This window comes from Pandoraea eparura (genome assembly GCF_902459725.1).
In the GTDB taxonomy this organism is placed as follows: Bacteria; Pseudomonadota; Gammaproteobacteria; order Burkholderiales; family Burkholderiaceae; genus Pandoraea; species Pandoraea eparura.
Genome location: NZ_CABPSH010000007.1, coordinates 114,349 through 172,019, shown reverse-complemented (window position 1 = coordinate 172,019; position 57,671 = coordinate 114,349). Strand labels below are relative to the sequence as shown.

Annotated in this window: 50 protein-coding genes and 1 tRNA gene (2 of these 51 only partly in view); 17 read left to right on the top strand and 34 right to left on the bottom strand. The window is 62.8% G+C overall.

Annotation, left to right across the window (positions count from 1 at the left end; all coding sequences use genetic code 11):
• From asnB to PEP31012_RS15530, 8 genes are all read right to left on the bottom strand, one after another.
• A protein-coding gene (gene asnB, locus PEP31012_RS15565) for an asparagine synthase (glutamine-hydrolyzing) (protein ID WP_150590237.1) crosses the window boundary here: on the bottom strand, nucleotides 1–1,498 show its 5' portion. The gene continues 332 nt to the left of window position 1, outside the view; the window shows 1,498 of its 1,830 coding nt (coding positions 1–1,498); it begins with the start codon at nucleotides 1,496–1,498; the stop codon falls past the left edge of the window.
• Nucleotides 1,498–2,982: a hypothetical protein gene (locus PEP31012_RS15560; protein ID WP_150590236.1), complete on the bottom strand. Its 1,485-nt coding sequence runs from the start codon at nucleotides 2,980–2,982 to the stop codon at nucleotides 1,498–1,500. Before PEP31012_RS15560 ends, asnB begins: the two co-directional genes overlap by 1 nt.
• A complete protein-coding gene (locus PEP31012_RS15555) occupies nucleotides 2,979–4,247 on the bottom strand; it encodes a lipopolysaccharide biosynthesis protein (RefSeq protein WP_150590235.1) in 1,269 nt (422 codons plus the stop codon). The genes PEP31012_RS15560 and PEP31012_RS15555 overlap by 4 nt, the downstream gene beginning before the upstream one ends.
• 100 nt (nucleotides 4,248–4,347) lie before the next feature.
• The gene (locus PEP31012_RS15550) at nucleotides 4,348–5,448 is read right to left on the bottom strand and encodes a DegT/DnrJ/EryC1/StrS family aminotransferase (RefSeq protein WP_150590272.1); all 1,101 of its coding nucleotides are present in this window, start codon (nucleotides 5,446–5,448) and stop codon (nucleotides 4,348–4,350) included.
• 8 nt (nucleotides 5,449–5,456) lie between these two features.
• Nucleotides 5,457–6,017, bottom strand: a complete 561-nt coding sequence (locus tag PEP31012_RS15545; protein ID WP_150590234.1) for an acyltransferase — start codon at nucleotides 6,015–6,017, stop codon at nucleotides 5,457–5,459.
• A gap of 1 nt (nucleotide 6,018) precedes the next feature.
• Nucleotides 6,019–7,080 carry a Gfo/Idh/MocA family protein gene (locus PEP31012_RS15540; RefSeq protein WP_150590233.1) on the bottom strand — a complete coding sequence of 354 codons (1,062 nt, stop codon included), beginning with the start codon at nucleotides 7,078–7,080 and terminating at the stop codon, nucleotides 6,019–6,021.
• 2 nt (nucleotides 7,081–7,082) lie between these two features.
• Nucleotides 7,083–8,387 (bottom strand): nucleotide sugar dehydrogenase, encoded by a 1,305-nt coding sequence (locus tag PEP31012_RS15535; protein ID WP_150590232.1) that lies wholly within the window; start codon nucleotides 8,385–8,387, stop codon nucleotides 7,083–7,085.
• A gap of 400 nt (nucleotides 8,388–8,787) precedes the next feature.
• Nucleotides 8,788–8,863 (bottom strand) — tRNA-Ala (locus tag PEP31012_RS15530).
• 419 nt (nucleotides 8,864–9,282) lie between these two features.
• Between PEP31012_RS15530 and PEP31012_RS15525 the strand changes: the two genes are divergently transcribed.
• A complete protein-coding gene (locus PEP31012_RS15525; protein ID WP_150590231.1) occupies nucleotides 9,283–10,578 on the top strand; it encodes an O-antigen ligase family protein in 1,296 nt (431 codons plus the stop codon).
• A 10-nt stretch (nucleotides 10,579–10,588) separates the two neighbouring features.
• Here PEP31012_RS15525 and soxB read toward each other — a convergent pair whose 3' ends face one another.
• The 16 genes from soxB to PEP31012_RS15445 all read right to left on the bottom strand — a co-directional run bounded on the left by soxB (nucleotide 10,589) and on the right by PEP31012_RS15445 (nucleotide 25,646).
• Nucleotides 10,589–12,298: a thiosulfohydrolase SoxB gene (soxB, locus tag PEP31012_RS15520; protein WP_150590230.1), complete on the bottom strand. Its 1,710-nt coding sequence runs from the start codon at nucleotides 12,296–12,298 to the stop codon at nucleotides 10,589–10,591.
• Nucleotides 12,299–12,493: 195 nt separating this feature from the next.
• The gene (locus tag PEP31012_RS15515; RefSeq protein WP_246171323.1) at nucleotides 12,494–12,967 is read right to left on the bottom strand and encodes a TlpA family protein disulfide reductase; all 474 of its coding nucleotides are present in this window, start codon (nucleotides 12,965–12,967) and stop codon (nucleotides 12,494–12,496) included.
• Nucleotides 12,968–13,299: 332 nt separating this feature from the next.
• Nucleotides 13,300–13,950 (bottom strand): sulfur oxidation c-type cytochrome SoxX, encoded by a 651-nt coding sequence (gene soxX, locus PEP31012_RS15510; RefSeq protein ID WP_150590229.1) that lies wholly within the window; start codon nucleotides 13,948–13,950, stop codon nucleotides 13,300–13,302.
• Nucleotides 13,951–13,969: 19 nt separating this feature from the next.
• Nucleotides 13,970–14,806 (bottom strand): sulfur oxidation c-type cytochrome SoxA, encoded by an 837-nt coding sequence (gene soxA / locus PEP31012_RS15505; RefSeq protein ID WP_150590270.1) that lies wholly within the window; start codon nucleotides 14,804–14,806, stop codon nucleotides 13,970–13,972.
• Nucleotides 14,807–15,011: 205 nt separating this feature from the next.
• Nucleotides 15,012–15,323, bottom strand: coding sequence for a thiosulfate oxidation carrier complex protein SoxZ (soxZ, locus tag PEP31012_RS15500; protein ID WP_150590228.1), 312 nt, complete (start codon nucleotides 15,321–15,323; stop codon nucleotides 15,012–15,014).
• A gap of 31 nt (nucleotides 15,324–15,354) precedes the next feature.
• Nucleotides 15,355–15,822, bottom strand: coding sequence for a thiosulfate oxidation carrier protein SoxY (gene soxY, locus PEP31012_RS15495; RefSeq protein WP_150590227.1), 468 nt, complete (start codon nucleotides 15,820–15,822; stop codon nucleotides 15,355–15,357).
• A gap of 135 nt (nucleotides 15,823–15,957) precedes the next feature.
• Nucleotides 15,958–16,287 carry a c-type cytochrome gene (locus tag PEP31012_RS15490; RefSeq protein WP_150590226.1) on the bottom strand — a complete coding sequence of 110 codons (330 nt, stop codon included), beginning with the start codon at nucleotides 16,285–16,287 and terminating at the stop codon, nucleotides 15,958–15,960.
• An 85-nt stretch (nucleotides 16,288–16,372) separates the two neighbouring features.
• On the bottom strand, nucleotides 16,373–17,608 hold the full coding sequence (locus tag PEP31012_RS15485; protein WP_246171322.1) for a c-type cytochrome: 1,236 nt from the start codon (nucleotides 17,606–17,608) through the stop codon (nucleotides 16,373–16,375).
• The gene (gene soxC / locus PEP31012_RS15480; RefSeq protein ID WP_150590225.1) at nucleotides 17,592–18,959 is read right to left on the bottom strand and encodes a sulfite dehydrogenase; all 1,368 of its coding nucleotides are present in this window, start codon (nucleotides 18,957–18,959) and stop codon (nucleotides 17,592–17,594) included. Before soxC ends, PEP31012_RS15485 begins: the two co-directional genes overlap by 17 nt.
• A 157-nt stretch (nucleotides 18,960–19,116) precedes the next feature.
• Entirely contained in the window at nucleotides 19,117–19,464 is a 348-nt protein-coding gene (locus tag PEP31012_RS15475; RefSeq protein ID WP_150590224.1) for an ArsR/SmtB family transcription factor, read from the bottom strand.
• 392 nt (nucleotides 19,465–19,856) lie between these two features.
• Nucleotides 19,857–21,491 (bottom strand): ShlB/FhaC/HecB family hemolysin secretion/activation protein, encoded by a 1,635-nt coding sequence (locus PEP31012_RS15470; protein WP_246171321.1) that lies wholly within the window; start codon nucleotides 21,489–21,491, stop codon nucleotides 19,857–19,859.
• 328 nt (nucleotides 21,492–21,819) lie between these two features.
• Nucleotides 21,820–23,115 (bottom strand): NAD(P)/FAD-dependent oxidoreductase, encoded by a 1,296-nt coding sequence (locus PEP31012_RS15465; RefSeq protein ID WP_150590222.1) that lies wholly within the window; start codon nucleotides 23,113–23,115, stop codon nucleotides 21,820–21,822.
• A 10-nt stretch (nucleotides 23,116–23,125) separates the two neighbouring features.
• Nucleotides 23,126–23,527 carry a c-type cytochrome gene (locus tag PEP31012_RS15460; RefSeq protein WP_150590221.1) on the bottom strand — a complete coding sequence of 134 codons (402 nt, stop codon included), beginning with the start codon at nucleotides 23,525–23,527 and terminating at the stop codon, nucleotides 23,126–23,128.
• 137 nt (nucleotides 23,528–23,664) lie between these two features.
• Nucleotides 23,665–24,432, bottom strand: a complete 768-nt coding sequence (locus PEP31012_RS15455; protein WP_150590220.1) for a BON domain-containing protein — start codon at nucleotides 24,430–24,432, stop codon at nucleotides 23,665–23,667.
• 118 nt (nucleotides 24,433–24,550) lie between these two features.
• On the bottom strand, nucleotides 24,551–25,138 hold the full coding sequence (locus PEP31012_RS15450) for a phosphoheptose isomerase (protein ID WP_150590219.1): 588 nt from the start codon (nucleotides 25,136–25,138) through the stop codon (nucleotides 24,551–24,553).
• Nucleotides 25,139–25,292: 154 nt separating this feature from the next.
• Nucleotides 25,293–25,646 (bottom strand): YraN family protein, encoded by a 354-nt coding sequence (locus tag PEP31012_RS15445; RefSeq protein ID WP_150590218.1) that lies wholly within the window; start codon nucleotides 25,644–25,646, stop codon nucleotides 25,293–25,295.
• Nucleotides 25,647–25,726: 80 nt separating this feature from the next.
• Here PEP31012_RS15445 and rsmI point away from each other — a divergent pair, with 80 nt between their 5' ends.
• From rsmI to PEP31012_RS15430, 3 genes are all read left to right on the top strand, one after another.
• On the top strand, nucleotides 25,727–26,611 hold the full coding sequence (rsmI, locus tag PEP31012_RS15440) for a 16S rRNA (cytidine(1402)-2'-O)-methyltransferase (protein ID WP_150590217.1): 885 nt from the start codon (nucleotides 25,727–25,729) through the stop codon (nucleotides 26,609–26,611).
• Nucleotides 26,612–26,789: 178 nt separating this feature from the next.
• The gene (locus tag PEP31012_RS15435) at nucleotides 26,790–27,032 is read left to right on the top strand and encodes a type II toxin-antitoxin system Phd/YefM family antitoxin (protein ID WP_150590216.1); all 243 of its coding nucleotides are present in this window, start codon (nucleotides 26,790–26,792) and stop codon (nucleotides 27,030–27,032) included.
• Nucleotides 27,019–27,309, top strand: a complete 291-nt coding sequence (locus PEP31012_RS15430; protein ID WP_150590215.1) for a type II toxin-antitoxin system RelE family toxin — start codon at nucleotides 27,019–27,021, stop codon at nucleotides 27,307–27,309. Before PEP31012_RS15435 ends, PEP31012_RS15430 begins: the two co-directional genes overlap by 14 nt.
• Before the next feature lie 59 nt (nucleotides 27,310–27,368).
• Here the strand turns inward: PEP31012_RS15430 and PEP31012_RS15425 are convergent, their stop codons facing one another.
• The 4 genes from PEP31012_RS15425 to PEP31012_RS15410 all read right to left on the bottom strand — a co-directional run bounded on the left by PEP31012_RS15425 (nucleotide 27,369) and on the right by PEP31012_RS15410 (nucleotide 31,350).
• Entirely contained in the window at nucleotides 27,369–28,163 is a 795-nt protein-coding gene (locus tag PEP31012_RS15425; protein ID WP_150590214.1) for an ABC transporter ATP-binding protein, read from the bottom strand.
• Between the two features lie 2 nt (nucleotides 28,164–28,165).
• Nucleotides 28,166–29,071, bottom strand: a complete 906-nt coding sequence (locus PEP31012_RS15420; RefSeq protein WP_150590213.1) for an ABC transporter permease — start codon at nucleotides 29,069–29,071, stop codon at nucleotides 28,166–28,168.
• A gap of 232 nt (nucleotides 29,072–29,303) precedes the next feature.
• Nucleotides 29,304–30,290 carry an ABC transporter substrate-binding protein gene (locus PEP31012_RS15415; RefSeq protein ID WP_150590212.1) on the bottom strand — a complete coding sequence of 329 codons (987 nt, stop codon included), beginning with the start codon at nucleotides 30,288–30,290 and terminating at the stop codon, nucleotides 29,304–29,306.
• A gap of 442 nt (nucleotides 30,291–30,732) precedes the next feature.
• Nucleotides 30,733–31,350 carry a septal ring lytic transglycosylase RlpA family protein gene (locus PEP31012_RS15410; protein ID WP_150590211.1) on the bottom strand — a complete coding sequence of 206 codons (618 nt, stop codon included), beginning with the start codon at nucleotides 31,348–31,350 and terminating at the stop codon, nucleotides 30,733–30,735.
• 234 nt (nucleotides 31,351–31,584) lie between these two features.
• Here PEP31012_RS15410 and PEP31012_RS15405 point away from each other — a divergent pair, with 234 nt between their 5' ends.
• Together PEP31012_RS15405 and PEP31012_RS15400 are read left to right on the top strand one after the other, a co-directional pair.
• Complete coding sequence (locus PEP31012_RS15405; protein WP_150590210.1) at nucleotides 31,585–32,241, top strand: MBL fold metallo-hydrolase; 657 nt, start codon at nucleotides 31,585–31,587, stop codon at nucleotides 32,239–32,241.
• Nucleotides 32,238–32,999, top strand: coding sequence for a 3'-5' exonuclease family protein (locus PEP31012_RS15400; RefSeq protein ID WP_150590209.1), 762 nt, complete (start codon nucleotides 32,238–32,240; stop codon nucleotides 32,997–32,999). The genes PEP31012_RS15405 and PEP31012_RS15400 overlap by 4 nt, the downstream gene beginning before the upstream one ends.
• Nucleotides 33,000–33,125: 126 nt before the next feature.
• On the opposite strand, the gene arsC is transcribed toward PEP31012_RS15400, so the two are convergent.
• Nucleotides 33,126–33,482, bottom strand: coding sequence for an arsenate reductase (glutaredoxin) (gene arsC / locus PEP31012_RS15395; RefSeq protein ID WP_150590208.1), 357 nt, complete (start codon nucleotides 33,480–33,482; stop codon nucleotides 33,126–33,128).
• A 279-nt stretch (nucleotides 33,483–33,761) separates the two neighbouring features.
• On the opposite strand from arsC, the gene PEP31012_RS15390 reads away from it, so the two are divergent.
• The 4 genes from PEP31012_RS15390 to PEP31012_RS15375 all read left to right on the top strand — a co-directional run bounded on the left by PEP31012_RS15390 (nucleotide 33,762) and on the right by PEP31012_RS15375 (nucleotide 37,333).
• Nucleotides 33,762–34,268, top strand: coding sequence for an energy transducer TonB (locus PEP31012_RS15390; protein ID WP_150590207.1), 507 nt, complete (start codon nucleotides 33,762–33,764; stop codon nucleotides 34,266–34,268).
• A 57-nt stretch (nucleotides 34,269–34,325) separates the two neighbouring features.
• Nucleotides 34,326–35,114: a 2-oxo-tetronate isomerase gene (gene otnI / locus PEP31012_RS15385; protein ID WP_150590206.1), complete on the top strand. Its 789-nt coding sequence runs from the start codon at nucleotides 34,326–34,328 to the stop codon at nucleotides 35,112–35,114.
• Nucleotides 35,115–35,849: 735 nt separating this feature from the next.
• Nucleotides 35,850–36,335, top strand: coding sequence for a CoA-binding protein (locus PEP31012_RS15380; RefSeq protein ID WP_150590205.1), 486 nt, complete (start codon nucleotides 35,850–35,852; stop codon nucleotides 36,333–36,335).
• A gap of 59 nt (nucleotides 36,336–36,394) precedes the next feature.
• Nucleotides 36,395–37,333, top strand: coding sequence for an alpha/beta hydrolase (locus PEP31012_RS15375; RefSeq protein ID WP_150590204.1), 939 nt, complete (start codon nucleotides 36,395–36,397; stop codon nucleotides 37,331–37,333).
• Between the two features lie 20 nt (nucleotides 37,334–37,353).
• On the opposite strand, the gene PEP31012_RS15370 is transcribed toward PEP31012_RS15375, so the two are convergent.
• Entirely contained in the window at nucleotides 37,354–38,166 is an 813-nt protein-coding gene (locus tag PEP31012_RS15370) for a transporter substrate-binding domain-containing protein (RefSeq protein ID WP_150590268.1), read from the bottom strand.
• Between the two features lie 216 nt (nucleotides 38,167–38,382).
• Here PEP31012_RS15370 and hemE point away from each other — a divergent pair, with 216 nt between their 5' ends.
• The 7 genes from hemE (at nucleotide 38,383) to PEP31012_RS15335 (ending at nucleotide 51,699) form a co-directional block, all read left to right on the top strand.
• Nucleotides 38,383–39,492 (top strand): uroporphyrinogen decarboxylase, encoded by a 1,110-nt coding sequence (gene hemE / locus PEP31012_RS15365; protein WP_150590203.1) that lies wholly within the window; start codon nucleotides 38,383–38,385, stop codon nucleotides 39,490–39,492.
• A gap of 394 nt (nucleotides 39,493–39,886) precedes the next feature.
• Nucleotides 39,887–42,394 (top strand): primosomal protein N', encoded by a 2,508-nt coding sequence (locus PEP31012_RS15360; protein ID WP_150590202.1) that lies wholly within the window; start codon nucleotides 39,887–39,889, stop codon nucleotides 42,392–42,394.
• A 130-nt stretch (nucleotides 42,395–42,524) separates the two neighbouring features.
• Entirely contained in the window at nucleotides 42,525–43,838 is a 1,314-nt protein-coding gene (gene sorA, locus PEP31012_RS15355) for a SorA family sulfite dehydrogenase catalytic subunit (RefSeq protein ID WP_246171320.1), read from the top strand.
• A 14-nt stretch (nucleotides 43,839–43,852) separates the two neighbouring features.
• On the top strand, nucleotides 43,853–44,191 hold the full coding sequence (gene sorB, locus PEP31012_RS15350) for a SorB family sulfite dehydrogenase c-type cytochrome subunit (RefSeq protein WP_246171319.1): 339 nt from the start codon (nucleotides 43,853–43,855) through the stop codon (nucleotides 44,189–44,191).
• Between the two features lie 172 nt (nucleotides 44,192–44,363).
• Nucleotides 44,364–48,284 carry a trifunctional transcriptional regulator/proline dehydrogenase/L-glutamate gamma-semialdehyde dehydrogenase gene (gene putA / locus PEP31012_RS15345; protein ID WP_150590201.1) on the top strand — a complete coding sequence of 1,307 codons (3,921 nt, stop codon included), beginning with the start codon at nucleotides 44,364–44,366 and terminating at the stop codon, nucleotides 48,282–48,284.
• A gap of 519 nt (nucleotides 48,285–48,803) precedes the next feature.
• Entirely contained in the window at nucleotides 48,804–50,348 is a 1,545-nt protein-coding gene (gene putP, locus PEP31012_RS15340; protein WP_150590200.1) for a sodium/proline symporter PutP, read from the top strand.
• Nucleotides 50,349–50,556: 208 nt separating this feature from the next.
• Entirely contained in the window at nucleotides 50,557–51,699 is a 1,143-nt protein-coding gene (locus PEP31012_RS15335) for a branched-chain amino acid ABC transporter substrate-binding protein (protein ID WP_150590199.1), read from the top strand.
• 251 nt (nucleotides 51,700–51,950) lie between these two features.
• Here the strand turns inward: PEP31012_RS15335 and PEP31012_RS15330 are convergent, their stop codons facing one another.
• The 4 genes from PEP31012_RS15330 to PEP31012_RS15320 form a co-directional block, all read right to left on the bottom strand.
• Nucleotides 51,951–53,585: a hypothetical protein gene (locus PEP31012_RS15330; RefSeq protein WP_150590198.1), complete on the bottom strand. Its 1,635-nt coding sequence runs from the start codon at nucleotides 53,583–53,585 to the stop codon at nucleotides 51,951–51,953.
• Between the two features lie 253 nt (nucleotides 53,586–53,838).
• Nucleotides 53,839–55,275: an alanine/glycine:cation symporter family protein gene (locus PEP31012_RS15325; RefSeq protein WP_150590197.1), complete on the bottom strand. Its 1,437-nt coding sequence runs from the start codon at nucleotides 55,273–55,275 to the stop codon at nucleotides 53,839–53,841.
• A gap of 355 nt (nucleotides 55,276–55,630) precedes the next feature.
• Nucleotides 55,631–55,771, bottom strand: coding sequence for a transposase (locus PEP31012_RS24260; RefSeq protein ID WP_425494965.1), 141 nt, complete (start codon nucleotides 55,769–55,771; stop codon nucleotides 55,631–55,633).
• A gap of 96 nt (nucleotides 55,772–55,867) precedes the next feature.
• Nucleotides 55,868–57,671, bottom strand: partial view of a hypothetical protein gene (locus PEP31012_RS15320; protein WP_150590196.1) — the 3' portion only. It continues 14 nt past the right edge of the window; the window shows 1,804 of its 1,818 coding nt (coding positions 15–1,818); the start codon falls outside the window, past its right edge; its stop codon occupies nucleotides 55,868–55,870.

Genomic DNA, 57,671 nt, shown 5'->3' with positions numbered 1-57,671 from the left:
CCAGGAACGGTAGCCGCGTTTCGATGCTGTGCGCCATCGAATTCTTATCCTCATAGCGCAGCAGGATTGGAAGGTTCGTCGTCGTCATTTCAAGCGATTGCAGTTTGAATTCGTCCAAACAAGCTTTCGCATATTCTGTCAGATGTGCCGGCTGCGACGGCAGCTTGCGCACATAACCGTGGCGCCAGCGGTAGAACGCGTAGCGCGCGGGTGCAGACAATCCTCCAACAATAAACTTGGCCATGTTGACGAAGCCGAGCTTGGCGTTATTGCGCCGCGCTTGAGTGACGGCACGCCAAGCGGCCAGGGGGCCGCGCTCTCGCCACACTGTAGCAACGTGAGCCGCATAGTATTTCTCGTAGCCAAGCAGCGTTTCATCGCCACCCTGGCCGTCGAGCAGCACCGTAAGTCCATGCGCCCGAGCGGCCCTCATAACAAACCATTGCATATTGATTGACGGCCCCGCATACGGCTCCTCCTGGGCTTTAACAACCTCCGGCAATGTCGCGACAAAATCCTCGTACGTAGGACGTAGCGAAACCCATTCAAGGTCCGCACGCTCGACAACATCTTTCGCGAAGGCGGATTCGTCCGATCTCGCCGATTCGCTGACCGCTGTGATGCCAACGAAACGATCGGCGGCGCCATTAGACTTGTAACGAGTCGCCGCGAGCGTCGCCACACTTGAGCTATCCAGGCCACCACTCAAGCAGGTGCCAACGGGAACATCGGAGCGCAACCGCAGTTTCACGGCATCGTCGAGTAATGAAGTGTATTCGCGCGACGCCTCCTCAGCTGACTTTGCTTGCCACTCGGGCCGCTTCGGAATCGTGTAGTACCGCTCTATCACATAGTCATCTGTCGCGAGATCGTAAGTCAGGTTGCATCCCGCAGGAAGCTTGCGCACGCCCAGAAAAAACGTGTCCTCGTCGTGATCAGAAAAACTCGTAACAATGAAATCAAGGACTACGCGCTCGTTGGCCCGGGGCTTGGCATCGCCGATCAATTGCCTGATCTCTGAGCCAAACATAAAGGCACGATCATCCTCGACATAATAGAATGGCTTTACGCCAAAACGGTCCCGGGAACAGAACACCTTACGCCGTGCACGGTCGAGGATGGCAAACGCCCACATCCCGTTGAATCGGTTCACGCAATCCGCCCCCCAAGCCTGGTATGCAGCAAGAATGACTTCGCTGTCAGAAGTGGAGTGAAAACGAAAACCCAAGGACATCAATTCTTCACGTAGCTCGACATAGTTGTATACCTCGCCGTTGTACGTCAGAACAAAGGCGTCGTCCATCGAATGCATCGGCTGCTTCCCTTCGTCGCTCAAATCGAGAATGGCCAAACGCCGATGGCCAAACGCCACCTTACCAAAACTCTCCGCCGCGCCGCCGTCCGGGCCTCGGTGAAAAACGCTTGCGAGCATTTGCTCGAGCCGCACCAGATCCGCGTCGCCATGCGTCCGACTAATGATGCCTGCGATGCCACACATTATTCGTTTACCTCGATTACGTTGGTTTTTGGTGCCTGACGGAATAACATCGCCAACAGCACCATCAGAAGCCAACCACCAGAAAGAATCGCCGTATGAAGTGCGGACGAGCTCAGCGTCAATACAAACGGTGCATTGAGCACTATAAATAGCGGCAATCCCACTTCGGCAAGCAACCCGGCGACCACACCAAGCACCGTCACTGCCAACATACCCGCGAGAACCACCCCGAGGATGCCGAAGTTCGCATAGTCTTCCGCGAAATGTGCGGCGTTTAGCGTCCCAACGATGCCTTGGTTTACAAGATCTGGGTTTGTTAATTCATACATGCGTACGGTGTTATTAATGAACTGGCATGACCGCAGGCGAGCAACGAAACGGTAGCCGCAGCCCATTTCGTAGGAAAAGGTCGATGGGAACGCATCAAACCACTGTGACACGACCCGCCCCGGCACCAGAAATATTCGATCCCCCATCGCTGCCACGACCGGCCACGCTCGCCATGTCGTTCCCCCGATGCGCTCAGCTTCCCTCTTATCGGCATGCCGAGGCTGCTTTCTAATTCCCGAGTATGTATGTCCGGCGTCGGGACTTGGATTCATGAGTTCAACTAGGATATCGGATGGCGATCCTTCCAAGTAGGGTGCTCGGACTACCAATATCGCCGCAATCATCACAATCGTCATGGCGCCTGTGGGGTACTGCTGAATTCCAAAAATCGGCGATATTCCTGATCGACGAAAACCGAATATCGCAGCGTCGATCACAATCAGCATCAGCAGACCGCGAAGCGAGATCCAATCCATCAACCACGGCGGAATGTTAAAACTTAAACTATTGGTTACTATCACCAAGTACGCCGTTGAACCGACGGCAAGCGCAGCAATGAACGCGGAACGGATATAACGGCGTTGGGCGATTAGATAGAGGATGTACGGCGTGAGAACGAACCACACATAGCTTTTTTGCAGCAAACTTACTCCGTACACCAATCCCAAGAGCATTGCTGCGGCACATAACCAAGCGCGGCGTGTCGCCGCTCCGTACACGACGAGAAACGGCAAGACGGCCTTGATAAGCATCGCTGAGCCGTAGGCATAGAAAGCGCTACTGTGACTAGTAACCTCCTGCCGGATGCGCGCGTTCTCCAAATAATCGTCGCTTGAGAGCACCCTAAGTAGAGGTGACCCCCCCAGCGAGTGCAAATGCGCCCCAACAATTGCCATAGCAATCATCAGCAATGCCCATAGACACTTGCTTTGCAAGGATTCCGGCACGCTCCAGTGATCCACGGCATTGAAGCGCGATGCACCTATACCGCATCGCCAAAGGCAGCCGCTAGCGATCAATACGCCAACGAGGTGCGCCGCAAAGAGGGGGAGATGCCGCCCCCCGGCTTCGACGAAAACTCCGAGCCAGACCCAAGCAGCAACAGCAGCGTACAACGCCAATAGCATCCTGAATCGCGTCTGAAAACTGGTCATGCCCGTTGCTCCTCGCCGACCATTTGAACGCTCCTTGCAATCAATCCCGCGTAAATCAGATAGAGCATCGTTTCAACAATGGCGTAGCCGAAAATAAATCTGTCAAAATCCAATCCGGGCAGCGCAACTAGTCCGACGATCGACGCGAAGTATGCCCCCTGCCAAATAGCAACCCATCCCAGCCGTCGCAACGCGGGCAAGGTTGTTGACAGTCCCGAAACCACAAAACGCAGGCAAAATGGGATAGCCAGCACGCTGGCAAGATGCCCCGCGCCCCCCCACTTCGCACCGAATACCAGCGAAAATGCACTGGGGCCGAGAAAACCGAGAAATAGAGCCGAAGGAATAGCAATAGCGGCAAGCGCAATGCCGGCACTACGTATTGCCGTTCCCACGCTTCCCCCTCGATGGTGGAGATCGGACACGTGGCGAAGCAATACTTGGCCGACTCCCGCTGAAATCAACGAAAGCGGCGCGGCAACCGCTTGACGGACAAGCGCGAATTGACCCGCATCAACAACGGAGAAGCGTGTTGAAATCGCAAATAGGGGAAGCAACAAACTAACCGCATCGAGAATGGCAGGCAACGCTCCAAGTACGGGAAAGTCACGGAATTGTCGCACCACGCTAATACATCGTTTCCACGTAGGACGCCCAGCAGGGAATCCTACACGTTGACTCAGCGTAAAACTAAATATACTGCACACCAACACCGCCAAGCAAAAGGCCGTCATCATGCCGCCAAGCGGAGCGCCTTGCCAACCAAGAATCAATGAACTTGCCACAAATACGACGGCTTGCGCCAGTTTGACGAGCGACACACCGTTCAATGCGCCCGCACGCAGCATCCAATAGCTATTGAGCTGCGTAAAGGCCATGCCGAACCCCACGGTTGGCACCAAGTACCAAGCAGAGCCGAGAGCATCGAGTCCCGCGCGCCGCAGCAACTCCGGCACACAAATCGCCGCGGACACCAAAAGAAGCACGACGGCTGCGATAACATAAAGGGCGACGAACCACAGGACGGATGCGTCTTCCCGCGTTTTCGCTACGGAAACCGCGACATCGAATCGCAGCGCGGAAACCCCCCCCAACAGTCCAGCGGCAGAAAATAGCAGCGCATACAACGCAAATGCGTGTGCATCGAACAGCCGAGTCAAAACAGGCATCGCCAAGAACGGAATTGCTTGCGCAATTGCGTTCCCGGTCACCAGCACTACGGCCCCTTTCAACACCGCCCCCCGATCTTTCCTGAGGAAATTCATTCGCACCTTTACCTCTTAACATCTAACAATGGGCGATTTCGGAGATGAGCGATGATACGAGGGAACATCACACCTAGTGGGCGCAGCACACACTGCAGCGTCACACCAAGGCATCCGCAACTTTCGAAACGATCATGCGCTGTATCTCAACGTCGAGATATGGGTGCATTGGCAGACTGAATACGCGCGAAGCGGCAGTCTCGGAATGCTTGAGCGCCCCGACGATACGGCATGAATCCTTGTACGCCGGCTGGAAGTGCAACGGCACCGGGTAATGCACGGCCGTCGGCACCCCGAGCGTCTTCAGGCGTTCGAGCACCGCTTCACGATTGTCGGCTTGGACGGTGAACTGCCCCCAAACTGACGTACGGTCTGCACCAATCTGCGGTGCGTCGACACCATGGATGGTTGCGAGCATGTCAATGTAACGATCGCCCGCTTCGATTCGCCGCGCGATTTCCCAATCGAAACGCTCGAGCTTGCCGAGCACCACCGCGCACTGAATGGTGTCCATACGGCCACCAACACCAACTCGCGTATGGTAGTAGCGACGCTCCTGGCCGTGCACGCGGATTTCACGGATCGCCTTTGCCAGCGCATCATCATTTGTAAACACGGCACCGCCATCACCATAGCAACCTAATGGTTTGCTCGGGAAAAAGCTGGTGCAACCGATCGTCGACAAATTGCAGCTCTTACGCCCCTTGTACTCAGCGCCAAAGCTTTGCGCAGCATCTTCAATCACCGGCAAATGGCCGTGACGCGCCGCTACCGCATTAATTTCGTCCATATCAGCCACCTGTCCGTACAGCGACACCGGCATGATGGCTCGCGTCTTATCGGTAATGGCGGCTTCGATCAGTTTGGGGTCGAGGTTGCAGGTCACCGGATCGACGTCGACAAACACAGGCGTCGCCCCCAGCAACACAATGACCTCGGCCGTAGCGGCAAACGTGAAAGACGACGTGATCACTTCGTCGCCAGCCTTGATGCCTAACGCCATCAGGGCAATCAACAGCGCCTCGGTACCCGAGGCCACAGTGATGCAATGCTTCGCGCCCGTGAACGTTTCGAGCTGCTGCTCCAATTCACGAACCTCGGGCCCCATAATGTACTGCCCGTGATCGAGCACACGCTGGATGCGTGAATCGATGGACGTCTTCAGTTCAGCATACTGCGACTTAAGATCGATAAATGGGATAGATAGTGTCATTGTGCACTGCAAGAAGTTGCGTCAATTTTGTAATTCGCACCGCACGAGCAACGTACATCGCCTTGTCCCTTGAGCTGGACGCCGCACTTGCACATCCAGCCCTGGCGCTTTGCCGGAACGCCGAGCATCAGCGCATGTGGTGCAACGTCGCGATTGACGACGGCACCCGCACCGACGAAAGCATATTCGCCAACCGTCACACCGCAGACGATCGTCGCATTCGCACCCAACGTCGCACCGCGCTTAATCAGCGTGCGTCGATACTCATCTTTGCGAATAATCGCTGAACGCGGATTGTAGACGTTTGTAAACACCATACTGGGGCCACAAAACACATCGTCCTCAAGATGCACCGCATCATAGACGGAAACGTTGTTCTGGATTTTCACGTTGTTGCCGATAACAACGTCGTTACCCACGAAAACGTTCTGCCCCAGCGAGCATTTCTCCCCGATGCGCGCGCCGCTGCAGACATGCACCCAATGCCAGACGCGACTGCCGTCGCCAATCTGCGCCCCCTCGTCGACGATGGCCGTCGAATGAATCGTTGCCGTCATATCAATAGTCCAGCGGAAGTGCGACACGCTTTCCATCTCTTGCCGAAAGATAGGCAGCAATCAGAACTTCGAGAGATTTGAGGCCTTCGCGACCGTCGGTCTCCGGCTCGGCTTCGCCGCGCATCACCTTGATGACGTTGTCGTAGTAAAGCGGGTGGCCGAAACCGTATACCGACGTCGTTTCGTAACTTGCACCTTGCACCTTGTCATCATCTGGGTGCGGCTCTGCAAACTGCCATTGCTGAATCTCATTGACAGCCACGCCTCCGACGCGAACCGTCCCTTTCTCGCCGATGATGGTGATGCTTCCTTCGAGATTTCTAGGGTACGTCAGCATGGTCACATTCATCGAGCCAAGGGCACCCGATCGCCACTTGACGCCAATTACGCCAGTGTCTTCGACTTCAATGTCGCGCGCCAACGTCCCCATATAGGACTGCAGGCTTTCAATAGGTCCAATCAGCCAGTCCAGCAAGTCGACATAATGGCTGGCCTGATTCATAAACGCGCCGCCATCGAATTCCCACGTACCTCGCCAAGCAGCATTGTCGTAGTAATCTTGCGGACGCGTCCAGAACACGTTGATATTGACCATGTAGATACGACCGAAGCGCTTCGCTTCAACCGCACGCTTGAGCAACTGCAACGTCGCGTTTCTGCGGTTCTGTTTGACCACGAACAACCGAACGTTCGCATCGTCACAAGCCTTTACCATGCGAAGGCCGTCGTGCCAACGGGTAGCCATCGGCTTTTCGGTCATCACATGTCGGCCGGCCGCCGCGACTTCGATCGCCTGCTCAGGATGCAAGCCACTCGGCGTGGTCAGCACAGCGACGTCGAAATCTGCGTTGGCGAGAAGTTCACGCAAATTGCCGTACGGCTGCGCGCCGGTCTGCTCGGCGGCGGCCTTCAGCGCCGCCGGATCAACGTCACAAACGGCAACGAGTTCAGCGCGATCGGCATGCTCTCGAAGGGCGGCAATATGATTTTTAGCAATGCGGCCACAGCCGACGATGGCGAAACGGATCTTACGATCGGTGATAGGAGCCGGGTAGTTACGCATGTTCACGCCTTGACAATATGGGAAGCCGGCTCAAGATAACGGCCACGCGAATCTACGATGACCTGTGCATGCGCCTTGATCAGTTCATAGTCAAACTTATCGTGGTCGGTGGCCAGCAGCACACAGTCGAAAGATTTGAGTGTCTCCGCAGACAGGGGGACGCTGAAAAGATCGAACTGATGCTCGCGCATTTTCGGGAAGACGGGAATGTGCGGGTCGCTGTATGAAACCTTCGCTCCCAAATCGCGCAAACGCTCCATCATCATTACACACGGCGATTCGCGCATGTCGTCGACGTTTTTCTTGTACGCGATACCCAGAACCAGCACTCGGCTGCCATTGATGGATTTTTGGTGTCCATTCAGAGCCCCGACCATCTTCTGAATCACATAATCGGGCATCGATGAATTGACTTCACCCGCCAACTCGATAAAGCGCGTGTGAACACCGTACTCTCGCGCCTTCCACGTCAGGTAGAACGGATCGATCGGGATGCAATGACCGCCCAAACCCGGCCCCGGGTAATATGGGACAAAACCGAATGGCTTGGTCGCGGCTGCGCGAATCACTTCGTGAATATCAATGCCCATCTTATCGGCAACGATTTTCATTTCGTTAACCAATCCGATATTCACGGCGCGGTGAATATTCTCAAGCAGTTTAGTCAATTCCGCAGCGCGCGTGGAACTTACCGGAACAACTTTGTCGATGACTTGGCCATACAACGCCAACCCAACTTCCAAGCAGTCTTTCGTGTAACCGCCGCAAACTTTCGGGATTGAGCGGGTCGTGAAATTCGGATTGCCTGGATCTTCGCGCTCAGGCGAGAACACGAGAAACACGTCCTTGCCCGCCTCGAGTCCGCGCGACTCAACGCGCGGCAGCAATTCTTCGTCCGTAGTGCCAGGATACGTTGTGCTTTCAAGCGAAAGGACCTGACCACGCCGAAGATGTGGCACCAGCGAATCCGTCGTATTCAACACGAAGCTAAGGTCTGGCTCACGGTATTTGTTTAACGGCGTGGGGACGCACAGAATCAGGGCATCCGCCTCGGAGGCACGAGCGAAATCGGTAGTCGCTTCGAACCCGCTCTCCACCGCCCGCCCAATGGCGTCGCTGCTGATGTGCTCGATATAGCTTTTGCCGTCGCGCAACGCCCGAACTTTCGCCTCATCTACGTCAAAGCCGATAACACGGTAGCCGACCTCCGAGTATCGCAGCATAAGCGGCAAACCGACGTAACCCAGCCCCACAATACCGATAGTCGCGGTCTTCGCGTCCAGCTTTCGAATAAGTTCTGACTTCACCGCTTAATGCTCCTTACTTAACAAAACGCCGAATTCGTGAGTATTTTTATTGGGACGACTGCTTGACAAGGCTACCCGGACACTGCTTCCGCTCACCCGTTTAGCGAGATCGAGATGATACCAAGCTCTGGCCCGTCAAACGGGCAAATCTTCCAACGCCTTACTTTTCATACAAATAGACGACCGAACCCCTGACGCAAAATAGCGACATTGCGGTCGGCCGACCTCATAACAGAATTGCTGTTCGGGGAATAAGTCGCTAATGAAGGATCCAGGCGAATCGATATGACAACTGCCGGGAACCCATAACGATGCGCCCTGTCGGAATTTAAGTCGCCGAAGAGTGACATCAGGGCACAGTGAAATGATCGACCAATCATGGCCGATTTATAGTATGCAGTGGTGGAGCGGAGGAGGATCGAACTCCCGACCTTCGCATTGCGAACGCGACGCTCTCCCAGCTGAGCTACCGCCCCCCAAAACGCTTGCGATTATAGCCCATCAGGCCGTGACCAGGCCCTGTCCTCCGAAGAAATCGTCGTATCGACGCGACATATGCAACATAACGGTTTGCTCGACCGCTAACCGGCAGAAGCCGCCTTTTCACTTGTTGCAACGACTGTTACGTATTTATTACATTTAACCAGGCTACCCCTACCTGAAACGAGGGGGCGCGAGTCCCACCCACCGGGCGGATACGCCCAAAATTCGCAGCAAAACCTCAGCTTCGCTCCTCGGCCTTAGCGTGCTGTCCGCTCGGAATGACATATCGAATGGCGTATTATTACGCACCTAACGGCAAGTGACCCGCCCCCGAATCAGCACTTCCCTGCGCATCGGCCGCTGCGGTCGTGGTGCCTGTGTTGGATCCGTAAGCAAATTTCAGTCCATACGTATGCCGAATGTCAACAGCAGCGCCGCCCCCGCAATGCATCCCTTACACCGGGTGCCCAACCTGCTGATCGCCGCATTCCCTGCGGCATCATTGGCAATCCCCCGCGCTGCCAATACCCTCATAATCGTAGCATCCCTCATCGCCCTATGCCTGTGCTTTCAGCGGGCCTATCGCGATGCCGTCATGTTAAGTATTCGGGAAACGAGTGTTCGCACGTTCTGTTACGCCATGGCGGCGCCAATCGCCGCCATTTTGCTCGTCGAGGTGTGGCACGACCAGCTTGTCGCCAGCACGCTTGACTCTGCGTCTCGCTTTCTTATGGCAATCCCGATTTTTCTAATTTTACGCACGAGGCGTCTTGAGATCGCGCCCTGGACAGGACTGTCGTTCGCAGTCGGTGGAATCAGTGCCGCGGCAGTCACCGTTGTCGCACCATACGATTGGGGTGGCGGCCGTATCGGCAGCACTTTCCTGAATCCGATCCATTTTGGCGACATCGCGACGATTCTGTTTGTGCTCTCCCTAATGTCGATTCACTGGCTCGCACGTGACAACCGCCCAATACTTGGACTTAAAATTCTAGGCGCGGCATGTGCCGGCTACGCCTCGCTGGCGGGTGGGTCGCGCGGCGGGTGGGTCGCGCTTCCACTAATCGCCCTTGTGCTGATCGGTGTCGGTATGCACAAGCGCCCATGGGTGACCAAATTTGCCGCCCTCATCGCAGCCATCATCTTCATCTCGCTTCCGATGAAATACGCGCCAATCGTAATGTCGCGCTTTGACGAAATCGGCACCGAACTTAGTGCCATGAAGCACGGAGACGACGACACCTCGGTGGGTGTTCGACTTAAACTGTATCAGGCAGGCGTCATGCTTTTCACGGAACACCCATGGGTCGGACTGGGCGCGAATGGCTATAAACATGCCATGGCACCATTGGCGCAGGAAGACATTCTGACCCCGCATGCGGCACAACTAGGAAGGGGCGAAACGCACAACCAGATCATCGCGTATGCCGTCGACTATGGCATCCTCGGATTGTTCGCCTCACTCGGGCTATATCTCGTGCCATGGCTCATGTTCTGGCGCCACCGCCATGCCTCGGCACCCGTCGATCGGCGCACCGCGCTCATGGGACTGATATTCGTCTTAAGCTTCTTCGTATTCGGACTGACCGTCGATACGTTTACGCTAAAACTGACCGCATCGGTCTACGCCGGCATACTAGCGGTATTAGCCGGGCTCGCACCCGCGCGGGTCACCGAAAATATCCCGATCTCCGCGCGACCGAACTGAGCATCGGCCGCTACGCCAAGCCGCCGCTACCCGACATGCCCTGCACCTTCGGGACTTTCGGCGCTTTTGCCACCACCGTCTTCTGCGCGCGCAGATACCGCGCCACCACATCCCATACCGGCTCGCCCTGGACCCCTTCGGCCACCGGCGCCCAGCCGGCCACCTTGTACGTCTTGCCCGCCTCGATCAGTTTGCCGTTCAGACGCATCTCCGTAATGCGCTGCCCCATCGGCGCCATCGGGTCGATCGCGTAGTCCATGCCGCCCACGCGCACCATGTCTCCGCCCTGCTGGTAATACGGATCCGGGTTGAACAGGTTGTCCGCCACATCCTCGAGCACCGTCTTGATCGTCTCGCCCGTCATCGGGGTGAGCGTCGTGTACGGATAGGTAATCGCCGTCTGATCGAGCAACTGCTCCATCGTGATCGTCTGCCCCGGCAGTAGCGACGTCCCCCAACGGAATCCCGGCGAAAAGCCAATCTCAGCATCCTTTTCCGCCATCACCGCATCGAGCAGCAACTGGTCGAACGTCCCGTTGAAGTTGCCTCGCCGATACAACACGCCCTCCGTCACCGCCAGCGGTTCCGCCAGCTTCGCCGCAAACGGTGCACGCACGCGCTCGATGAGCGCCTGCATCGGCGCGTCGGCCGGAAGCAAATTGGAGAACACCGGAAGCAGCTTGTAACGGAAGTCCACCGGCTTGCCGCCCTTCACGTCGAAGTCCAGCACCGCCAGGAACTTGCCGTTCGACCCGGCATTCGTCACAAGCGTCTTGCCGCCAGCATTCTCCACGATGACAGGCTTGGGCACCCCGTCGTGCGTATGACCGCCCAGAATCGCATCGATACCCCGCACGCGCGACGCCAGCTTCAGATCGACGTCCATCCCGTTGTGCGACAACACAACCACGACCTGCGCCCCCTTGCCGCGCACCTCGTCGACCATCGACTGCAGACGCTCCTCCTGAATGCCGAACGTCCAGTCCGGCACGAAGTAACGCGGGTTCGCAATCGGCGTGTAGGGGAACGCCTGCCCGATGATCGCCACCGGCACCCCGTTCATCGTCTTGATCGTGTACGGCGCGAACACCGGGTCGCCGAAGTCATTCGTCTGCACGTTCTGCGCGACGAAGTCGATCTTGCCCTTGAGCTGCTCCTCGACGACGGACTTCACGCGATCCGCCCCATACGTGAATTCCCAGTGCGCCGTCATCACGTTGACACCGAGCGCCAGCGTAGCGTCGACCATGTCCTGGCCCTTCGTCCACATCGACGTGCCGGACCCTTGCCACGTGTCGCCGCCGTCCAGCAGCAGCGCGCCGGGGCGCGACGCCTTCATGCGCTTGACCAGCGTCGCAAGGTGCGCAAACCCGCCGACCTTACCGTACGTGCGCGCCGCTGCGGCGAAGTCGAGATACGTGAACGCATACGCGTCAGGCGTGCCCGGACGCAGCCCATATGCCTTCAGAAACGCCTCGCCCACCAGATGAGGCGGCTTGTTGGCCTGGTCGCCAATCCCCAGATTGACGCTCGGCTCGCGGAAGTACATCGGCAGCAACTGCGCATGGCAGTCAGTGAAATGCAGCAGATGCACATTGCCGAATTTCGGCAGGTCGTAGAACACGTCTGCCGCCTTTGCCGCTGCCATCTCCTGATGCGACAACGCCATCCCGCCTGCCGCCGCCACCGCCAACACCTGCATGAACTCGCGTCGATTCATTTCGTCTCCGTGACGCACACGTCGTGCGGCGCGCCTGCTTTGTCGTTAGCCAATGCATCCGTACCCGTCAGCTCGTACCGCACCAGTCAACCACCGACACGGTGCCGCAGCGACCGTCCCGCGTTGATTCGGCAACAATCATCTTCCGTCTCGTCGCGCCGATTCACCGAGGCACCGGGGCACCTGATCACCGGGTCACTTTCCCGCGTAATCCGCCAGCGCCGCCACGTCCTCGCCGAACATCTCGCCGACTTCCTTGCGCAGCACTTTGCCGTTGCGGCCAATCACATACAACTCCGGCAACCCGCGACGCTTGCCCAGCACCGCCCGCCAGGCGTCCGTTTCCATACCCGCCGGAAACGTGTAGCCATGCGTCTTGAGGTAGTCGATGGCTTCCTGCGGTTTCTTGTCGATCGATAGCGTGACGATCTGGATCGGCTTGCCGCGGGTGGCCTCGTAAAGCTTCTGCACATGCGGATTCTGCTGCGCGCAGAACGGGCACCACGATGCCCAGTACTCGACGATGACCGTGCGGCCCTTGAATGCGCTTGCGGGCAGCGTCTTGCCATCGAGCAGCGTGAGTGACGGCAGCGTGACCGTGTCGCCGACCTCAAGCGCGTGCGCCGATGTGCCGAAAGCCACCGCCCCCACGGCTAACGCCGTGCCCATGACCGCTTTCAAACGCCCGAGCCAGTCAATGCCGCCTCGTCGTGCAACATAGTGCGTTCGACACACGCCGCAGGCCCCAAAAACAGCGCCCAACAAACGCCGCATCACGTGCGCCCCCACTTTCCATAAAGTCATTCGAGCAACGGGCGAGTCAGCGACAAACGCGAGCCCACGCCCACCTCGCCACCCCGCATGCGAGTGCGAGCATCGCGACGGTCGGCGACGATCAGCTGCTCGAATCGGAAAATTCGGGGATGTCATGCAACACTCCGGAAGCCGGCGGCGACCGTCGATCGCACTGATCTCGGGTCCCCCGCCGGAACGGCGGTGGCTTACTGGTTGACGGGAGACGCGGGGTCGAGCAGCAACGCCATGACGTCCTTCAACTGTTTCTCCGTCAAAATGCCCGCCGCACCAAACCGCGGCATGTTCGAACAAGCCGCGTAGCTGTGCGAGTCGTAGACCTTCGCCCATGTGTACTTGACCACTTCGGGCGAATCGCCGCGCAGCTTGCCGTAGTGATACAGCGATGGGCCGATGTTGCCGAACGAGATTTCGCTCTTGGTCAACTGGTGGCACGCGTAGCAGTTGCCGCCATTGACGGTATCGGCCTTGTCGGTGAACTGCAGGCCACGTCCGTTCTGGGCCACTTTCTCGCCTTCCTTCCAGTCACCAAGATATTGGCCGTCAGCCGGTGCCTTGACCTTCGCCATCTCGGCTTTTTGCAGACGCTGCGCCACCTTCGCCGGCATCGGCTTGGTCGCATACTGCGTGCACAGCTTCTGCAGTTCGCTCTGATCGATGCGGTCAAGCTGCGCGATGCCCGACGCGCGGAACGAATCGCGCAACTCCTGCACGACGGCCGCGTCGGTCGTGCCGCTCACCAGCTTCGGACTCTCGTCCTGCGCGAAGGCCGTGCCGACGACGAGTGCCCCGGCCGCTGCCAGCGCGACGCCCGTCGCGCGCAATGCGAATGATTTCATGGGTGTGCCTCGCAATCGGTCAGCGCTTCAGGCCAGGGGCGTCCATCTTGCCGCCATTGGCCATCACGCCGAGGAAGGTAATCAGGTCAATGGACGCCTGCGAGCCGTAATTCAGCACCGGCATGCGCTGCTGGCGGAAGCAGTCGTTCATCCGCCACTGCATCGTACGCAGCGCACCCTGCGAGACACGATAGCCCGGCCACGTCGCAAACGCCTGTCGCGCCGCCGCGGGCTTGGTCAGGTTCGGCAGATCCTGAAGTCGAATGCGCTTGTCATCCGCCCCATGGCACGACGCGCACGAGAAATCGTACGGACCGGAACGGTAATAGAAAATCTTCTGACCGCGCGCGTAAGCGTCCTTCTCTTCCTTGTGCACCTGCGACACGTGAATGATGGCGCCGCGCGATTGACCCGCTACATAGGCGGTCAGCGCTTCGAGATCGGTCGGATCCTGCCCTTGCTTGGAAAATGGCTGCTTGATGACGTCCGCGCGCTTGAAACCCTGCAGATGCACCATGCACTCGACGATGCGCGACTCGGCATCGAGCACGCGCTTCGTGTCGGCGAAGTAGCGCGGCAGTTGCGCATAGGCGTTCTTGACGACACCCGCGCCAAGCCCGAGGTCGCACTGCGCCATCGATACGTTGTTCGGGCCGCGTGGTGTCTTCCAGAGTTCCTCGCCGCGCATCTCGACGAGTTCTGCCGGATTGCCGTCGGCGAGCATCTCGCGGTATTGCGCAATGGCCTCTGCCGTCGAGCTTTCCGCTGCGAATGCGGGGGCACTGACCCCCGCGATGACGAGCATGCCACCGAGCACGGTCCGCCGCAGCCACGCTGCGCGTCCTGCCGTGCTCATTCGTTGGCTCGCCCGTGCGCTATGTTGCGCCTCGTTCATCTCGATCTCCTCTTCGTGGGGTTGGTTCGCGCAACCGGGATCTCCCCAGCAGCGCTCGTGCTTGCACACCGCGCGGCGCGGATGTTTCATCACGCCGTCCCACCCGGCCGAACGCGCATGGCAGCGCTTGTGGCTCGCCGCCGCACGCCGGCCGACATGCGCCCCGTCAAGCGATAGTCGCCTCGTCGGTGCGCGAATCGCCCTTGTTGTCGACCCACATGACCGTGACCTTGTCGCCCTTCTTGGCGCCCTTGAACTTGAACGACATGAACGGATCTTTCGAGACCGCCGGGCCCCATTCGGCCGACAGTACCGTCTTCCCGTTGCAAGTCACCGTGACGTTCTGGATGAAGTGTGCCGGGACGATATTACCGGAAGCGTCCTTGCGCTGGCCGGTTTCCATGATGTGGCTCATCAGCACCTTGACCTCGACGACACCGCCGGCCTCGGTTGCGCGAATGCGCATCGGATTACCCATGTTGTGGCTCCTCTGTTCTACGATGCGTCGCTTAACCGCCGCAGCCGCCCAGCGTGACCTTGATTTCCTTCTCGGCCACGAGGTACTTGTTGTCCGCCTTGACGAGCGCGTAGACCTTCGAGGTCTGGCCCATCTTCACACGCGTGGTCACCGCAGGTTCGGTGCCGTCGGGAATCTGGAACGACGCCGCCAGCGTATTCGGATTCTTCTCGATCAGAATCGCGATCATCTGCGTATTCGGCGCCTTGCTCGCCACCGCCACCGGCACGACGGCACCGTTCTCGGCGATGTCGGGCGCGGTCAGCACGACCAGATCGCTCGGGCTGGTGCCCGTGCCGCCCAGGGCCTTGACCGTGTCGGCCACGCTCCGGGTCGAGAACGCCGCCTTGTTCCAATGCGCCTCTGCCGCGCGCGCCTCTTCGGGCTTGATCAGCCCGGCGGCTACCGCCAGTCCCATTACCGCGGAAAACCGCAGCATGTCGCGTCGCTGTTGGTTCATCTCTGTGTGTTTCCTTCTCTGAGGGCCGCCGGTATGAAGTGTGCGATAAGCACGCAACACACCGGCCGCCGTTCGCTCGCCTGACCCGCCGCCGATACTGACTGGCGGCCTGACGACGAGCCCCCTGCCCCGGTCTTACTTCGACGGGGCGCCGGCCAGAACCCACTCGACGAGGATCTTGGCGTCGGCATCCGACAGGTTCGGGTGCGCCGGCATCGGGATCGGACCCCAAACGCCCGAACCGCCGCCCTTCACTTTCTTGACCAGCTTGGCCACCGCGCCCTTGTCACCCTTGTACTTGGCGGCGACTTCCTGATAGGCCGGGCCCACCAACTTCTTGTCGACGGCGTGGCAACCCATACAGGCATTGGCCGCCGCGAGCTTGGTCGCCGCTGCGACATCGACTCCGGCATGCGCCAGCGAGGTGCCGGCCAGCATGGCCGCAGCGATCAGCATCTTCTTCATCGTATCTCCTTCGATTTGTGTAGGGGACGGGAGTCCTGCGGCGGCCCGGGAAAACGTCGGCCCGTCCGTCGAACCCCCTGCCCGCTCAATGTGCACCACGAAGAATCCAGTCGACCATCGTACGGACATCGGTCTCGGCAACCTGCGACTGCGGCGGCATCGGCATGCTGCCCCAGTTGCCGGCGCCTCCGGCACGTATCTTCGCCACCAGTTTTTCAGCCGCATCCGACTGCCCATGGTACTTGGTGGCGACCTCCGAGAAGGCGGGTCCGATCTTCTTGTCGGTCACGCCGTGACAGGCCAGGCAACCGTTCTTGTCCGCAAGCGTTGCTGCCGATGACGTCGCAGCGGCGGGTTGGGCCGGCGCGTCCGGACTCGCCATGCCAAGCGTGGCGAGGGCCGCCGTCTTGCGCACCGACGCATTTTGCGCGGCAGTGCCCGACAGCGGCGGCAGCTTCGTATCGACACCGCGCACCGGACCGATGATCCGATTCTGCGCGGCCAGATCTCCATGTGCGTCGCGGGCGTACGCAGGGAGTGCGGACGTCACGATACCAGCCTCAGGACAATCCTGCATACACGCCTTGTTATGAGTATCCGGTTTGTCGCCCACGCGCCACATGCCGTGCGCACGGGTCATCCCGTTGCGATTGGGCATCAATTTCTGCACGTCGCCGATGGTCTTGTCCGAGAGCACGAAGTCCGCCGGCACAATCTCCGCGAGATTCAGAAGGTAGGCGGTGACCGCGTACACCTCGTCGGGCTTGAGCGACCGCGGCGCGTTCCACGGCATGGCGCGGCGGATGTAATCCCAGATCGTCGAGATCGTGTCGACCTTCATGAAGGTGGTACGCACCGGCTGATTGTTCGCACGCAGCGACGCCACGTGTCCGGTCTTGATGTCGTCGGCCGTGGTGCCGCCCACCAGTGGGTTGAATACCTCGTTGCTCTCGCCGAACGTGCCGTGACACGACGCACAGCGGGCGTCGTACACTTTCTGGCCGTCCGCGACAGATCCCTGCCCTTTGGGCAAACCCTTGAAGTCAGGGCGCACATCAATGTCCCACGCGCTCAGTTCGGCCGGCGTGGCGTCGCGCCCGATCCCGGGCGGCGCCTTGATAGTCATCTGGCTCGGCGCCGACGACGCCGTCTTCGCACTGCCGGACGCAATGGCCGGCGCCGCGTGCGCCGGGGCCGAGCACCAGGCCGCGACGGTCAGGCCCGCGAGCGTCAAGGCGGCGGCCCAGAGCCCGGCAAGCACCACCGACTGCATGCGTCGGCGCACAGGGGGCTGCAACTTGCGTTCAATCGACGTGGACATTGGTCACCTCCCCGTTCGTCGCCACTTGCCACGTCTGGATCGCGTTGTTGTGATAGATCGACTTCGTGCCCCGAACTTCGCGCAACTGCCGGTAACGCGGCTGCACGAAGCCCGTCTCGTCCACGGCCCGGCTTTGCAGCAGCGCCGGCGACCCGTCCCATTGCCAGTCGAAGTTGAAGCGTGTGAGGCACTTTGGCAGCACAGGCGATTCGAGCCGCGCCGCGCGCCACGTTTTGCCGCCATCGGTCGACACGTCGACCCGTTTGATGCGGCCCCGGCCCGACCAGGCAAGGCCCGTCACGTTGAAGTAGCCGCGATCGAGCAGCGCCTGTCCGCCGGAGGGCGACGTGATGACCGACTTGCACTCCTGGATGGATGTGTACTGGCGATGCTGGCCATCCGGCATCAGGTCGACGTAATGGCTCGTTTCATCCTTGGTATTCCACGGTGCGTCGCCGACCTTGATGCGGCGCAGCCATTTCACCCACGACACGCCCTGCACGCCGGGCACGACCAGCCGCAGCGGATAGCCGTTCTCGGGACGCAGCATTTCGCCGTTCATGCCCCAGGCGACGAGCACATCGGAGAGCGCCGCCTCCATCGAGATCGTGCGGGTCATGCCGGAGCCGTCGCCGCCTTCGGCAAGCAGGTATTGCCCGCGCTTGGTGTCGGCGCCCACGTCGTCGAGCAGCACCGACAGGGGCACCCCCGTGAACTCGCAGCATGACAGCATGCCATGCGTGTACTGGACGGTCGGCACCGCGGCGTTGCCCCACTCCATACCGGTGTTCGCGCCGCATTCGATGAAGTGCATGCGCGACACGGATGGCAGGCGCATGATGTCGTCCATCGTGTACACCTTCGCTTCGCGCACGAGGCCGTGCACCATCAGGCGATGCTGCGTCGGATCGATCTCCTGCCAGCCCTGGTGATGGCGCTCGAAGTGCAGGCCGCTGGGCGTGATGATGCCGAACAGGCCCTGCAACGGCGTGAACGCCACCGATGCCTGCGCCGTCTGCGTCAGTCCTGGCGACTGACGACGTTGCAGGTTCGCCTCGAACTTCGACGGCATGCCGTACGGACGCGCCGCGACCGGCTGGCCGAGCGACGTGGCCCACGGACGCGGTTCGAGAATCATCGGATCCCCGGCTCCCTTGGGTGCGTCGGCGGCAAAGGCCGCGCCGCCCGCGAGCGCGGCACCGGCGGCCAGGAAGCTGCGCTGCAGGAAGTTGCGCCGGGTGGGATTCAACCCGTCACGGGCAATATCGTCGGCAAGCGTGCTGTCGACGAAGTTCTCCGGAGCCCGGCGCAAACGGCCGGCTCGCGATGCGCTATCGCTGGTCTTGCTCACCCTGTCTCCTCGCGTTCTGTGGCGTCCGCCAGCGTCGCGAAGACACGGACGGCTTACCGCTTGCGTACGAATCGATATGTGCGGTCTGCTTGCCGCACTGACCTACGGGTATTGCCGTGCTGCGGTGTTACGGTGTTGCCATGGCCTGCGGCGCGCGTCAGTTCGTGCGTGGCATGAAGCCATCGACGGCTCGCTCCGGCAGGGCCTCCTCCTCGAGTCGGCCGGCGACCTGCACGCACACCGCGCGGCATATCTCGACCACCCCGGTATCCGCGATCGTGTAATACACCTGGTTCCCGTCGCGACGCCGTGCCAACACACCCGCCTGGTACATCGCCCCGAGATGCCGCGATACGTTCGTCTGCGACGACCCCACGTGCGTCACCACCTCGTTCACCGAGCGCTCGCCACCGCACAACGCATGCAGAATCCGCAACCGGGTCGGCTCGGAGAGCAGGCTGAAGTAGTGCGACACCTTTTCGAATACGCGATCGAGTTCTTCCATGACGGTCAGTCTTTGAGTTCGTATGCAGGCACTGGGAATTTCGTATATGCCTAAAGACGCATATACGGATAATCAAAACAACGGGCGAAGGAAGCAAGCTGCACTGCAGCAAGCCGGAGGTGGATGGGTCGCTGAGGATGTCGCAAATTTCGCGCTGGTCCATCGCGTCGCTATGTATACCCAGAGATATAGCGCACCACCCAGCAACCGATTGCGCGACGCGCAACGCCGTGCGTGCCGTCAGGCGCAGCGGCACGCATGACGGCACGGCGGGCGGAGGCATCAGGGAAAGCCCCGATAAAAAAGAGGCCAGGGACGGCGCGCGAGAACACCACATTTTGCGGATGGCGCCCCCTGGACGTGACGGTGCGGCAACGAATCGCCCTCCCGTCTCACTCGAATTGATATGACCAGTTCGCGTTGAACCGCAGCGGACGGCTTGGCGAGTTGGTCGGGGCATCGGCCATCGGCTTGGCGACGGACAGGTCGAGCGAGTAATACTTGCTGTCGGAGAGCCGCACGCCCAGGCCCACGGACGCGAGCTGATTGTGGAACAACTGCCCCGAGCTCAGGTAGACGCGCGCCGTGTCGAGCACCAGATACGGCTGGATCGTCTTGAGGAAGCGGAAGTCGGTGCGGAACATCCGATTCAGTTCGATCGACGCCCCCCAGCCCTTGTCCCCGGCGATTTCACCTGCCGGATAGCCGAGGCCGAAGCGCTGACCGCCGAACGTCGCCTGTTCGGATGTCGGCAGCGTGTTGGCGCTGTACTGCGCCCCCGCAGCGACGACGACACCGAACTCCCATGGCAGCACGAGCCCCTGCTTGCCGTCGAGCGTGAAGCGCCAGAAGCCGAGATCGTAGGGACCGAGCACTTGCGCGACGCCGGCCGGCTGCGTCGTGTACGACTGGCTCGCGCCCATCCCGGTAAAGCCCTTGAACACCCCCAGCGTGGCGCTGCGGGTCTGCTTCTCAGTGACCTCGTTGTATGAGAGTTGCACCTGCGCGGCGCGCACGTTCGTCTGCGAATTAATGTTGTTTGGCGAATTCGGCACTTCATAGCGATCGCGCGAATTCACGCCGTACATGCCGCCGCTGACCGTCAGGTTGCGCTGGTTGTTCAGCAGGATCGGGTATGACACGCTCACGGCGACACGCTTGGTGTCGAGGTGTCGCGTCAGACCGGCGAGCGCCTGATCGTCCGGCTGTCCGCGATAGTGCGACGCATCCACGCGCGCCTGCAAGCCTTTCGACCCCAGCGGCTGGATGTACGACGCCGCATAGAACTCTTCGTCGTTATGCCCCTTCGGGGCGATGGCCGTGAGCTGGATCTGTTCGCCGAGGGGGGTGAGCGCGTTGCTCGTCACCGTGAACACGCCGCGAATGCCCGGGTTGTTATAGGTCAGCGACGTGCCCAGCGCCACGGGCTGACGCGTGACATCGAGCGAGAGTTCGGTCGCGCCGTCGGTCTGCGTGGGCGGCTGCACATCGGCCTTGATCTTCATGCCGGGCACGAGCGTGAGCAGGTTCAGATAGCGCTCGAACGTAGCGCGCTTGAGCGGACGCTCCGCCTCGATGTGCGCGGCGATGTCGCGCAACCGCTGTTCCGACGGCCCCGGCTTGCCACTGATTTTCGTGCTCGAGATGTAGCCTTCGACAACCGTCACGCGCACGAAGCCGTCGTTGAAGTCTTGCGCGGGCACGAACGCGAAGGACAGCAGATAGCCCGCGTCCTGATACATCTTCGTGACCTGATTGGCCTTTTCGACCAGATCGCCAATGGTCACTTCCTTGCCGGCCAGCGGCGCGAAGACCCCGGCCACATCGGCGAACGGCAGCGACTTGACGCCTTCGATGCCGAAACGCTTCGGGGTAATCTTGCGCGCGAGCAGCGACTTGAGGGCGTCTTCCTGCGTCGGTGGCTGAATACGAAAGGTGGCGGCCGGCGCCTTGGGCACCTCGATTTTCGGAATGCTTTGCAACGGATCGCCACGCACCGGACTACCATCGGCCCGGGCTGTCTGCATGCTTAGCAGACCGACGGTGCAAAACGATAAGGCGACGACTTGAACGACCTTACGACTACGGACCGACTTGACCGAATCCCCACGCGCGATGCGTGGCGCAAGACGGGACGCTCCCTGGCGATGCGCCATCCCTATGCCCCTTGTGTGCTTATTTTTTCGTGCGGCCAGTGTAACCGAGAGGCGTGAGGCCCCGTCAACGAAGGAATTTGCGGAGATGCGGCAGCCACACAACAACGCGATCACGCCCTACGATGGCGCGGTCGTTGCGCCGCTTAGAGCCCTCCCTCCAAACGCGCCTCGACGACCGCGAATGCCGCCGAAATCCGCGTCACGCCAGCATGTCGGCCCAGATGCCTTGCGCCCATGCGAGTCCCAGGGCGAATTCGTCCGGTGTGGCGCGCCGCGATGCACCGCCCGTGCCCGGCACAGGGAGCATGGTGCGCTGCGTGGCGTCGTATCGGTGAACACTGGCCACATGCATCGCTTCGGTTGCCGACACGAACGTGTAGCAGGTGTTGCTGTAGAGCGGTTCCGGATTGACCGGGCGTCCTGAGAGCGACGCCACGATGGCCGCGGCGCACACCTTGCCGTGCTGGTTGGCCATGTGGCCGGACTTCGGCATCTGCGGAGCAATCTGGATGGCGTCGCCCAACACGTGAATGTCGGGATGCGCGGTCGACGCGAACGTCAGGAAATCGACGTCGCACCAACGGCCGTTGGCCGTCGCCAGCCCACTTTCCACCGCAATATCGCCCGCCCGCATCGGCGGGATGATATTGAGCACGTCGGCCTTGATTTCCTCGCCCAGCTCGAAGCGCGCCAGCCACTTCGTGCCATCGGCCGCAACCTCCGTGCAATTGAACTGCGGGTGATACTCGACAATTCCGGCATATTGGGTACGCCAGATCGCCTGAAACTGCTCGGCTTCCGCGAGCACCTGATCGTTGGTGTCGAAGACGAGGACTTTCGCGCGCGGCTTGTGCCGTTTGAGCCAGGCGGCCACTTGACAGGCGCGCTCGTACGGCGCGGGCGGGCAGCGAAATGGCGCCTCGGGAATCGTAATGGCGACCACGCCACCGTCGGGCATGGCCTGCAGACGGGCGTGCAGCGCGGCGCTTTCGCGGGCGTCGGTCCATCCCACCGGCAACGCGTCGCGCATCGCGGGATCGGAAAGTCCGGCAATGGCCTCCCTGCGCAGCGACACCCCTGGGGCAACAATGAGCTTGTCGTAGGAAAGACGGCCACCATCGGCGAGCCGCACCTGTTGGTTGGGCGCGTCGATGGCCTGGGCGCATGTGCGTCGCCAGACCACGCCGTGCCGTTCGACGAGCCGGTCGTAGGGCACTGTCAGGTCGCTCACCCGCAAGTGGCCGCCCACTACAAGGTTCGACAACGGGGCCGAGACAAAGGCGGAATTCGGTTCGACCAGGGTGACGTCGATCGTGTTGCCCGAGAGCATGCGCAGCGCCTTGGCCGCCGTCGCGCCGCCAAATCCGCCCCCGATCACGACGACACGGGCACGCGTCTTGAGCGGTGTCGGCCAGAGCGGTGCCGCCCATGCGGGGGTTGCACCGGCCAGTGCGGCCGTCGAGCCCATGCCAAGAAGAAAGTCGCGGCGGCGCATCGTATCGACCCTATCGAGACGTTTGAGGCGTGCGCGGCGACGCCGACGCGCCCTTGTTTGCCGGCTGCGAGGCGAAGTACGCAGCGATGCGACGCAACTCGTCGTCGCGATAGCCTTTGAGCAGTTGGGGCATCAGCGTCGCGGCGCGCTGCCCATCGCGCATGGCTTGCAACGCGGTCATGAGTTCCGTCACCGGCCGCCCCTCCAGCGCAGGCAGCGTTGCCTTGCCAACGCTCACCGGCGCCGACGCGTTGTGACAAGTCATGCACGCCATCGCCCAGTCGCGGGCTTGCCAGTCGGGTTGGGCCACCGGCGACGCTCCCGGTTCGACATACACCGGTGACGCGGCGCGTAAGCCGGAGGCCGGTGCGGCCGACGCCGCCCCGGCGGCGATCACCACGGTTCCGGCCATCAGAACGAGCGCCGCCGCGCTCGTCAGCCTCGTCCATCGTCTCGATGGGCGACGCTGGCAATCGCGGCGGTTCGTTGCTGGGTCGGTGCTGGGACGCGTGCGCACGCGGGCTGTCCGAAGCGCTCGGGTAGCGTGCGTCAGTTACCGGTCTTGTTCGACGGGCCGGGTTTGATCGGTGCGTCGCTGATCGGCGCGGGCGAGGACAGCGGCTTGGCCGTGACCGTTTCGGTGTCGATCGGCGTGGTCGTGACGGTCGCGGCGCTCGAATCGTCAGTCACCGGCGCGGGGTTCTTCGAGGCCTCGGTCGACAGGCGCTGCGCCTCTTCCGGTTTGATGTATTCGTACAGCTTGATGACCTTCTGCACCCCGTCGATACGGCTGGTCACGTTGGCGGCGATACGGCCTTCCTCTTCTGAGACGAGGCCCAGCAGGTACACGTCGCCACGCTCGGTGACCACCTTGAAGACGTTGGCCGAGATTTCCTTCGTGTTGATCAGGTTGGCCTTGACCTTGCTGGTGATCCACGCGTCGTTCGAGCGCGAACCGAAGGAGCTGGCCGGTCCGATGGCGAGTTCGTCGACGATGCCGCGCACGTTGCTGATCTGATTGACGATCTCGACGGCGCGTTGCTTGCTGGCGTCGTTGGGAACTTCGCCAGTCAGCAGCACGCGACGGTTGAAGACCGTCACGTTGACGTGCGCGGCGTCCGGCAGGTTATTCGCGATGTTGGCTTCGGACTTGATCTGGATTTCCCTGTCTTCCGTCTGCGCGCCGACGGAACGGCGGTCGGTGGCGACGAGTGCGCCGGTGGCGGCACCGCCGAGAATGATGGGGGCACAACCGGCCAGGGTGGCAACAATCAACGCTGCCGCGGCGAGCGGCTTGACCACGCGTTGGAAATTCATCGGGCATTCTCCTTGTTGGATGATCGAACGGGACGGCCCCCGCCGCGCCCTGCCGGCACCGTCCGCCCCCGCGACGCAGTACCCGTCATGCTCTTGACGCCTGATGACGCCAATAGGTTCACGCTTCGCCGAACAGCATCGCGTCGACGAGGTCGCAGAGGCAGTGAATCGTGAGCAGGTGAACTTCCTGAATGCGCGCGGTGCGATCGGCCGGCACACAGATGTGCACGTCGAGCTCACCCAGCGCGGCATTGACCTTGCCGCCGCCCTTGCCGGTCAGCGCGATCACGTGCATGCCGCGCTCGTGGGCCGCTTCGATGGCCGTGAGCACGTTGCTGGAATTGCCGGACGTGGTGATGGCGAGCAGGACATCGCCCTCGTGCCCGAGCGCGCGCACCTGCTTCGAGAAGATGGCGTCGAAGTTGTAGTCGTTGCCGACGGCCGTCAGGATCGACGAATCCGTGGTCAGCGCGATGGCGGGCAATTCGGGGCGCTCGCGCTCGAAGCGGCCGACGAGTTCGGCGGCGAAGTGCTGGCAGTCGGCCGCCGAGCCACCGTTGCCGCACGCGAGGATCTTGTTGCCGTTGGACAGCGCTTCGAACATGACGTCCGCCGCGGCGGCGATATATTCGGGCAGGGCGTCGCGCGCAGCCAGCTTGGTCTCGACGCTATCCGTGAAGTGTTGCTGAATTCGTTCGATCGACATGGTCGTTTGCCAGGGTGTCGCAAAAGCGGCCGGCCTTGCATGGGCGCCATAAGGGCACTCACCTGCATCGGCCGGCGTTCAAAGGCCGTCAGTCTTGAAAATCTTGAAAACGGCGCGTTCGCAAGTGTAACAGGGCCGGCGCACGCGGGTTCCGTCAGAGATCGTCGGCACGGAAGGCATCGCGCAGCCAGCGTGCCACGGGCGGACGCCCGTCGAACGTCACCACGTCGAAACGACAGCACCCCGCCGGACGCCGCAACAGATAGTGACGCGCGGCCAGGGCCAGGCGGCGTCGCTTGGTGCGCGTGATGCTCTCGGCGGCCCCGCCGAAGTCGCTGCGCGCGCGGGCACGCACCTCGACGAATACCAGCACGCCGGCGCAATCCCGCATAATGAGGTCGATTTCGCCGCCGCGGCACCGATAGTTGCGCGCGACGAGCCGCCAGCCACGCCGCTCCAGCAACGTCTGGGCGCGGCCCTCGAACGATTCTCCTAACTGATTCGACATGGTTGTTCCGATGTTTACCGTTGCCGGCACTGCCGGTGTGCACTGCCTGGCGACGCCGCCGCTTGCGGGAGTCCGATGCCATGGATGAGCGCCTGATGTCGCTGGCCGAGGGCCAGCATTACCCGGCGGGCACGCTGTATGTCGTCGCCACGCCGTTGGGCAATACCGCCGACATCACGGTGCGGGCGCTTCACATCCTCGGAATGGTCGACGCCATCGCCTGTGAAGATACGCGCAACAGCGCGCAGTTGCTGCAGCGGTATGGCATCGACAAGCCGTTGATTGCGGCCCATCAGCACAACGAAAACGAAGCGGCGACGCGGTTGGTCGAGCGTTTGCGAGGTGGCGAGCGCATTGCCTATATTTCGGACGCGGGCACCCCGGGGATCTCGGACCCCGGCGCCCGGCTGGTCGACGCGGTGCGTGCCGCGGGGCTCGGTGTGGTGCCGGTGCCGGGCGCGAGCGCGGTGATTACGCTGCTCTCGGCGGCTGGCGCGTGGGTGGAGACATTCACGTTCGTGGGTTTCCTGCCGTCAAAGGCGCAGCAACGCGCCCAGGCGATTGCGGCACTCGCGGGCTCGACGTCGGCGCAGGTGTTCTACGAGGCGCCCCATCGGATCGTGGAGACGGTCGCGGCACTGGCCGAAGGGTTGGGCGGCGCGCGCCGGCTATTGATCGGACGCGAGCTGACCAAGCGCTTCGAAGACATTCACGAGTGTGCGCTGAGCGAAGGCGTGGCCTGGCTGAAGGCTGACGCGAACCGTCAGCGCGGTGAATTCGTGCTGGCGGTGTCGGGGGCGGCTGCGAGCGCAAGCGACGATGGGGTCGACGCCGAAGCGCAGCGCGTCCTCGCGTTGCTGGTGGCCGAACTGCCGACGAAAAGCGCCGCAAAGCTCGCCGCCGCGATTACCGGCGCGCCCAAGAACGCGCTCTACGAGCGGGCACTGGCCCTCAAGAACGCTTGATCGCACTGTGCGACAGGCGGGTTGGGCGATATCAAGAATCGGACATGTCTGGAGAAATTCTCAGCGACTCCCCAAACTGCCGCGTCGATATTCCCTCTATGATTGGCTCGATCTCAGGGTCTCGGCCGGTACGCGTCAGCGAATTGGCCGCCTCCCCCCGGGCCTGATGAGATGTCACATGAAAAACATCCTTGCCCGCACGTCGATCGGAATCAGCGAATTGAAATCGAACCCCAGTGCCGCCATCCATCGCGCCGATGGCCCCGTCGCCATCCTGAACCGGAACACGCCAGTCGCCTATCTCGTTCCCGCAGCGCATTGGGAAGCGATCTGCGAGCGCCTCGATGACGCTGAACTCGCCGACCTTATCCGTTCACGCGCCGGCGAAACGCCGGTGAGTACCCAGCTTGACGACCTATGACCTGCAATTTCTCCCCTCTGCCCTCAAGGAGTGGCAAGCGCTCGACCCCACGATCCAGCGTCAGTTCAAAGCGAAATTGCGGCAACGGCTGCAAAGGCCCAAGGTCCCCGGCAGCCGGCTGAGGGCGATGCCGGACTGTTACAAGATCAAACTCGCGTCCTTGGGATACCGGCTTGTCTACCGTGTCGACGACACCGCCATCACCGTGCTCGTGGTCGCCGTCGGCAAACGAGAAAACCTTGCCACCTATCGCACGGCCCTGAAGCGGGTTCAGTGATGCCGTCGAAAATGACACAAGCCCGCCAAAGCGGGCTTGTGTCCTGACATTCCAACGCGTCAGCTCAGCAGTAGCGCGTCATCGTCGAGTTGTTCGCCGCGGGTGCGCTCGAACATCTGCAGCAAATCGGGCACGTCCAGACCCTTGCGTTCGTCGCCCGACACATCCAGCACGACCTTGCCCTGGTGCAGCATCACCGTCCGATCGCCGTAATCCAGTGCCTGACGCATGCTGTGCGTGACCATCATCGCCGTCAGCTTGCTCTCCTGCACGATGCGGGCCGTCAGCGCCAACACAAACGCCGCCGTCTTCGGATCCAGCGCCGCCGTGTGCTCGTCGAGCAGCAGAATCCGCGAGGGCTGCAATGACGCCATCAACAGACTTACCGCCTGACGCTGACCGCCGGAGAGCAGCCCGATACGGTCCGAGAGCCGGTTTTCCAGCCCGAGGTTGAGCAGGCTCAGCTTCTCGCGGAACCGCTCACGCAGCTCCCGATTCAGCGCGAACCGGAAACTCCGGCGCTCGCCGCGCTTGACCGCCAACGCCATGTTTTCCTCGATGGTCAGCGCCTCGCACGTGCCGGCCATCGGATCCTGGAACACCCGCGCCACCTGACTCGCCCGCTGCCACGCCGTCTTCTTCGTGACGTCGTTGCCGTCGATGGAAATCGTGCCAGAATCGACAAGCAGATCGCCGCTGATGGCGTTCAGGAACGTGGACTTGCCCGCACCGTTCGAACCGATCACCGTGACGAACTGGCCCGTCGGAATATCCAGCGACATGCCGCGCAGCGCACGATTCTCGATCGGCGTGCCCGGGTTAAAAGTGATCTTGAGGTCTTTTGCGCTCAGCATGATCAGGCACCTCCGTTCTTGCGGGGGAACAGCTTGCGGCGCGTTGCCGGCAACACCAACGCCACCGCCACGAGCAATGCCGTCACCAAATTCAGATCCTGCGCCTTCAGACCGATAAAATCGCTGTTCAGCGCAAGCGCGATGAAGAAGCGGTAAAGCACCGCACCGACGACCACCGCCAGCGTCGTGAGAATGAGGCGTCGGGCCGGCAGAATCGTCTCGCCAATAATGACGGCCGCCAGACCGATCACGATGGTACCGATCCCCATCGAGATGTCCGCGCCGCCCTGCGACTGCGCGAACAACGCGCCCGCAAGTGCCACCAGCGCGTTCGAGAGCGCCATGCCCGCCAGAATCTCATGACCGGTATTCACGCCCTGTGCCCGTGCCATGCGCGAATTCGCGCCCGTCGAGCGCATCGCGAGGCCCTGCTGCGACAGGAAGAAGTAATCCAGCCCGAGCTTCACCACCACCACCACGACGAGCAGCAGCAACGGACGCATCACATAGTCCGGCAGCCAGGCCACGTTGTCCGGCAGGAGCATCGTGAAGACCGTCGGCGACGTGATCAGCGGCACGTTCGGCGCGCCCATCACACGCAGGTTCACTGAGTAGAGGGCGATCATCATCAGGATACTGGCGAGCAGATCCATGATCTTCAGGCGCACATTGAGCCAGCCGGTGATGAAACCTGCCGCCGCGCCCGCCGCCATCGCTGCCAGGGTCGCGGCGAACGGATTGGTGCCGCCGGCGATCAGCGTCGCCGCCACCGCGCCGCCCAGGGCGAAGCTGCCGTCAACGGTCAGATCGGGGAAATTGAGGATGCGGAAGGAAATCAGCACCCCGAGCGCCACGAGACTGAAGATCAGACCGATCTCCAGGGCGCCCATCATAGAAAAAAGAGACATTGTCGTAATTCCACTGCGCAAGACGGCCCATGCCGGGTCTCGGCATCAGCGCTCACACGACCGACGTCGGCCAGTTCGGGGCATCGCCGGTCGTTGTGCGACCGCTGTCGGGGGGAGCCGTCCCGCCCATTCGATAGGAAAAGAGCGGCGGGGACAGAGGATGTCCGGGCGCCGCCCTGTCGCGCGGCGATGAGGCAGGGGGTGACCCCGCCGCACCGCACTCACGCATGCGTTACTGCTTGATGACCGTCTTGGCTTCCTTCACCAGATCGTCCGACAGCTTCACGCCTTGCTTGGCCGCGGCCGCCGTGTTGACGAACAGTTCCAGATTCGAGCTGGTCTGCGAGGCAATCGCCCCCGGCTTCTCACCCTTCAGGATGCGGCCGACCACCTTCCCGGTCTGACGACCCAGGTCGTAGTAGTTCACGCCCAGTGCCGCAATCGCGCCGCGCTTCACGCTGTCGGTATCCGACGCCACCAGCGGAATCTTGCGGTCGTTGGCCACCTTCACCAGCGACTCGTAGGCCGACACAACGTTGTTGTCCGTGTTCGTGTAGATCACATCGACCTTGCCGACCAGGCTACTGGCCGCCGAGCTGATGTCGACCGTGCGCGGCGCGGCCGCTTCGACCAGCGTCATTCCGGCTGCCGGCAGCAGCTTCTTCAGCTCATTGACAACCACGACCGAGTTGGCTTCCCCCGGGTTGTACACCATGCCAACGCGCTTGGCGTTCGGCACGACGCGTTTGATCAGCGCGACCTGCTTGTCCAGCGGCAGCTTGTCGGACACGCCGGTCACATTGGTGCCCGAGGGCGCCCAGTTCTTGACCAGTTGCGCCGCGACCGGATCGGTCACGGCCGAGTAGACCAGCGGCACGGACTTGGTCGCCGCCGCCACGGCCTGCGCCGTCGGCGTGGCAATGCCGATGATCACGTCCGGCTGGTCGCCCACGAACTTGCGGGCGATCTGCGCGGCCGTACCGACGTTGCCCTGCGCGCTCTGATATTCCCACTTGAGGTTCTTGCCGACCTCGTAACCTTCCGCCTTGAGTTCATCGCGCGCGCCATCGCGGATGGCGTCCAGCGCCGGATGCTCTACGATCGCCAGCACGGCCACCGATTTCGTCCCCTGCGCGAAGGCCGCGCCGGTCGTGCCCAACAACGTTGCGGCCACCGCGCACAGCACGGTGCACTTGGCGAATTTGCCCATCGTCGACATCAAAACTCCTCCAGGAATGCTCTTTGATAGGTGCGCTAAGCCCGTGTCTCGCCGGGCCTCATCTGCATGCACACAAAACGTGCATCGGCGCGTGGGGCACAGTCTACCCACATCCCCTGCAGCGAACAACGGTTGCCAACGCAACCGGCCGGAAGGCCCGTGGAATATCGGTGTGCGCCGAAAAACTGGCAGATTGATGCGGCAATCGGAAAAAAATTAGTCAATTTGGTCGCTAAAAATCCAATGCGCGCATGTTCATGCGTCGCATTCGATCATCTCAATTCGCCAAAAATCGGAATAATGCGCAAGCTTTCGCAAGGTATACGTATTTTTTCTCAATAGCCGTGCAAAGCGAGTCCCACAACGCAGGAAACCATCCACGCAATTTCAGAATCGGCTTTGAGAGATCGACGCACCGCAACGCAGCATGCGCTGCGCCGGGTCAGGGCGCGTTCTTGCTGTCGTCCAGGCCGAGGGCGGCGACTTCGGTGCGGGAGAGACGTCGGATTTCGACCTTGGCGTGGCCGGCACGAATGAAGTCGAGCTGCTTGGCTGCGGCGTAGGAGAGATCGATGATGCGATTGCGCGCGTAGGGGCCGCGATCGTTGATTTTGACGACGACGGTCTTGTTGTTGGCGATGTTGCGCACGAGCGCGAAGCTGCCCAACGGCAACGTCGGATGCGCGGCGGTCGGCTCGTTCATATCGAACGATTCACCGGTGGCCGTGCGACGTCCGTGAAACTTCTTGCCGTACCAGGACGCCATGCCGGTCTGGTAAAACGTGCCGGCGTCGGCGCGCAGGCGCGCTTCGCCGTCGCGATCCGGTGCATCGGGATCGCCGGGACTGAGGCCTTCGGTGCGATGTGTCCTGCCCGGCCACTGTAGATCGAAACTCGACCCGACCGGCGCGTTGGCTTCGCGCGCACGGCTGCGCGCGCCTGTCGCCGAAGAGGCGGCAGCCGTCTGGCTGAGAGGTTCGAGCGGCGTTGTGCAGGCTGTCAACGTCAGGGCGAGGGCGCAGCCGACCGCGAACCGTGTGAGGATCTCGCGTGTTCGCATAGCGCGCAAGTTTAACACGACGCCAAATGCAACCTATCAGCGAGCGTTCACTTACGTGCCGAGACCGGCTGAATCGACATTGCGCTGGATGGATCTGGAGCATCGAATCTGCCGCACCCCAGCGCTTCGGTCAGCCTGGGACACAACGCTCGCGCGTGACGTCGACGGCGACGCGCCCGGCGGGCGTCGCCCGGCCCGAATTACAATAGGCGAAAACCGCGTCCCCGATATCCCATGAACGTCACCCTGATTCCTGTCACGCCTTTCCAGCAAAACTGCACCCTGCTCGTTTGCGATGCGACGAAGCGCGCCGCCGTGGTCGACCCCGGCGGCGACATCGACCGGATCGCGGGCGAGATCGAACGCCAGGGTGCGACGCTCGAGAAAATCTTCTTGACGCACGGCCACCTGGACCATTGCGGCGGCGCGGGCGCGCTGGCGCAGAAGTACAGCGTGCCGATCGAAGGCCCGCATCCGGACGACGCCTTCTGGATCGACCAGCTTCAGGCGCAGAGCGCACGCTTCGGCTTTCCCGAGCCACAACCGTTCACGCCAGATCGCTGGCTCGGCGACGGCGACACCGTCACGTTCGGCGACGTCACCCTCGATGTGCTGCATTGCCCGGGGCATACGCCGGGGCACGTCGTGTTCTTCTCGGCGGATGAGCGCCTGGCCAGCGTGGGCGATGTCCTCTTCGCCGGCTCCATCGGCCGTACCGATTTCCCGCGCGGCAACCATGCCGACCTGATCGCGTCGATCCGCGACAAACTCTGGCCGCTCGGCGACGACGTGACCTTCATTCCCGGGCACGGTCCCGTCTCCACGTTCGGTCAGGAGCGTCAGACCAACCCGTACGTGGCCGACGCCGTGCTCGCTCGGAGCGCCGTATGAGCGAGGCCGTCCTGCGCACCCCCTCGCGCATCATTCCTGCCGACGAGGAAATATTCGTCAGTACCGATGTCGAGGCCGACGGCCCGATTCCCGGCCCGCATTCGATGCTGAGTTTCGCCTCGGCAGCCTACACCGCCGACAAGGAACTGATCGGCACGTTCAGCGCCAACCTGGAATGTCTACCGGACGCGAAGGGGCATCCGCTGACGATGAAGTGGTGGAAAACCGAGCCGGACGCATGGGCCGCCTGCCGCGTCGATCAGGAAGACCCGACCAAGGCGCTCAAGGCGTATGTGAAGTGGGTGGAGAAGTTGCCGGGCAAGCCGGTGTTCGTGGCCTATCCGGCGGGGTTCGATTTCACGTTCATGTTCTGGTACATGATGCGTTTCGTCGGCCGCTGCCCGTTCTCGTGGTCGGCGCTCGACATCAAGACGCTCGCATTCGCCATGACCGGCATGCCTTATCGCAAGTGCATCAAGCCGCGCCTGCCGCCAGTCTGGCTCGACCCGCTACCCCACACGCACGTGGCGCTTGACGACGCGCTCGAACAAGGCGCGCTCTTCTGCAACATGCTTGCCGAGCTGCGCGAGCAGCAGAAGACGTTGTCCGACCTCCCCGGTTGGCGCGGCGCCGGACTCACGGCGAACGCCGACGCACCGGTGTTCGGCTCGGCCGCGGCACAAGCGGCCGCCGCAGCGGTGGCGGACGCCGAATCGCCGGACACCGGCCCCGGCAAGGACAGCGCCGCCCACGGCTGAGCCACGACGGCGTGGTGGGGTCGCGCTTGGGGCGGAAAGGCGGCAGATCGGCATTCCGGCATCACGGCGTGACGGGAGGCGCCCGATACGAACTGCGGGACGCCCACGCGCCGCGATCCCCGAAGACTACAGTACGTCGTTCGCCAACTCGGGCGGACGCGCAATCACGGCCTTGTCGCCGTTGACCACGATGGGGCGCTGCAACAGCTTCGGATGCGCCGCCACGGCAGCGAGCAAGGCGTCGTCGGTCATTGCCGCGTCGGCCAATCCCAGCTCGGCGTACTCGGCTTCGTTGCTGCGAATCATTTCGCGCACGGGCACGCCCAGCAGCTTGTGCAAGCGCTTGAGGTCGGCCAGCGTTGGCGGCGTCTTCAGATATTCGATGATCTGCAGATCGCTGCCGCCCACCGCCGGCGATCCCTCCACCAGGGCCAGCGCTTCGCGCGACTTCGAGCAGCGCGGGTTGTGATACACGGTAATCATGGTCACTCCAATGCGTTCAGAAAGCGTCCGGCGCGACGTGATCGTTCTAGCCTGCGACGTGCGCCGCGAGTATGCATGGTATCGCCGGATGCCGCCACCCTGCGAACCGCTACGTGTTAACCGCGCTGCGCGCAGCGCATGGGCCACCTAAGATAGCCAATGAGGGTGGCTGCGTCTCACGCTGCCGAACGCATCGCGTGGACGAATGCTCGATCCGCGAAGCCGCCCCCGGTAGGTGAACAAGAAGAAGATTGTCGCGAACGTTGCGGGAGACTGTGCATGAATACGCAACTTTCTCAATGCCGGCGCGCCCCGGGCGCCGCCGCAGGCTTCATTGTCATCGCGTGCGCTCTGGCGGTATCGGGCTGCGCCAATCCGGATTTCGAGCCAAAGCCGCCGCTCGTTCTCAACCTGACACCCACCCAGGTACCGCTCACGGCGCTCGATCAGTACAAGATCGCGGCGGCGCAGCGCGTGACCGAAGTCAACGCCCGCGAGATCACGCCGGGCAATCCGCAGCCGATGCTGCGCTCGGTGGTATCGCTCGAATACTGGGTGGACCGCAGCGGGAACCTGATGGGTGTGGCGCTGTATCGTAGCAATGGCGACCATGATGCGGAACGCATTGCCGTCACGAGCCTGCGACGGGCCAACCCGTTGCCGGTGCCAAGCCGGGCGCTGGTCGACAGCAGCGGGCGCGTGCGCGCCGTGGAAACCTGGCTCTTCAACGACGACGGTCGCTTTCAGTTGCGCAGCGTGGCAGCGCCTCAGATCGACGGGCAGTGATATCGTGAGGGGCATCGATCCACCCTGCCCGGCCTGCGCCGGGCGCCGGAGATGCTCATGCCGCGATTTGCCGCGAACCTGACCCTGCTCTATCAGGAAGTGCCGTTCCTGGACCGTTTTCGCGAAGCTGCGAGCGACGGTTTCCGAGGTGTGGAATGCCTGTTCCCCTATGAGCATCCTGCGCAAGACGTGCGGGCGCGTCTGGACGACGCGGGCCTCACGCAGGTGCTGTTCAACACGCCCGCCGGCGACTGGGCCAACGGCGAGCGCGGGTTGGCTGCGCTGCCTGGGCGCGAGGCGCAGTTTCGCGACGGCCTCGAACGCGCACTTGACTACGCCGATACGCTGGGCTGCCGCCAACTGCACGTGATGGCCGGATGCCCCGACGCTTCGGCATCGCTCGAACATTGCCGGGCCGTTTATCTAGAAAATCTTGCCTATGCCGCCGCACAGGCGGCCGCGCATGGCATCACGATCCTCATCGAGCCGATCAATCCGCGCGATTTCCCCCGCTATTTCCTCACGCGCCAGGAGCAGGCCCACGCCATTCGTCAGCAGGTGGGTGCCAGCCATCTCAAGGTGCAGTTCGACGTGTATCACTGCCAGATCGTCGAGGGTGATCTGGCGGTCAAATTGCGTCAGCACATTGCCAATATCGGGCACGTGCAGGTGGCAGGCGTCCCCGCACGTCATGAACCCGACACCGGCGAAGTCAATTACCCGTTCCTCTTCCGTCTGCTTGACGAACTCGGCTATGCGGGATGGGTGGGATGCGAATATCGTCCGCAGGGCGCCACGCGCGCCGGACTCGGCTGGCTCAAACCGTGGCTCAGAGCCACCCGATAAGCCGTTGCATCGCGACACCGGCAACGCCGACAATCCATCGGCATTGCCGGCATTCACGTTGCGACCATTCATTTACGCAGGCGTGAATCGATTTCCGAAAGGTGAATCGGATGGCGAAACAATCTTTGGGATGACGACAAAAGGCGTAGGAAAGATGTAGGTCTGCGCAGGCAAAAAAATGGCGGGACACACGGGCCCGCCAAAACCACACGCTACGGGGTTAGCGCGAGGAGACCAGATTCAGAGCACTGCATCGAACGACCTTGCGGATCGCGCCGGGGGACGCGCTCCGCCGATACAGTCGCGCTGCCGTGTTACCGGGGGATAAGCACGTCAGCGTTGAGAAGCATTTTGGTGGAAACGTATGGGAGGAGGGGTAACAAAGTGTTTCAGGTTGTAACACCTACGCCCTCGACGCGCGCACCCGGATGACTTCTACGCCTTTCCTGGCATGACTTTCCGGCCCATCGACAAGATCGAGATTTGGTTCGTGATCCTGATTAACTTATCCGGCAAAGCATTTACGCCGGCGACGCGCCCGCACGCCATCGTTTCGCTGTGACGTCCGGCGAACGCGTTTCACGCCCGATTCGTCAATGTGCTAAGTTCATTCTTTGTGCGTGGCAGCAAAGTCGGCGTGCGCAATGCGCAGGCACGCCAGCGCCGCGGATCGGCAGCGCACCGAGAGCAGTGATTCCGTCAACGACAGCACCGGCCCTGTCGGGCCGTATTCGCATGGAAACCATGGAACGTTTGGGGCAGATACTGGCACGCGACCGCGTGATCGGGGTCGTAGGCCTGTCGCCTCGGCCGGACCGGCCGAGCCACACCACGTCACGCTACATGCAGCAACACGGCTACCGAATCGTGCCGATCAATCCACAGGCGGCCGACGCCGGCGCGACGATTCTGGGCGAGCGCGTCTACGCGAGCCTGACCGAAGCGGCTGACGCCCTTCGCGTCGAGGGCCTGCGGATCCAGATGGTGGACTGTTTCCGTCGCAGCGGCGATATTCCGCCCATTGCCGAGGAGGCCATTGCCATCGGTGCCAACAGCCTGTGGATGCAGTTGGGCATCGAAAACGACGACGCCGCGGCCCTCGCGCTGGCGGCAGGGCTGGACGTCGTGATGGACCGCTGCGTCAAGATCGAGCATCAGCGCTGGCAGATGCAAGGGGGCAATCCCCGCGCCGGCGCCAACGCGCCACCGCGCCGCCGCTGAGCGCCCCCCTTCCGAAGCGCTGAACCACCCACTTCCGACTCTGCCAATCGCCTGCTGATATGACCATCGACGCCGATCTCCTCGCCTACTACGACCAAATGGGGCGCAAATACCCGGTTAGCACCGACAACGGCACGCCGAGCGCGCAGGACGTGCGCACCCGGTTCGCCATCGTCGCCAATGAGGCCTTGCGTCCGTTGCCGGCCGGATTGCGCAGCGAGACCGTCGACATTCCCCTGCCGGGCCGTACCCTGCGAGCCCGGCTTTATCGACCGGTCGGGCGCGAAGTGCCGCTCGTCGTCTTCTTTCATGGTGGCGGCTGGGTGGTGGGAGACGTCGACACCCACGGCACGATGGCCGCCTTCCTGGCGCAGGACGGCGACGTGGCGGTGTTGAGCGTCGATTATCGGCTGGCGCCCGAGCATCCGTTCCCGGCGCCGGTCGACGATGCGCGCGACGCCCTGGCATGGGCGGCGGAACAGCGTGCGCGACTGGGCGTGCGGGTCGACCGTCTGGCCGTGGCGGGCGATAGCGCGGGGGGCCACCTGGCGGCGCAGGCGGCGGCGTGGTTCAACGACCGGCATCCCGGAATCGTTGGGGCGCAGTTGCTGATCTATCCGGTCGTGCAGTACCGGTTCGACACGCCCAGTTACGAGCGTCTGGCGCACGGCGTGGGCCTGACCCGCGACGAAATGCGCTGGTACTGGCAGACCTTCCTGGGCGACGTGGAACCGTCGGCCGACGACGTGCGGGTCAATCTGACCGCTCAGGCGCCGCGCCACGCCTTGCCGCACGCCTTGGTGATTGCGGCCGAATACGACCCGTTGCACGACGAAGCGGTGTCCTATGCACACTTCGTGGCAAGTTCGGGCGGCCGGGCGGAGGTGATCGAGGCGCCCGGCCTGACGCACAGTTTCGCGAGGCTACAACCGTTCGTCCCGCAGGCGCGGCTGGTCATGCACGACGCGGCACAGCGTCTGCGTGACTGGCTGGGCTGACCCGCGCGGGGCCAACGCCATCACTTCAGCCACTTGTCGACGACCCTCTGATATTCCCCGGTCTTCTGCGCAAGGTTCAGCCACTGGTCGACGTATTGCTTGAAGATGTCGTCGCCGCGCGGCAGCAGGTACGCCTTCTCACCGAACTGTAACGGCTTGTCGGGGTTGACCGGGCACAGCGACGGATTGAGCTTGTGCTGCAACATCGTTTCCGAGGCGTCGGTCACCATCACGTCGGCTTTGCCGTCGACGATCTGCTTGAAAATCGTGACATTGTCCGGATAGATCGTGAGCGTGGCGTTCGGCAGGTACTGGCGGGCGAAACGTTCGTTCGTGCCGCCCGGGTTGGCGATGACGCGTGTGCTTGGCTTGTTCAGATCGGCGAGCGTCTGGTACTTCGTCACGTCGGCGCAGCGCACGATCGGCGCTTTGCCGTCGACCATGACCACGTTGCTGTAATAGGCACGCGCCGCACGATCGAGGGTGACCGACACGCCGCCGACCGCAATATCGCACTTGCCGGCGGTGAAGTCGTCCATCAGCCCTTTCCAGGTCGTCGGGACGATCACCGGCTTCACACCCAGCGATTTCGCCAGCGAGGCGACCAGATCCACGTCGATGCCCTCGACCTGGCCATCCGGGCGCCGATACGAGTATGGCTTGTAGTCACCCGTCGCGCAGGCGCGCAGCGTGCCCGATTTGACGATGTCGTCCAGCCGGGAGTGGACGGCAGGGGTCGCGGAAGGACTCACGACGGCGGCCGATTGCGCGTGGGCTGCAGGAACGGCCAGGGCCGCTCCTGCCACGAGGGCCGCGCTGGCGGCCGTCAACATGACTTTCATGCTTGTCTCCTGAGGTTTGACGTGGTGACGCCCTGCGCCCCCCGAACGGTCTGACGCAGCGCGTGGGGCTTAATACTAAAGACACTCCCGGCCCACGCCAATCGGTATGACGCCAGTGTCCCGTGCACGCCACGCCGACGCGCCGTCGGTGACTGATGTGCGGCATAACAGCCCGCCATGCGTCCGGGCCGGGGATACGCGAGTAAAATGGCCGCTTGCCCCAACCTTCCAACCCACCGCCGCGACGTGTCCCAAGCTCTGCAAAACGATACTTTCCTGCGCGCCCTGCTGCGCCAGCCGACCGAGTACACGCCGATCTGGCTGATGCGCCAGGCGGGCCGGTACCTGCCCGAATACAACGCCACGCGTGCGAAGGCCGGCAGCTTCCTGGCGCTCGCCAAGAACCCCGCCTACGCCACCGAGGTCACGCTGCAGCCGCTCGAGCGCTTCCCGCTCGACGCCGCCATCCTGTTCTCGGACATCCTCACCATTCCCGACGCCATGGGCCTGGGCCTGTCGTTCGAAGCGGGTGAAGGGCCGCGTTTCGCCCACCCGCTGCGCACGGAAGACGACGTGCGCCGTCTGCAGGCGCCGGATCTGGACAGCCTGCGCTATGTCTTCGACGCCGTCGCCGAGATTCGCCGCGCCCTGAACGGCCGCGTGCCGCTCATCGGCTTCTCCGGCAGCCCGTGGACGCTCGCCTGCTATATGGTCGAAGGCGCCGGGTCGGCCGAATTCCGCACCGTCAAAACGATGATGTATGAGCGTCCCGACCTGATGACGCACATCCTCGAGACCAACGCGCGTGCCGTCGCGGCCTACCTGAACGCCCAGATCGAAGCGGGCGCGCAGGCGGTCATGGTGTTCGACACGTGGGGCGGGGCGCTGGCCGACGGCCTCTACCAACGGTTCTCGCTCGCCTACATGCAAAAGGCGCTCGCAGGCGTGCACCGCGAATGGAATGGCGCGCGGATTCCGCACATCGTCTTCACCAAGGGCGGCGGTCAGTGGCTCGAAGCCATTGCCGACATCGGGCCCGACGCCATCGGACTCGACTGGACCGTCGATCTCGCGGCCGCGCGCCGGCGCGTCGGCGATCGTTGTGCACTGCAAGGCAATTTCGATCCGACCGCCCTTTTCGCATCGCCCGAGGCCATTCGCACAGAGGTCCGCCGCCTGCTCGACGCTTATGGCAACGCACCAGGTCACGTCTTCAACCTGGGGCACGGTATTTCGCAGTTCACAGCACCGGACCACGTGGCAGCGCTCGTCGACGAAGTGCACAGCTATAGCCGCAAGCTGCGCCAGACGGCGTAATCGGCAACGCGAACCAGCGGCGGTGCGGATCGCGAGGCCATTTGCCCCGCAAACCCAACCGCCGTTTCAAGCGTCGAATGTCAAGCGTAAACCCGTCGAGTAACCCCTCCAATTTACGGAGTTGTCCCGAAGACTTATGCACAAATTCTCGCTGCGCCGCCGCAAGTGAGAGGTGAAGGGGACGCCTCGCCGACGCCGCTCATAAGCTATTGATCAAAAAGCATTTTTGATTCGAGCAAAGTCGAGCCCCCGCACCGCGTGAGGGCCGCCCGATGAGGCTGACGAGCGATAATCCCCACAGTTCTCAACATAGTTATCCACAAGCCCTGCCGGCCCACCGGAAACCCGACTCAAATCCGGGGTTTACCGACACTTCTCAGGATTCACTTTAAGTTTGACGCGCGCCGACGATCGTTCCGACCCGTCTCTTGCATCGGATGACGATGCCCTGCCCCCGGTCGCCCAACCGCGCATCGGCGCGCCCGCTATCGCCCGTGTGGCGCTCGATACGCCGCTGCTCACGCTGTTCGACTATCGGCTCGACCAGGCGGCAAGCCCCGGGCAACTGGTGCAAGTGCCGTTCGGACGACGACAGGTCGTGGGCGTCGTCTGGGAATTGACGCAGCGCAGCGAAGTCGACCCGGGCAAGCTGCGCGACGTCACCGCCGTCTGGCATGAATTGCCGCCACTGGGCGACGACTGGCGCGACCTGATGCAATTCGCCTCGCGCTACTACCAGCGCGGTATCGGCGAGGTGGCCCTGCCGGGCGTCCCGGCGCATCTGCGCACGCCGATGCGCTGGCCGCGACTCCTCGCCCAGCGCGGCGTGCAACGTTACCGGCTGGCCGACGGCGCCGTCGCCGCGCTCCTGGAGAGCGTGCCCGCCAGGCTGCGCGCCCAGCGCCGCCTGGCCGAGGGCCTGGCGCAAGCCGGCACGCTCGATGCGGACGAGGCGCGCGCCCTGTGCGCGAAGGCCGCCGACGTGCTCAAGCAGTGGGCGGCGGCCGGTTGGGTCGTCGTCGACACCGTGCCGTTCCATGAAGCCGTACGCCATGCCGACGAGGCTGACGGTGAGGATGGCGAATCGAGCGTCGTTTACGTCAACAATCCCACCAATTCCGCACTGGCCGAGGCCTCGGTCAGTACCGACCTCGGCATACAGGACGCCCCGCGCGCCGATAGAACGTTGACTGTCGGGCAGGCCGATGCCGTCGCGGCCATTCACAACGCACTCGAAGCCGCGGGCGCCCAATGCCTCGCCGCTACAGCGCCAGCGGGCAAGCGCGACGCCGGCAGTGCGGGCGACGCGGGTGATCTCCCCCCCTGCCCCCCGTTCCTGCTCTACGGCGTGACCGGCAGCGGCAAGACGGAAGTCTATTTGCGCGCCGTGGCCGAGGCGCTTCGCGAGCGCGACGCCCAGATTCTTGTGCTCGTGCCGGAAATCAATCTGACGCCGCAACTCGAAGGCGTCTTCCGCGCGCGATTCCCGGACGAGACGCTCGTGACGCTGCACAGCGGACTGGCCGAAGGCGAGCGCGCCCGGCACTGGCTGGCCGCCCATCGCGGCGAAGCGCGCGTCGTGCTCGGTACCCGGCTCGCGGTGATGGCGTCGCTGCCACACCTGCGCCTCATCGTTGTCGACGAAGAGCACGACCCGTCCTACAAGCAACAGGAAGGGCTGCGCTACTCGGCGCGCGACCTCGCCATCTGGCGCGCAAACCGGTTGCGCATCCCCGTCGTCCTCGGCTCGGCCACGCCGTCGCTCGATAGCTGGCGACGCGCCGAACAGGGCCGCTACGTGCGTCTCGCGATGCCCGAGCGCGCCACGCCCGACGCGGTGCTGCCGCGCGTCTCGCTCATCGACATGGATATCGAGCGCAAGCGTCAGCGCACGGTGCACGAGGGCTTGTCGCAATCGCTGCTCGCCGCCATTCGCGCCCGGCTCGAAGCGGGCGAGCAAAGCCTGCTGTTCCTGAACCGCCGCGGTTACGCCCCGGTGCTCAACTGCGATGCCTGCGGCTGGATCAGCGACTGCCGCCGGTGCAGCGCCCACATGGTGCTGCACAAGCCCGAGCGGCGGCTGCGCTGCCATCACTGCGGCGCCGAGTCGCACATTCCGCATGCGTGCCCCGACTGCGGCAATCTCGATCTCGCGCCGCTGGGGCGCGGCACGCAGCGCATCGAAGAGGCATTGGCCGAACAGTTCCCCGAGGCGCGCCTGGCTCGCATCGACGCCGACAGCACCCGCCGCAAGGGCAGCGCGCAGGCGTTGTTTGCGCAAGTGCATGCGGGCGAAGTCGACATCCTGATCGGCACGCAGATGGTCGCCAAGGGCCACGACTTCCGCAACGTTACGCTCGTGGGCGTGGTCAACGCCGACAGTGCCCTGTTCTCGCACGACTTCCGGGCCGCCGAGCGTCTCTTTGCACAACTGATGCAGGTAGCCGGCCGCGCGGGCCGGGCGGCCCGTGCCGACGGCCCCGGCGACGTGCTGATCCAGACACGCTACGCATCGCACCCGTTGTTCGCGTCGCTCATGCGTCATGACTATGCGGGCTTCGCGGCACAGCAACTGGAGGAGCGGCGTGTCGCCCTGCTGCCGCCGTTCACACATCAGGCGCTGCTGCGCGCCGAAGCGCGGCGCCTGGACGACGCCATGACGTTCCTGAAGCGGGCCCGCGAGATCGCCGCTGCACCCGCGCTGCACGATGCGCGCATTTCCCTGTGGGATCCGGTGCCGATGACGATGGTCCGCATCGCAGGCACCGAACGCGCCCAGCTCGTGGTCGAGAGTCCGCATCGCGGCGCGCTGCAACGCTTCCTCACGCACTGGATGAGCGAGCTGCGCGCGCTCAAGGCCCCCGTGCGCTGGCATCTCGAAGTCGACCCCCTCGAAATATAAATCGGTATATAGCGTTCCGGAAATTTGACAACATCGCCTGAATCTCCGACGATGGAGATGGCTGTCGAGCACCGCACGTCGAACGGTTCACGTCATCTGCACGATAAGAAGTCCTACAGGAGACATCCCGATGAAATCGCACGACCGGAGCGCCGCCCCTACGGCGCCACACATCGCCACACCGCCCCTCCCGCCCACCGAATCTCCCCTGGCCGAGGCCTCGCGGCGCCGCTTCCTGCGGCAAGCGGGCGCGCTCGGCGTTGGCGCCAGCCTTGCAGGGCGCGCGCTTGACGTCCTTGCCGCCACCACCGCACCACAGATGGTGACGCTGCCCTTTGCCAATGGGGAACGCGAACTCGTCGCCTACCCGCAGAAGCGTCCGCTGATTCGCTTGACGGCGCGCCCCCCCCAGCTGGAAACGCCGTTCTCGGTCTTCAACGACGGGCTCATCACGCCGAACGATGCGTTCTTCGTGCGTTATCACCTGGCGGGCATTCCGACCAACATCGACCCGGCGAAGCATCGGATTCACGTGCGCGGCAGTGTCGCCAAACCGCTCGACATCTCGCTCGCGTCGCTCAAGAAGGATTACGGTACGCCGGTGGAAATCGTGGCCGTGCATCAGTGCTCTGGCAATAGCCGGGGCTTTTTTGAACCGCGCGTCGCGGGCGGGCAGATCGCCAATGGTGCCATGGGCAACGCACGCTGGCGCGGCATCCCGCTTAAGCGGATTCTGGAGCGCGCTGGCGTGTCGGCCAGTGCGAAGCAAGTGACGTTCGAAGGCCTCGACCGGCCGGTCATCCCCACGACACCCGAGTTTGTGAAGGCGCTCGACCTCGATCACGCGATGGATGGCGAAGTGATGATCGCGTTCGCCATGAACGGCAAGGATCTGCCGATGCTCAACGGCTTTCCGGTGCGTCTGGTCGTGCCGGGCTACTACGGCACATACTGGGTGAAGCATCTGGCGGACATCAACGTCATCGACAAGGTGTTCGACGGCTTCTGGATGGCCACGGCGTATCGCATTCCCGACAACGACTGCAATTGCGTCACGCCGGGCAAGGCCCCTGAAAAGACGAAGCCGATCGAGCGCTTTACCGTGCGCTCGTTCGTCACGAGTCTCGCCGACGGCCAGCACGTGGCGGCAGGCAAGGCGCTGCGCGTGCGCGGTATCGCGTTCGACGGCGGCGAAGGCATTCGCGACGTGCAGTTCTCGGCCGACGGCGGCCAGACCTGGCAGGCGGCCCAACTCGGCCACGAACTGTCGAAGTATTCGTTCCGCGAATGGACGGCGTCGTTCACGCCGCCGCAGCCCGGCGAGTACGCGCTCCAGGTGCGCGCGACGAATCGTGCAGGGGTGTCGCAACCGCTGCAATCGCTGTGGAATCCGGCCGGCTATCTGCGCAACGGGGTGGAAACCGTGCGTGTGGTCGCGGCTTGAGACGGGGGACGATCATGAACGTTTCGAAGATTGCGCGCCGTGCGGCCTTGCTGTCCGGCCTATTGGGTCTGCTCGGCGCTCTCGCCGCCCCTGCGCATGCGCTGGAGATCAAGCTGCCGCAGGAGACGTCGCAGTTGAAGGCCTCGACGCTGGCCGGTTATCAATCGGCCAACTCCTGGTGCGTCATGTGCCACTCGCTCGATTACGTCAACACTCAGCCACCCATGTCAGCGGCCTTCTGGAGCGCGGAAGTCACGAAGATGGTGAAGGTGTACGGCGCCCCCATCCCGGAAGACCAGGTCAAGCTGATTTCAGAGTATTTGGGAAAAACCTACGGCACCGACCAGAAATAGCCCTAGCGCCCCGGCCCGCGGGCCGGGGCGCTAGGCAGCGTTTCGCGTTTTCCCCCGCACCTAGGTGCAACCCTAATATTGACTCCGGTTGCACCTCTTCTGAAACCCGGTTACGATGCCGCAATTCACCCGCTATGGGTGTCACGTTTTCGCGTCATCAGGTAACCCTTCCATGGCTAACACCACCCTCGGCGTCAAGGTCGACGACGTACTGCGCACCCGGCTCAAAAGTGCCGCCCAGCAAATCGAGCGCACCCCGCACTGGCTGATCAAACAGGCCATCTTCGCCTATCTCGAGCGAATCGAGAGCGGCGCGCTGCCACCTGAGCTGAGCGGTGCAACGCAGTCGGGCACCGAGGTGATCGACGGCCACGCGGGCGACGACACCGTGCCGCACCCATTCCTCGAATTCGCCCAGAACGTGCAACCGCAGTCGGTGCTGCGTGCAGCGATCACGGCAGCCTACCGCCGTCCCGAACCGGAATGTGTGCCCGTACTCGTTGGTCAGGCCAAACTGGCGCCGGCCACCGCTACGTCGGCCTCCGAGCTCGCCCGCAAGCTCGTCGTCGCCCTGCGCGGCAAGAGCACCGGCGGCGGTGTGGAAGGGCTGATCCACGAATTTTCGTTGTCCAGCCAGGAAGGCGTGGCGCTGATGTGCCTGGCCGAAGCCCTGCTGCGCATTCCCGACAAGGCCACGCGCGACGCGCTCATCCGCGACAAGATCAGCAAGGGTGACTGGCACGCCCACATGGGCAATTCGCCATCGATGTTCGTCAACGCCGCCACCTGGGGCCTGATGATCACGGGCAAGCTCGTCACCACCACCAGCGAAGCCGGTCTCACCAAGGCCCTCACGCGCCTGATCGGCCGCGGCGGCGAGCCGCTCATCCGCAAGGGCGTGGACATGGCCATGCGCCTGATGGGCGAGCAGTTCGTGACGGGCGAAACCATCTCCGAAGCGCTCGCCAACAGCCGCAAGTACGAAGCCCAGGGCTTTCGCTATTCGTACGACATGCTCGGCGAAGCGGCGACGACCGAGGAAGACGCGCAGCGCTACTACGCGAGCTACGAGCAAGCCATCCATGCCATCGGCAAGGCGTCGGCCGGCCGCGGCATCTATGAAGGCCCGGGCATCTCGATCAAGCTCTCGGCCCTGCATCCGCGCTACTCGCGCAGCCAGCACGAGCGCACGGTCACGGAATTGCTGCCGCGCGTGCAGGCACTCGCCAAGCTGGCGCGCTCGTATGACATCGGCCTGAATATCGACGCCGAAGAAGCCGATCGCCTCGAAATTTCGCTCGACCTGCTCGAAGCCCTGTGCTTCGACCCCGAGCTGGCCGGCTGGAACGGCATCGGCTTCGTGGTGCAGGCTTATCAGAAGCGTTGCCCGTTCGTGATCGACTTCATCATCGATCTGGCGCGTCGCAGCCGCCACCGCATCATGGTGCGTCTGGTCAAGGGCGCATACTGGGATACGGAAATCAAGCGCGCGCAGGTCGATGGCCTCGAAGGTTATCCGGTCTACACCCGCAAGATCTACACCGACGTGTCTTACCTGGCCTGCGCGAAGAAGCTGCTCGCCGTGCCGGACGCCATCTATCCGCAGTTCGCCACGCACAACGCCTACACGCTCTCGGCGATCTATCACCTCGCGGGTAACAATTACTACCCCGGCCAGTACGAATTTCAGTGCCTGCACGGCATGGGCGAGCCGCTGTACGAAGAGGTCGTCGGCCCGATCGCCTCGGGCAAGCTCGCGCGTCCCTGCCGCGTGTATGCGCCGGTCGGCACGCACGAAACGCTGCTCGCCTACCTCGTGCGCCGTCTGCTCGAGAACGGTGCGAACACCTCGTTCGTGAATCGGATTGCGGATGAGACCGTCAGCGTCGACGAACTGATCGCCGATCCGATCTCGGAATCCGAGAAGGTGCAACCGCTCGGCGCCCCGCACGCCAAGATTCCGCTGCCGCGCGACCTGTACGGCGTGGCGCGCGCCAACTCGTCGGGCTTCGACCTGTCGAACGAGCACCGTCTCGCGTCGCTGTCGTCGGCGCTGCTCGCCAGCGCGGGCACGCCGTGGCGCGCCGCCCCGATGCTGGCCGACGGCGAGCGCACCACGGGCACGCCGCGTGCCGTGCGCAACCCGGCCGATCTGCGCGATACGGTCGGTCAGGTCATCGAGGCCACCTCGGCCGACGTGGACGCCGCGCTCGCCAACGCCGTAGCCGCCGCCCCGATCTGGCAAGCCACGCCCGTCGAGGAACGCGCCGACTGCCTGATGCGCTCGGCCGACCTGCTCGAAGCCCATATGCCCACGCTCATGGGCCTGTGCGTGCGCGAAGCCGGCAAGTCGCTGCCCAACGCCGTGGCCGAAGTGCGTGAAGCCGTCGACTTCCTGCGCTACTACGCCGCGCAGATCCGTCAGGGCTTCTCCAACGACACGCACCGCCCGCTGGGCCCGGTGCTGTGTATCAGCCCGTGGAACTTCCCGCTTGCGATCTTCGTCGGCCAGGTCGCCGCCGCACTGGCCGCCGGCAACCCGGTCATCGCCAAGCCGGCGGAGCAGACGCCACTCATCGCCGCCGAAGCCGTTCGCCTGATGCAGGCGGCCGGCGTGCCGGCCGGGGCATTGCAACTGCTGCCGGGCACGGGGGAAACGGTGGGCGCCGCGCTCGTCGCCGACGCCCGCACCAAGGCCGTCATGTTCACCGGCTCGACCGAAGTGGCCCGCATCATCGCCCGTACGCTGGCTGAGCGTCTCGACGCCAACGGCCGTCCGATTCCGCTGATCGCCGAGACCGGCGGTCAGAACGCCATGATCGTCGACTCGTCGGCACTGCCCGAACAAGTGGTATACGACGTGCTGGCGTCGGCCTTCGATTCGGCCGGTCAGCGCTGCTCGGCGCTGCGCGTGCTGTGCCTGCAGGACGACATCGCCGACAAGACGCTGCACATGCTCAAGGGCGCGATGCAGGAACTGGCCATCGGCAACCCGGATCGTCTGTCGATCGACGTCGGCCCGGTGATCGACGCTGACGCGCAGAACGGCATCAACCGCCACATCGAACAGATGCGCGCCAAGGGCTTCCCGGTCGAACAACTGCCGCTGCCGGATGCCGCCCGCCACGGCACGTTCGTGCCGCCGACGCTGATCGAGCTCACCGATCTGAAGGCGCTGCAACGCGAAGTCTTCGGCCCGGTGCTGCACGTGATCCGATTCAAGCGCGCGCACCTCGACAAGCTGCTCGACCAGATCAACGGCACCGGCTACGGCCTGACGTTCGGCGTGCACACGCGGATCGACGAAACCATCGCCTATGTGACCGAGCGCGCCCATGTCGGCAACGTCTACGTGAACCGCAACGTGATTGGCGCCGTGGTGGGCGTGCAACCGTTCGGCGGCGAAGGGTTGTCTGGGACGGGTCCGAAAGCGGGTGGGCCGATGTATCTGCCGCGTCTGTTGGCAACGCGCCCGGCCGCACTGGCGCCGGAACTGAACCGCAACGAAGCCGCGCTCTCGCCGCTGGTGAGCTATCGCGACTGGCTGCGGGCGCAGGGCAACTCGGCCGACAGCGCCGCAATCGATCGCGTCGACCGTTATCTGGCCACCTCAGCCCTCGACGCCACCGCGGTGCTGCCGGGACCGACCGGTGAGCGCAACACGTACGGCCTGGAGCCGCGCGGCCCGGTGCTGTGCGTGGCGGCCACGCCGCTCGGTGCGCGCACGCAACTGGCCGCCGTGCTGGCGACGGGGAACCAGGCCGTGTTCACGGACAGCACCGCTGCGCGCGAGCTGGTGGGCGCCTTGCCAGCCGCCCTCAAGGGCCGTGCGTCGCTGTTGGCCGCCGGGGCGGACGCCGCCGGCGAGCCGTCGCTCGCCGCGGCGCTGTTCGAAGGTGACAGCGACGAGCTGCGCGCCCTGAACCGTGGCCTGGCCACCCGCAACGGCCCGATCCTGTCGATGCAGGGCCTCGCGCCCGAGGCGCTGGCCGCCGGTGACGACTACGCACTGGAGCGTCTGCTGTGCGAACGCTCGGTGTCGGTCAATACGGCTGCCGCAGGCGGCAACGCCAACCTCATGACCATCGGCTGATCGAGGGAAACCGTCAGGTCTCGCGACGAATCCGATCGGATTCGTCCGAAATCTGACGGTCGGTTTGGCGGGTTCCGCGGATGCCAACGGCCGATTCCGTCCCCCGGACGCGCCGTCGTCCCGATCGCGTTGTCCTCAGCGGCTGCCGGCGTCCTGCCTTCCTGGACACTGGCGGCCGCGATGCGTTAGCGGGTCAACCACTCGCCTCCTTTCCGCGCCTTCCTCCGCTTTTCCCGCCCCTCATCCTGCCCGCTCTGCCCGCCCCACCGCCCGACTTCTCCGCTCAGCGCGACGCTTATCACGCCCCGCCGCATATCCCGTACTCACGCACGCTGCGCGCATTCGCGGTATCTTCGCGCCCGCCCCCGACATATCACGCGTCTCACCGCCATTGCGCGGTCAACCCGTGCCAGCGACACGCATCGCTGGCCATAGCGGTCGTCGTCCCGCGTCGCGGCCTCTTTCGTCATGCCGGCAGAGGCGCCCGACGCGCGTGACCCCGACGCTCGAGGAGGCTACATGTCCCTTTGGAATCCCACTGCGGTGTCATTCACCGTGTATCTGCTATTGATGTTGGTGATCGGGTGGCTCGGCTATCGCGCCACCCATGATCTTTCCGACTACATTCTCGGCGGACGCCGCCTCGGCAGCTTCGTCACCGCGCTGTCCGCCGGCGCCTCCGACATGAGCGGCTGGCTGTTGCTCGGCCTGCCGGGCGCCATCTACATGGGTGGCCTGTCGGGGGTCTGGATCGCCATCGGCCTGGCGATCGGCGCGTGGGCCAACTGGCATCTCGTGGCCGCGCGCCTGCGTGTGCACACGGAGGTGTGCGGCAACGCGCTGACCCTGCCCGAATACCTCACGCAGCGCTTCGGCGACCGCAGCCACGTGCTGCGCATCGTCACGGCGCTGGTGATTCTCATCTTCTTCACGATCTATTGCGCGTCGGGGGTCGTGGCCGGTGCCCGGCTGTTCGAGACGATGTTCGGGCTGGAATACCGCACGGCGCTGTGGATCGGGGCGGTGGCGACCATTGCCTATGTCTTCATCGGCGGCTTTCTCGCGGTAAGCTGGACGGATACGGTGCAGGCCTCGCTGATGTTCGCCGCGCTGGTCGTCACCCCGATCGCCGTGATCGCACTCGACGGCAGCCCCGCGGCGGCCGTGGACGCGGTGACCGCCGTGCACCCCGCGCACACCGATTGGTTCGGCGATCTCGCGCCCGTCGGCGTCATCTCGATGCTTGCCTGGGGCCTCGGCTATTTCGGGCAGCCGCACATCCTTGTGCGTTTCATGGCCACGCGGTCGGCGGCGGCGATTCCGCAGGCGCGTCGCATCTGCATGACCTGGATGGTGTTGTGCCTGACCGGTGCGGTCGCCGTGGGCTTCTTCGGACTGGCGTTCTACAGCGCGCGACCAGACCTCGGCGCCGGCGTGGCGGCGAACCCGGAGACCATCTTCATGGCCCTGACGACCCAGCTCTTCACCCCGTGGCTCACGGGCGTGCTGCTGGCGGCGATTCTGGCAGCCGTGATGAGCACGTTGTCGTGCCAGTTGCTCGTGTGCGCCAGCGCGCTGACGGAAGACCTTTACAAGACGTTTGCGCGCGGGCCGGTCAGCCAGGGCCGCCTCGTGTGGATCGGCCGGGCGATGGTGCTGAGCGTGGCGGTGATCGCGGTGGTGCTGGCCCTTGACCCGCAGAGCCGCGTGCTCGGCATGGTGAGCTACGCCTGGGCCGGCTTCGGGGCGGCCTTCGGTCCGCTGGTGCTTGCCACGCTACTGTGGCCGCGCGTCACCCGCAACGGGGCGCTCGCCGGTATTGTCGTCGGTGCAGCCACGGTCCTGATCTGGAAGCAGTTCGGCTGGTTCGACCTGTATGAAATTCTGCCGGGCTTTGTACTGGGCAGCCTCGCGCTCATCGTCGTGAGTCGCTTCGATCGGGCGCCGAGCGCGGACGTGCTCGCCCGCTACGCAAGCGCCGAAGCCACGCTGCGCGAGATTCGGCAGGGTGCGACAGGCGAGTCGGGTAGCACCAGCGCTCCCACGGCGCAACCCTCCCCATAATCCGGTAGCACCTTCCATCGGAACTTCTCCCTCTTGACCGGCGCGCGCAGCCATCCAATACTGCCGCGTCGGACGCATATTGCGTTTGATTGCGATTGAAGCCGTCCTGGGCCGACCGGCCTTGTACAGACGGCGATCCAAGAAAGGCGTGCCGCGGCGATCCTGCAGGCACGCCACTCAACGACATACACATGCAAGGAGAGGGTTGATGCAATCGAAGCTTACGCTCAGCGCAGTTGCCGTCGCGGGACTGCTCGCGTTTGGTACGGCCAACGCGCAACAGGCGCAGGAAGTGAAGCTGGGTTTCGCCGCACCGCTCACGGGCGCCCAGGCGCACTACGGCAAAGACATGCAGAATGGCATCCAGCTCGCCATTGACGAGTACAACGCCACGAAGCCGGTCATCGCCGGCAAGCCGGTGAAGTTCGTGTTGCAGTCGGAAGACGATCAGGCCGACCCGCGCCAGGGCTCGCTGGTCGCGCAGAAACTGGTCGACTCGGGCATCAAGGGCATGCTCGGCCACTTCAACTCTGGCACGACGATCCCCGCTTCGCGCATCTATGCGCAGGCCGGCATTCCGGAAATCGCGATGGCGACGGCCCCGGAATACACCAAGCAGGGCTTCAAGACGACGTTCCGCATGATGACCTCTGACATCCAGCAGGGGTCGGTCGTCGGTACGTTCGCCGTCAAGAAGCTGGGTTTCAAGAACATCGCCATCGTTGACGACCGCACGGCCTATGGCCAAGGTCTGGCCGACGAGTTCGAGAAGGCCGCGAAGGCGGCCGGCGGCAAGATCGTGCGCCGTGAGTTCGCCAACGACAAGGCCGTGGACTTCCGCGCCATCCTGACCAACCTCAAGCGCGCCAATCCGGACATGATCTTCTACGGCGGTGCCGACGCACAAGCCGGCCCGCTCGCCAAGCAACTGCGCGAACTGGGCATGAAGAGCACGGTGATGGCCGGTGAAATGGTCAAGTCGGACGCTTTCCTGAAGATCGCCGGCGACGCCGCCAACGGGGCGGTCGTCTCGCTGGCCGGCCTGCCGCTCGACAAGATGCCCGGCGGTGCCGCTTACGAGTCGCGCTACAAGGCCAAGTTCGGCAGCGCGCCGGAGACGTACTCGCCGTACGCCTACGATGGCGCCATGGCCATGATGTCGGCCATGAAGAAGGCCAACTCGACCGATCCGGCAAAGTACCTGCCGACGCTCGCGAAGACCAGCATGCCCGGCGTGACCACGCGTGAGCTGGCCTACGACAAGGTGGGCGATCTGAAGTACGGTTCGATCACGCTCTACAAGGTGGTCGACGGCAAGTGGACCGTGCTGGAGACCGTCGGCGGCAAGTAAGCGCCTGACGATGGGCCGATAGCGGTAAACGACAAGGGCCGGTGAGGATGACTCACCGGCCCTTGTGCTTGATGCGTGCCGCCGCACCACTTCGACCGCACCGCATGGCGGCATTACGGAAAGGAGAAATCGGCAATCTGGCCAGCCGGCAAATATATCGGTCTCGTGTCAGTCACGGGCACGATTCAGGGCAGGCACGGGCGAAGACGAGCGCAACATGCGGATGCATGAGACGGGTGTGCCAAGCGGCGTTAGAAATTCAGTTGGCAATTCTGTGTTCGTTCATTGCAAAGCGTAAAGCCTAGCGCGCGCGCGTCCTCATTTGATTTGAAGGCACAAATCAATTCGCCGTATGTGTTCCCGAATTCGGCGTACGGTGTACCACCAAGGTTGACGGGACGTCCCTTTTCGCCAACGTTGTATACGCCTGCTTTGTCGGAATACCCGAACGTGGTTGCGTTACACCATCCTCTTGAGACGATGGTACAGAACTGGGCTCCCGGAATAGTGCCGTACCACCCGCTCCACCGCCAACTGTTCCCTACGATCTTCTTGTAGCCGTTGCAATTGCCGTGTGTCTGGGTCCATTTGGCCATGACGAGCGGTCTATCCTTTTCAACGATTCGCTCAACCTCTTTGTGCACGACTTTGACTTTGGTAACGACCTCGGTCGTGCGAGCCAGTTGCCATGTCCAACCGCTGCCGGCGTTCTGACAGGAGAGCATTTTGCCGCTCTCGTCGCGCCCGATTTCACCAGGCTGACAAGACGCATTTTGTTCGTTGGATCGATCCAGCCGAATGACGCCCGAGTTGGATTGAAATCTGTCCGCCTTCACGTGCCCGGCGCCCTCGATATTGTTGCTCTGCATCTTGAGCGCACCCTCAACGGTCGCTCCGCGTTTCGCCGTCAATTGACCACTGATCGTCGCGTTGCCCGACACCATCGCCCCCTCCACCTCAAGGCCCCTCATCGTCAGCACGCCGTCGCCTTCGATATTCCGTGCGCCAACAATGTTCTGCCGGTTCTGGCCTGAGTCGTCGCTCAGGTAGAGCGGGCCTTTCACTGTGGCTTTACCCGCGATCTCAAGCTCGTTCATGCTGAGCTTTCCCACGCCGACGATGTTCTTGACCCCTTTGATGCTTTGGTGCGTTTTGCCGTTCTCGAAGTCCAGGTCACCGGTGATGTTGCGCGATCCATCGCGCCTGACGTTGACGTCCAGGCTGTGCGTCAGAAAACCACCGCGCATGGCAACCAATCCCGGCTTTCCCAGCGGGTTGGGAACGGCGTCCGGAATCGCCTGCATTGTCTCGTCGACAAATCGAAACTGCTGTGGTTTATCCATCGTGGATGTGCCGCCATAGACACCGACTGTCTTCGAGACAATCGCCGCGAAAGCGTAATCGGGCGACGACGAATAGGGGAGCTTCGCCGACTCGGTGAGATACGTCAGCGAATTGATCTGACAGTTCGGCGGGTTCTCCCGATCACATTTCCGATATACCCGAATGTCATAGTTCCCCAGGCCATGCGGCGGCTTGCTTGCCGTGCCGGAAAGATCGAGCACCTTGATGAGTGCGGCCGCATCGAGATTCCCGACGTGCGCGTAGCCGAACGACGAGGACGGGGCCGTGTTGGTAAACGTGTGACCTTTGAGGGTCCAGGTTTTACCCGGCGTCGATAGCAGCGCCGCGATTTCCTTGTAGTGCTTCGCGACGAACGTGTCTGCTGCGTTGCCGATGATCTTGAGTCCGTGCCCGACGCGCTCCGCCCGCTCGACGCGCATCTGGCGCATTTGATTCACGCCCCAGAACGTCACGAGCATGCCGACGACAGCAATCGCAACGGCGGCCGAAACGAGAAAGATGCCTGATTGATTTCTTCGCATAGACGCGCCCTCTTTGGTGTCGTCCGGCAAATGCGCCGCATTTCAGGCCGGCGATTGCGAGATCGTTGAAAGTTGGCATTGTCAGCGAGGTCGCTCGCGACAGGATTGGGAAATGCCGGTTAACCCTCCATCGGTGACACCAAATCCAGAAGCGCAGACCGCAAATGAAAAACCGCATGACTTACGTCGCGCGGTTTCTTCATATTTCGACCAACCGCACAATCCTGGTGGTGCCTGTTGTGCAGGGCCGCTATCAACGCTCCCCCGGCTCTGCGCGCCAGACATCCTTTGACAGACGCTCTCGCATCTCCGGCGGCAACACGTCGCGCGTGAAGACGGGTTCGGCAATGCCCGCCCTGCGCTGCACCTGATAGTCACGCCACGCGATCAACGCATACTTCATCAGCATGCCAATGGCGACCAGATTGATGAATGCCATCAAGGCCGTACCGACATCTGCGAAGCTCCACACCAACGGCAGGCTCGCCACGGAGCCCAGCATCACGGCCAGCAGCACCAGCGCGCGGAAGATATTGAGAAGCCACGGACGTTGCGTCAGGTAATCCATGTTCACTTCGGCATACGCGTAGTTGCCCAGCACACTCGAGTAAGCGAGGAAAAACACGGTGATCCCGGTGAAAATGACCGCCCAATTGCCCACGTGCGCTGCCAGTGCGCGTTGTGTGAGCACGGCACCTTCTGGCGCGGCACCGGGGATGAACTGGCCGGACAGCAGAATCATGAACGCCGTAGCCGAGCATACGACGATCGTGTCGAAGAACACACCAAGCATCTGCAACAGTCCTTGCTGCACCGGATGCCGGGTCGTCGCCACCGCTGCCGCGTTGGGCGCGCTGCCCATGCCCGCTTCGTTGGAGAAGAGACCGCGCTTCACGCCCATCAGCACCGCTTGACTCACGGCATAACCGGCGATGCCGCCTGCGGCGGGCTCAAGCCCGAACGCGTGACGCAGAATCATCGACATCACGACGGGAATCTGGTCGATGTTCACGATGCAGACGTACACGGCAAGCGCGAGATAGGCGATCGCCATCACCGGCACAATCCATTGCGCAAAGCGCGCTACGCGCCGCACGCCGCCGTAGATGATCGGTGCCGTCATCAATACCAATGCAATGCCGATCCATGTGCGCTCCCAGCCGAACGACGCCTCGAGCGCTTCGGCAATCGAGTGCGTCTGCACGGAGTTGAGTGCAAAACCAAAGGTGAACAGCAGCGCCAGCGCAAAGAGAATGCCGAATTTACGCGAGCCGAGACCCATCTGGATGTAATACGCCGGGCCACCGCGGAAGGTGTTGTCGTGGTGCGGAATCTTGAAGATCTGCGCAAGCGTCGATTCGACGAATGCCGACGCCATGCCAAGCAGCGCCGTCATCCACATCCAGAAGATGGCACCCGGCCCGCCGATGGTCAGCGCGACCGCCACCCCGGCGATGTTGCCGGTCCCGACACGGCTCGCCAATCCCGTGGCAAATGCCTGAAATGGCGAGATGCCGGACGCACTTCCCGACGTGCGCAACAGACAAATGCTGTGCCAGAGCGCGCGAATCTGAATGCCGCCGAACCGGACGGTGAAATAGAGTCCCGCGCCCAACAAGGCAATCACGAGGGGGTATCCCGACAGCACCCCACCGACGGTATCGACTAACGGCTTGAGCCAACGCTCCATGTCACATGTCTCCTGTCGCAACCACTTGTCGGCCCCGTAACGCCAGGGGCAAGCGACGAAGAATCTCAAGATTTGACCCGGCGCGATAGCGGCCGCCAGGACTTTCCGTCGATTCCCATACGCAAGTGCGTGACAAGAAAAAAGCCGCCCGGCAAACACCGAGCGGCTCAAAGACAAGGCAAGGAGACATCGGCCAGCAGGTTAGCCGAGGTATGTGTCGGTGATGTGTCAGTCACGGGAATGCCGCAGGACAGACTCGGACGCCTTGCCAGCCGGATGCGTTCACCGTATGCATATGGCCGCCCGGGGCCGCCGGCAGATGGCAAAGGGCCGACACAATCAATGTAGCGCGATGTTAGGTCGCTACCCACTTACGTACCGTGCTGTGGTCAAGGCCGTGGCGTCTGGCTACCTCGCCAGAGCCGTCGCCACTGCAGTCGTAATCGTCGACGACCGAACGCTTAAACCATTCGTCGTATTTGCTCAAGAAAAACACCCCAAAGTTTAGAACGGTGTCCAACTTTTGGGGTGCAGTTCATTTCGTCACGCGGCTTCTTCACATTTCAGCGATGACGAGGCGCTGTGAGCCGCATCAGAATAGCGATCGCCACGCCCCGTTGTTGGATTGCACCGTATCCACACCGCCTGCAGGCACCGGCGATGCCGAATTACGCATCATCAAGAATTTGCGCAATTCGGCATCGAAGTCCGCATGTCCCTGAGGCACGTAATAATAGGAGCCAAAGTCGCCGGAATAGCCACTCGAGCCATCGAGTTTCGCCCCCCTCGCCCAACGGACGATGAAGAAACGAGCGCCTATACGGCTCCTCGTGGTGCTGTTCCTCTCAAGCTCGTAGCCACCATGCTGCGGCTGTGCAATACGGCCCGTTGTCAGGCACATCATCCGCCCCGTTCCCTGGCCACGCTGGAGTTGGAATCCCACCTGCTCGTAACCCCAACTGTCCCGGCGCCCCGTTTCCCAGTAATCATCAACCCTGACAAAGGCACCGTTCTCAGCCTTGCACACCCCCCCTTTGCTGCCGAGGAGAAGCGGAAACCCAACCGCGTCCTTGCCCTGCCTGGGGCTAGATATTGTGAAGCTGGAGATGTACAAGCCGCTGCCGCGATTATCGTTGATGATTTGTTCCACCACGGGCTGGGGCACGTCGTCCTTGGTCACGGGTGCGGATTGCATCGAAAGCTTCCACTTCCACGACGTGTCCTTATCCTGTTGGCAGGACAGGATTCTTCCCGCGCCGTCCCGACCGAGTCCCCACACGTCACACTGCGTCCCTTCGACAACCGCGTCGCCGAGCTCGACCACGCCCGACGTCGATTTCAGCGATCGCGACTCTACGTTGCTCGCCTTAACGGATCTCGCTTTCACAGAATTGGCGCGGTCAATGTCGTTGTCTTCCAGATTCAGATTGCCGCTGAACGTTGCGCCCTCAGTGGCCCTCAAGGCACCTACAGTTGCACTCTCCACCTTAATGCCAGCCATTTTCAATTGCCCCGTCCCTTCGATATTGCCCGCATTGACAATGTCGTTATTGACGCGCCTGTTGTGCTGCTTCGACTCCATATTCAGCGTGCCCTTGATAGACGCGGCCCCCACATCAAGACTCGCCATCTTCAGCGTCCCCGTCCCGTCAATATTGCCCGCGCCGACAATATCGTGATGGGTCACCGAACCATTTGCACCTCGGCTTTTATCCGCCAGGTTAAGATTCCCCGTCATTGATTTACGTCCATCGAGGCTGAGCAGGGTGTCCATCGCACTCGTCTGGTGGCCGCCGCGCACGGCGATCAGGCCCGGTTGCCCGCCCGGATTCAGCACACTGCGTTCCGACCCATCGTTATCGAGAAAGTGAAATTGATCCGGCGCGTTTTGTCGCGATATGCCTCCCAGCGCGCCGATTTTTCGCATCGCGGTCGCGGCCGCATCGTAGTCGGGCGCGTCCGAATAGGCGCGCTTGATCGGCTGAGTGAGATACACGAGCGTCTTGATATCGCACTGCTTGTCGATACAGTCTTCATACACGCGAATCGCATACTCTCCCATGCCATTCGGCGGTTTGCTTGCCGCCCCGCGAACGTTCATGACCTTGATCAGGTTCTCCGCCGTCAAATTGCCCACCACGCGCGGTGCGGCACCCTCCCTCGTGAACTGAACGCCGTCGATGATGAACGGCTCGTTGTGCTCGAACAGCTTGTTCAGCCGGTCGTGATACGTCACCGCGAAACTCTGCGTCGCGTCGCCCATGATCTTCAACGATTCACCGATGCGCTCCGCGCGCTCCACGCGCAACTGCCGCGTGTAATTGACGCCCCAGAACGTCAGCAGCATGCCGGTCACCGCCACGGCGATGGCGGCTGAGATCAGAAAGATGCCGGAC

Bases quoted from the DNA above. Each gene is read 5' to 3' on its own strand.
- PEP31012_RS15560 (WP_150590236.1), bottom strand. From the start codon at position 2,982: ATGACCAGTTTTCAGACGCGATTCAGGATGCTATTGGCGTTGTACGCT.
- PEP31012_RS15555 (WP_150590235.1), bottom strand. From the start codon at position 4,247: ATGAATTTCCTCAGGAAAGATCGGGGGGCGGTGTTGAAAGGGGCCGTA.
- PEP31012_RS15545 (WP_150590234.1), bottom strand. From the start codon at position 6,017: ATGACGGCAACGATTCATTCGACGGCCATCGTCGACGAGGGGGCGCAG.
- PEP31012_RS15540 (WP_150590233.1), bottom strand. From the start codon at position 7,080: ATGCGTAACTACCCGGCTCCTATCACCGATCGTAAGATCCGTTTCGCC.
- PEP31012_RS15525 (WP_150590231.1), top strand. From the start codon at position 9,283: ATGCCGAATGTCAACAGCAGCGCCGCCCCCGCAATGCATCCCTTACAC.
- soxB (WP_150590230.1), bottom strand. From the start codon at position 12,298: ATGAATCGACGCGAGTTCATGCAGGTGTTGGCGGTGGCGGCGGCAGGC.
- PEP31012_RS15515 (WP_246171323.1), bottom strand. From the start codon at position 12,967: ATGGGCACGGCGTTAGCCGTGGGGGCGGTGGCTTTCGGCACATCGGCG.
- soxX (WP_150590229.1), bottom strand. From the start codon at position 13,950: ATGAAATCATTCGCATTGCGCGCGACGGGCGTCGCGCTGGCAGCGGCC.
- soxA (WP_150590270.1), bottom strand. From the start codon at position 14,806: ATGAGCACGGCAGGACGCGCAGCGTGGCTGCGGCGGACCGTGCTCGGT.
- soxZ (WP_150590228.1), bottom strand. From the start codon at position 15,323: ATGGGTAATCCGATGCGCATTCGCGCAACCGAGGCCGGCGGTGTCGTC.
- soxY (WP_150590227.1), bottom strand. From the start codon at position 15,822: ATGAACCAACAGCGACGCGACATGCTGCGGTTTTCCGCGGTAATGGGA.
- PEP31012_RS15490 (WP_150590226.1), bottom strand. From the start codon at position 16,287: ATGAAGAAGATGCTGATCGCTGCGGCCATGCTGGCCGGCACCTCGCTG.
- PEP31012_RS15485 (WP_246171322.1), bottom strand. From the start codon at position 17,608: ATGTCCACGTCGATTGAACGCAAGTTGCAGCCCCCTGTGCGCCGACGC.
- PEP31012_RS15475 (WP_150590224.1), bottom strand. From the start codon at position 19,464: ATGGAAGAACTCGATCGCGTATTCGAAAAGGTGTCGCACTACTTCAGC.
- PEP31012_RS15470 (WP_246171321.1), bottom strand. From the start codon at position 21,491: ATGCAGACAGCCCGGGCCGATGGTAGTCCGGTGCGTGGCGATCCGTTG.
- PEP31012_RS15465 (WP_150590222.1), bottom strand. From the start codon at position 23,115: ATGCGCCGCCGCGACTTTCTTCTTGGCATGGGCTCGACGGCCGCACTG.
- PEP31012_RS15460 (WP_150590221.1), bottom strand. From the start codon at position 23,527: ATGGCCGGAACCGTGGTGATCGCCGCCGGGGCGGCGTCGGCCGCACCG.
- PEP31012_RS15455 (WP_150590220.1), bottom strand. From the start codon at position 24,432: ATGAATTTCCAACGCGTGGTCAAGCCGCTCGCCGCGGCAGCGTTGATT.
- PEP31012_RS15450 (WP_150590219.1), bottom strand. From the start codon at position 25,138: ATGTCGATCGAACGAATTCAGCAACACTTCACGGATAGCGTCGAGACC.
- PEP31012_RS15445 (WP_150590218.1), bottom strand. From the start codon at position 25,646: ATGTCGAATCAGTTAGGAGAATCGTTCGAGGGCCGCGCCCAGACGTTG.
- rsmI (WP_150590217.1), top strand. From the start codon at position 25,727: ATGGATGAGCGCCTGATGTCGCTGGCCGAGGGCCAGCATTACCCGGCG.
- PEP31012_RS15435 (WP_150590216.1), top strand. From the start codon at position 26,790: ATGAAAAACATCCTTGCCCGCACGTCGATCGGAATCAGCGAATTGAAA.
- PEP31012_RS15425 (WP_150590214.1), bottom strand. From the start codon at position 28,163: ATGCTGAGCGCAAAAGACCTCAAGATCACTTTTAACCCGGGCACGCCG.
- PEP31012_RS15420 (WP_150590213.1), bottom strand. From the start codon at position 29,071: ATGTCTCTTTTTTCTATGATGGGCGCCCTGGAGATCGGTCTGATCTTC.
- PEP31012_RS15415 (WP_150590212.1), bottom strand. From the start codon at position 30,290: ATGTCGACGATGGGCAAATTCGCCAAGTGCACCGTGCTGTGCGCGGTG.
- PEP31012_RS15410 (WP_150590211.1), bottom strand. From the start codon at position 31,350: ATGCGAACACGCGAGATCCTCACACGGTTCGCGGTCGGCTGCGCCCTC.
- PEP31012_RS15405 (WP_150590210.1), top strand. From the start codon at position 31,585: ATGAACGTCACCCTGATTCCTGTCACGCCTTTCCAGCAAAACTGCACC.
- PEP31012_RS15400 (WP_150590209.1), top strand. From the start codon at position 32,238: ATGAGCGAGGCCGTCCTGCGCACCCCCTCGCGCATCATTCCTGCCGAC.
- arsC (WP_150590208.1), bottom strand. From the start codon at position 33,482: ATGATTACCGTGTATCACAACCCGCGCTGCTCGAAGTCGCGCGAAGCG.
- PEP31012_RS15390 (WP_150590207.1), top strand. From the start codon at position 33,762: ATGAATACGCAACTTTCTCAATGCCGGCGCGCCCCGGGCGCCGCCGCA.
- otnI (WP_150590206.1), top strand. From the start codon at position 34,326: ATGCCGCGATTTGCCGCGAACCTGACCCTGCTCTATCAGGAAGTGCCG.
- PEP31012_RS15380 (WP_150590205.1), top strand. From the start codon at position 35,850: ATGGAAACCATGGAACGTTTGGGGCAGATACTGGCACGCGACCGCGTG.
- PEP31012_RS15375 (WP_150590204.1), top strand. From the start codon at position 36,395: ATGACCATCGACGCCGATCTCCTCGCCTACTACGACCAAATGGGGCGC.
- PEP31012_RS15370 (WP_150590268.1), bottom strand. From the start codon at position 38,166: ATGTTGACGGCCGCCAGCGCGGCCCTCGTGGCAGGAGCGGCCCTGGCC.
- hemE (WP_150590203.1), top strand. From the start codon at position 38,383: ATGGCCGCTTGCCCCAACCTTCCAACCCACCGCCGCGACGTGTCCCAA.
- sorA (WP_246171320.1), top strand. From the start codon at position 42,525: ATGAAATCGCACGACCGGAGCGCCGCCCCTACGGCGCCACACATCGCC.
- sorB (WP_246171319.1), top strand. From the start codon at position 43,853: ATGAACGTTTCGAAGATTGCGCGCCGTGCGGCCTTGCTGTCCGGCCTA.
- putA (WP_150590201.1), top strand. From the start codon at position 44,364: ATGGCTAACACCACCCTCGGCGTCAAGGTCGACGACGTACTGCGCACC.
- putP (WP_150590200.1), top strand. From the start codon at position 48,804: ATGTCCCTTTGGAATCCCACTGCGGTGTCATTCACCGTGTATCTGCTA.
- PEP31012_RS15335 (WP_150590199.1), top strand. From the start codon at position 50,557: ATGCAATCGAAGCTTACGCTCAGCGCAGTTGCCGTCGCGGGACTGCTC.
- PEP31012_RS15330 (WP_150590198.1), bottom strand. From the start codon at position 53,585: ATGCGAAGAAATCAATCAGGCATCTTTCTCGTTTCGGCCGCCGTTGCG.
- PEP31012_RS15325 (WP_150590197.1), bottom strand. From the start codon at position 55,275: ATGGAGCGTTGGCTCAAGCCGTTAGTCGATACCGTCGGTGGGGTGCTG.